This is a genomic window from Candidatus Pelagibacter communis (genome assembly GCF_001179965.1).
Taxonomy (GTDB): Bacteria; Pseudomonadota; Alphaproteobacteria; order Pelagibacterales; family Pelagibacteraceae; genus Pelagibacter.
This window is the reverse complement of record NZ_CVSH01000049.1, coordinates 1-43,911: the sequence shown is the minus strand read 5'-3', so window position 1 is coordinate 43,911 and position 43,911 is coordinate 1. Positions and strand designations below refer to the sequence as shown.

At 28.5% G+C, this 43,911-nt stretch carries 49 protein-coding genes and 1 tRNA gene; 14 read left to right on the top strand and 36 right to left on the bottom strand.

The window, feature by feature from the left end; translation table 11 throughout:
* The 14 genes from AMN73_RS02300 to AMN73_RS02235 form a co-directional block, all read right to left on the bottom strand.
* A partial coding sequence (locus AMN73_RS02300; protein ID WP_075534667.1) for a homoserine kinase occupies window positions 1–929 on the bottom strand: 929 nt, incomplete at its 3' end.
* Window positions 929–1,873, bottom strand: a complete 945-nt coding sequence (gene ispH / locus AMN73_RS02295; protein WP_075534666.1) for a 4-hydroxy-3-methylbut-2-enyl diphosphate reductase — start codon at window positions 1,871–1,873, stop codon at window positions 929–931. The genes AMN73_RS02300 and ispH, both read right to left, overlap by 1 nt.
* The gene (locus tag AMN73_RS02290) at window positions 1,863–2,777 is read right to left on the bottom strand and encodes a Brp/Blh family beta-carotene 15,15'-dioxygenase (RefSeq protein ID WP_075534665.1); all 915 of its coding nucleotides are present in this window, start codon (window positions 2,775–2,777) and stop codon (window positions 1,863–1,865) included. The genes ispH and AMN73_RS02290 overlap by 11 nt, the downstream gene beginning before the upstream one ends.
* Entirely contained in the window at window positions 2,778–3,845 is a 1,068-nt protein-coding gene (locus tag AMN73_RS02285; protein WP_075534664.1) for a lycopene cyclase family protein, read from the bottom strand. It abuts the gene before it with no gap.
* Entirely contained in the window at window positions 3,832–4,680 is an 849-nt protein-coding gene (locus AMN73_RS02280; protein WP_075534663.1) for a phytoene/squalene synthase family protein, read from the bottom strand. Before AMN73_RS02280 ends, AMN73_RS02285 begins: the two co-directional genes overlap by 14 nt.
* Window positions 4,680–6,140, bottom strand: coding sequence for a phytoene desaturase family protein (gene crtI / locus AMN73_RS02275; RefSeq protein ID WP_075534662.1), 1,461 nt, complete (start codon window positions 6,138–6,140; stop codon window positions 4,680–4,682). Before crtI ends, AMN73_RS02280 begins: the two co-directional genes overlap by 1 nt.
* A 44-nt stretch (window positions 6,141–6,184) precedes the next feature.
* On the bottom strand, window positions 6,185–6,682 hold the full coding sequence (locus AMN73_RS02270) for a F0F1 ATP synthase subunit B family protein (protein WP_075534672.1): 498 nt from the start codon (window positions 6,680–6,682) through the stop codon (window positions 6,185–6,187).
* Window positions 6,672–7,262, bottom strand: coding sequence for a F0F1 ATP synthase subunit B family protein (locus AMN73_RS02265; RefSeq protein ID WP_075534661.1), 591 nt, complete (start codon window positions 7,260–7,262; stop codon window positions 6,672–6,674). Before AMN73_RS02265 ends, AMN73_RS02270 begins: the two co-directional genes overlap by 11 nt.
* Window positions 7,263–7,265: 3 nt before the next feature.
* Window positions 7,266–7,493: a F0F1 ATP synthase subunit C gene (locus AMN73_RS02260; RefSeq protein WP_006997791.1), complete on the bottom strand. Its 228-nt coding sequence runs from the start codon at window positions 7,491–7,493 to the stop codon at window positions 7,266–7,268.
* Between the two features lie 14 nt (window positions 7,494–7,507).
* Window positions 7,508–8,242 carry a F0F1 ATP synthase subunit A gene (locus AMN73_RS02255; RefSeq protein ID WP_075534660.1) on the bottom strand — a complete coding sequence of 245 codons (735 nt, stop codon included), beginning with the start codon at window positions 8,240–8,242 and terminating at the stop codon, window positions 7,508–7,510.
* Between the two features lie 4 nt (window positions 8,243–8,246).
* Window positions 8,247–8,525, bottom strand: coding sequence for an AtpZ/AtpI family protein (locus tag AMN73_RS02250; RefSeq protein WP_075534659.1), 279 nt, complete (start codon window positions 8,523–8,525; stop codon window positions 8,247–8,249).
* Between the two features lie 9 nt (window positions 8,526–8,534).
* Window positions 8,535–11,108 carry a chromosome segregation SMC family protein gene (locus tag AMN73_RS02245; protein ID WP_075534658.1) on the bottom strand — a complete coding sequence of 858 codons (2,574 nt, stop codon included), beginning with the start codon at window positions 11,106–11,108 and terminating at the stop codon, window positions 8,535–8,537.
* Between the two features lie 7 nt (window positions 11,109–11,115).
* Window positions 11,116–11,694, bottom strand: a complete 579-nt coding sequence (locus tag AMN73_RS02240; protein WP_075534657.1) for a thioredoxin domain-containing protein — start codon at window positions 11,692–11,694, stop codon at window positions 11,116–11,118.
* On the bottom strand, window positions 11,691–12,173 hold the full coding sequence (locus AMN73_RS02235; RefSeq protein ID WP_075534656.1) for a DciA family protein: 483 nt from the start codon (window positions 12,171–12,173) through the stop codon (window positions 11,691–11,693). The genes AMN73_RS02240 and AMN73_RS02235 overlap by 4 nt, the downstream gene beginning before the upstream one ends.
* On the opposite strand from AMN73_RS02235, the gene AMN73_RS02230 reads away from it, so the two are divergent.
* Window positions 12,174–13,154, top strand: a complete 981-nt coding sequence (locus AMN73_RS02230) for an A/G-specific adenine glycosylase (RefSeq protein WP_075534655.1) — start codon at window positions 12,174–12,176, stop codon at window positions 13,152–13,154.
* A complete protein-coding gene (locus AMN73_RS02225) occupies window positions 13,154–14,296 on the top strand; it encodes an FAD-dependent monooxygenase (RefSeq protein ID WP_075534654.1) in 1,143 nt (380 codons plus the stop codon). Before AMN73_RS02230 ends, AMN73_RS02225 begins: the two co-directional genes overlap by 1 nt.
* A 9-nt stretch (window positions 14,297–14,305) precedes the next feature.
* On the opposite strand, the gene AMN73_RS02220 is transcribed toward AMN73_RS02225, so the two are convergent.
* Genes AMN73_RS02220 through AMN73_RS02210 form a run of 3 tightly spaced genes read right to left on the bottom strand, consistent with a single transcriptional unit; the run spans window position 14,306 to window position 16,723 of the window.
* On the bottom strand, window positions 14,306–15,436 hold the full coding sequence (locus AMN73_RS02220) for a site-specific DNA-methyltransferase (RefSeq protein ID WP_256997833.1): 1,131 nt from the start codon (window positions 15,434–15,436) through the stop codon (window positions 14,306–14,308).
* A gap of 23 nt (window positions 15,437–15,459) precedes the next feature.
* Window positions 15,460–16,035: a ribonuclease HII gene (locus AMN73_RS02215; RefSeq protein ID WP_075534652.1), complete on the bottom strand. Its 576-nt coding sequence runs from the start codon at window positions 16,033–16,035 to the stop codon at window positions 15,460–15,462.
* Between the two features lies 1 nt (window position 16,036).
* Complete coding sequence (locus AMN73_RS02210; RefSeq protein WP_075534651.1) at window positions 16,037–16,723, bottom strand: uracil-DNA glycosylase; 687 nt, start codon at window positions 16,721–16,723, stop codon at window positions 16,037–16,039.
* Window positions 16,724–16,767: 44 nt separating this feature from the next.
* Between AMN73_RS02210 and AMN73_RS02205 the strand changes: the two genes are divergently transcribed.
* The 4 genes from AMN73_RS02205 to AMN73_RS02190 all read left to right on the top strand — a co-directional run bounded on the left by AMN73_RS02205 (window position 16,768) and on the right by AMN73_RS02190 (window position 20,628).
* Window positions 16,768–18,435 carry a tetratricopeptide repeat protein gene (locus AMN73_RS02205; protein WP_179850074.1) on the top strand — a complete coding sequence of 556 codons (1,668 nt, stop codon included), beginning with the start codon at window positions 16,768–16,770 and terminating at the stop codon, window positions 18,433–18,435.
* Window positions 18,410–19,252 (top strand): 4-(cytidine 5'-diphospho)-2-C-methyl-D-erythritol kinase, encoded by an 843-nt coding sequence (locus tag AMN73_RS02200; RefSeq protein WP_082254573.1) that lies wholly within the window; start codon window positions 18,410–18,412, stop codon window positions 19,250–19,252. Before AMN73_RS02205 ends, AMN73_RS02200 begins: the two co-directional genes overlap by 26 nt.
* A 32-nt stretch (window positions 19,253–19,284) precedes the next feature.
* Window positions 19,285–19,359, top strand: a tRNA-Gln gene (locus AMN73_RS02195).
* Window positions 19,360–19,362: 3 nt separating this feature from the next.
* A complete protein-coding gene (locus AMN73_RS02190) occupies window positions 19,363–20,628 on the top strand; it encodes a CCA tRNA nucleotidyltransferase (RefSeq protein ID WP_075534649.1) in 1,266 nt (421 codons plus the stop codon).
* Here the strand turns inward: AMN73_RS02190 and greA are convergent.
* Genes greA through AMN73_RS02175 form a run of 3 tightly spaced genes read right to left on the bottom strand, consistent with a single transcriptional unit; the run spans window position 20,625 to window position 22,397 of the window.
* On the bottom strand, window positions 20,625–21,101 hold the full coding sequence (greA, locus tag AMN73_RS02185; RefSeq protein WP_075534670.1) for a transcription elongation factor GreA: 477 nt from the start codon (window positions 21,099–21,101) through the stop codon (window positions 20,625–20,627). The two genes, AMN73_RS02190 and greA, sit on opposite strands and share 4 nt — an antisense overlap.
* A 2-nt stretch (window positions 21,102–21,103) precedes the next feature.
* Window positions 21,104–21,931, bottom strand: coding sequence for an oxygen-dependent coproporphyrinogen oxidase (gene hemF, locus AMN73_RS02180; protein ID WP_075534648.1), 828 nt, complete (start codon window positions 21,929–21,931; stop codon window positions 21,104–21,106).
* Between the two features lies 1 nt (window position 21,932).
* Entirely contained in the window at window positions 21,933–22,397 is a 465-nt protein-coding gene (locus tag AMN73_RS02175) for a tRNA (cytidine(34)-2'-O)-methyltransferase (protein WP_075534647.1), read from the bottom strand.
* A gap of 72 nt (window positions 22,398–22,469) precedes the next feature.
* On the opposite strand from AMN73_RS02175, the gene petA reads away from it, so the two are divergent.
* From petA to AMN73_RS02160, 3 genes are read left to right on the top strand one after another with little or no spacing between them, the layout of a single operon-like run.
* Window positions 22,470–22,979 carry a ubiquinol-cytochrome c reductase iron-sulfur subunit gene (gene petA, locus AMN73_RS02170; protein WP_075534646.1) on the top strand — a complete coding sequence of 170 codons (510 nt, stop codon included), beginning with the start codon at window positions 22,470–22,472 and terminating at the stop codon, window positions 22,977–22,979.
* A gap of 5 nt (window positions 22,980–22,984) precedes the next feature.
* Complete coding sequence (locus tag AMN73_RS02165) at window positions 22,985–24,244, top strand: cytochrome b (protein WP_075534645.1); 1,260 nt, start codon at window positions 22,985–22,987, stop codon at window positions 24,242–24,244.
* 3 nt (window positions 24,245–24,247) lie between these two features.
* Window positions 24,248–25,024, top strand: coding sequence for a cytochrome c1 (locus AMN73_RS02160; RefSeq protein ID WP_256997832.1), 777 nt, complete (start codon window positions 24,248–24,250; stop codon window positions 25,022–25,024).
* Here the strand turns inward: AMN73_RS02160 and ychF are convergent.
* The 7 genes from ychF to lgt are packed head-to-tail and all read right to left on the bottom strand — an operon-like array spanning window position 25,001 to window position 30,970.
* Window positions 25,001–26,074: a redox-regulated ATPase YchF gene (gene ychF / locus AMN73_RS02155; protein WP_075534644.1), complete on the bottom strand. Its 1,074-nt coding sequence runs from the start codon at window positions 26,072–26,074 to the stop codon at window positions 25,001–25,003. The two genes, AMN73_RS02160 and ychF, sit on opposite strands and share 24 nt — an antisense overlap.
* Window positions 26,074–26,634 (bottom strand): aminoacyl-tRNA hydrolase, encoded by a 561-nt coding sequence (gene pth / locus AMN73_RS02150; RefSeq protein ID WP_075534643.1) that lies wholly within the window; start codon window positions 26,632–26,634, stop codon window positions 26,074–26,076. Before pth ends, ychF begins: the two co-directional genes overlap by 1 nt.
* Before the next feature lie 30 nt (window positions 26,635–26,664).
* A complete protein-coding gene (locus tag AMN73_RS02145; RefSeq protein ID WP_075534642.1) occupies window positions 26,665–27,420 on the bottom strand; it encodes a 50S ribosomal protein L25/general stress protein Ctc in 756 nt (251 codons plus the stop codon).
* A 46-nt stretch (window positions 27,421–27,466) separates the two neighbouring features.
* The gene (locus AMN73_RS02140) at window positions 27,467–28,399 is read right to left on the bottom strand and encodes a ribose-phosphate pyrophosphokinase (protein ID WP_075534641.1); all 933 of its coding nucleotides are present in this window, start codon (window positions 28,397–28,399) and stop codon (window positions 27,467–27,469) included.
* Between the two features lie 9 nt (window positions 28,400–28,408).
* Window positions 28,409–29,170 (bottom strand): peptidoglycan editing factor PgeF, encoded by a 762-nt coding sequence (gene pgeF / locus AMN73_RS02135; RefSeq protein ID WP_256997831.1) that lies wholly within the window; start codon window positions 29,168–29,170, stop codon window positions 28,409–28,411.
* The gene (locus AMN73_RS02130) at window positions 29,167–30,213 is read right to left on the bottom strand and encodes an SAM-dependent methyltransferase (RefSeq protein WP_075534640.1); all 1,047 of its coding nucleotides are present in this window, start codon (window positions 30,211–30,213) and stop codon (window positions 29,167–29,169) included. Before AMN73_RS02130 ends, pgeF begins: the two co-directional genes overlap by 4 nt.
* On the bottom strand, window positions 30,200–30,970 hold the full coding sequence (gene lgt / locus AMN73_RS02125; protein WP_075534639.1) for a prolipoprotein diacylglyceryl transferase: 771 nt from the start codon (window positions 30,968–30,970) through the stop codon (window positions 30,200–30,202). The genes AMN73_RS02130 and lgt overlap by 14 nt, the downstream gene beginning before the upstream one ends.
* A 47-nt stretch (window positions 30,971–31,017) precedes the next feature.
* On the opposite strand from lgt, the gene AMN73_RS02120 reads away from it, so the two are divergent.
* Entirely contained in the window at window positions 31,018–31,263 is a 246-nt protein-coding gene (locus tag AMN73_RS02120) for a hypothetical protein (protein WP_075534638.1), read from the top strand.
* On the opposite strand, the gene AMN73_RS02115 is transcribed toward AMN73_RS02120, so the two are convergent.
* From AMN73_RS02115 to AMN73_RS02105, 3 genes are read right to left on the bottom strand one after another with little or no spacing between them, the layout of a single operon-like run.
* Window positions 31,241–32,542, bottom strand: a complete 1,302-nt coding sequence (locus AMN73_RS02115) for an ATP-binding protein (RefSeq protein WP_256997830.1) — start codon at window positions 32,540–32,542, stop codon at window positions 31,241–31,243. The two genes, AMN73_RS02120 and AMN73_RS02115, sit on opposite strands and share 23 nt — an antisense overlap.
* On the bottom strand, window positions 32,535–33,212 hold the full coding sequence (locus tag AMN73_RS02110) for a response regulator (protein WP_075534636.1): 678 nt from the start codon (window positions 33,210–33,212) through the stop codon (window positions 32,535–32,537). The genes AMN73_RS02115 and AMN73_RS02110 overlap by 8 nt, the downstream gene beginning before the upstream one ends.
* Complete coding sequence (locus tag AMN73_RS02105) at window positions 33,199–33,642, bottom strand: MarR family winged helix-turn-helix transcriptional regulator (protein ID WP_075534635.1); 444 nt, start codon at window positions 33,640–33,642, stop codon at window positions 33,199–33,201. Before AMN73_RS02105 ends, AMN73_RS02110 begins: the two co-directional genes overlap by 14 nt.
* A gap of 65 nt (window positions 33,643–33,707) precedes the next feature.
* Between AMN73_RS02105 and AMN73_RS02100 the strand changes: the two genes are divergently transcribed.
* Window positions 33,708–34,589 (top strand): branched-chain amino acid aminotransferase, encoded by an 882-nt coding sequence (locus AMN73_RS02100; protein WP_075534634.1) that lies wholly within the window; start codon window positions 33,708–33,710, stop codon window positions 34,587–34,589.
* On the opposite strand, the gene pgsA is transcribed toward AMN73_RS02100, so the two are convergent.
* The 5 genes from pgsA to uvrB are packed head-to-tail and all read right to left on the bottom strand — an operon-like array spanning window position 34,586 to window position 40,322.
* The gene (gene pgsA / locus AMN73_RS02095; RefSeq protein WP_075534633.1) at window positions 34,586–35,170 is read right to left on the bottom strand and encodes a CDP-diacylglycerol--glycerol-3-phosphate 3-phosphatidyltransferase; all 585 of its coding nucleotides are present in this window, start codon (window positions 35,168–35,170) and stop codon (window positions 34,586–34,588) included. The two genes, AMN73_RS02100 and pgsA, sit on opposite strands and share 4 nt — an antisense overlap.
* Window positions 35,167–37,002, bottom strand: coding sequence for an excinuclease ABC subunit UvrC (gene uvrC / locus AMN73_RS02090; RefSeq protein WP_075534632.1), 1,836 nt, complete (start codon window positions 37,000–37,002; stop codon window positions 35,167–35,169). The genes pgsA and uvrC overlap by 4 nt, the downstream gene beginning before the upstream one ends.
* Window positions 36,989–37,414 (bottom strand): dihydroneopterin aldolase, encoded by a 426-nt coding sequence (locus AMN73_RS02085; RefSeq protein ID WP_075534631.1) that lies wholly within the window; start codon window positions 37,412–37,414, stop codon window positions 36,989–36,991. Before AMN73_RS02085 ends, uvrC begins: the two co-directional genes overlap by 14 nt.
* Window positions 37,411–38,166 (bottom strand): SDR family NAD(P)-dependent oxidoreductase, encoded by a 756-nt coding sequence (locus AMN73_RS02080; protein ID WP_075534630.1) that lies wholly within the window; start codon window positions 38,164–38,166, stop codon window positions 37,411–37,413. The genes AMN73_RS02085 and AMN73_RS02080 overlap by 4 nt, the downstream gene beginning before the upstream one ends.
* A complete protein-coding gene (uvrB, locus tag AMN73_RS02075; protein WP_075534629.1) occupies window positions 38,148–40,322 on the bottom strand; it encodes an excinuclease ABC subunit UvrB in 2,175 nt (724 codons plus the stop codon). Before uvrB ends, AMN73_RS02080 begins: the two co-directional genes overlap by 19 nt.
* Window positions 40,323–40,358: 36 nt before the next feature.
* Between uvrB and AMN73_RS02070 the strand changes: the two genes are divergently transcribed.
* On the top strand, window positions 40,359–41,558 hold the full coding sequence (locus AMN73_RS02070) for a pyridoxal phosphate-dependent aminotransferase (protein WP_075534628.1): 1,200 nt from the start codon (window positions 40,359–40,361) through the stop codon (window positions 41,556–41,558).
* 7 nt (window positions 41,559–41,565) lie between these two features.
* Here AMN73_RS02070 and trxB read toward each other — a convergent pair whose 3' ends face one another.
* Entirely contained in the window at window positions 41,566–42,510 is a 945-nt protein-coding gene (gene trxB, locus AMN73_RS02065; RefSeq protein ID WP_075534627.1) for a thioredoxin-disulfide reductase, read from the bottom strand.
* A gap of 21 nt (window positions 42,511–42,531) precedes the next feature.
* Between trxB and AMN73_RS02060 the strand changes: the two genes are divergently transcribed.
* On the top strand, window positions 42,532–43,467 hold the full coding sequence (locus AMN73_RS02060) for a mitochondrial fission ELM1 family protein (RefSeq protein ID WP_075534626.1): 936 nt from the start codon (window positions 42,532–42,534) through the stop codon (window positions 43,465–43,467).
* The coding region (locus AMN73_RS02055; RefSeq protein ID WP_075534625.1) for a hypothetical protein at window positions 43,467–43,911 on the top strand (445 nt) is incomplete at its 3' end. The genes AMN73_RS02060 and AMN73_RS02055, both read left to right, overlap by 1 nt.

Below are 43,911 nucleotides of genomic sequence, written 5' to 3'. Positions count from 1 at the left end.
AAATTTAATTTTTGAATATATTCTTTTGGGTCTTTAATTTTTATAATAGCATTTCTTGGTGTATTTAAATAATCATAAGCTCTAGTTAAAAGATATCTTAAAGCTGATCCTTTACACATTGTATTGAAATTTTTTTTTTCAATATCTTTTAATTTTCTAATACTTTCATAACCTTTAAGAAGATTTGAGGACTTTCTTTTATTTAGAACATATTTACTATTTTTTTTTTCAAAACATAGAGCATTAACACATGTAGCAAGCTCATATGATAAATAGTCGTTGCATGAAAAATAAAAATCAATAAAACCATGAAATTTTTTTTTATGAAAAATAATATTATCTACAAATAAATCTGAATGTATAATTCCTTTTGGTAAGTTTCTAGGCCAATTTTTTTTAATCTGAATTAATTCATTTTTCATAAGACTTTTTAAGTTCTTTGATATTTTATTTATTTTAATATTTATTTTTGATAGCAAATTTGGCCAAGATGAAATAGATAAAGAATTTCTTCGATAAAGATTTATTTTTTTTGATGCTAAATGAAGTTTGGCTACATTTTTGCCAACTATAAAACAATCGTTATAATTTAATTCCTTTTTGTCTTTACCTTCAAGGAAAGAAACAATACATGCATTCTTTTTTTTTATTTTAAAAATAAATTTTCCATTTTTACTTTTGACTGGATTTGGACATTTCACTTTCAATTTTGACAATCTCGACATTAAATTCATAAAATATGGAAGATCACGAGAATTTACTCTTTTCTCAAAGATTGTAAGTATATATTTTTTATTTTTTATAGTTATAAGATAGTTTGTGTTTTCAATACCTTTTTTAATCCCTTTAAATTTTTTAATTTTTCCAAGATTAAATTGGTTTTCAATATTTAATATATCTAGTTTCGTAACTTTAGTGAAAACCGCCATTAGTTTAATCTTCCGGGAATTTTAAAAGTTATATCTTCTTTTATAATCTCTACTTCTTCGATATTGACACTAAATTGTTCTTTTAATTTTTTAATAAAATTTTCAACTAAAATTTCAGGGGCAGATGCACCCGATGAAATTCCTATTGTTTTGCATTTTGTTATTTTTTCTAAGGGTATGCTACTTTCAGAGTGAATTAAAACTGCCTCAGAACACCCAGAATTATTTGCAACCTCAACTAATCTTAATGAATTAGACGAGTTTCTACTACCAATTACAAAAAACATATCACAGAGTTTTGCAATTTTTTTTACTGCAGCTTGTCTATTAGTTGTTGCGTAACAAATATCCTCTTTTTTTGGTTCTTTAATATTTGAAAATTTTTCTTTAAGAGCATTAATTATATCTTTTGTGTCATCTACTGACAAAGTAGTTTGTGTAACATAAGCTAACTTTCCATTTCTTTTGATTTCAAATTTATTAACATCTTCAATATTTTCTATTAAATCTATTGATCCATTTGGAATTTGACCCATTGTACCAATCACTTCTGGATGATTTTTATGACCAATTAACAAAACATGAAATCCACTTTTATTTAAATTTTCAGCCTCTCTGTGAACCTTAGAAACTAATGGACATGTTGCATCAATATAATCCATTTTTAATTCTTTTGCCTCCGCAGGAACAACTTTTGGAACTCCGTGTGCTGAAAAAATGACTGGTCTCGTTTTATCCTTTATTTCGTTTAATTCCTCTACGAAAACTGCACCAATCTTTTTTAAACTTTCAACGACATGTTTATTATGAACTATTTCATGTCTTACATAAACTGGAGCTCCATATTTTTCTATACTTTTTTTTACTATCTCAATCGCACGATCTACTCCTGCGCAAAAACCTCTTGGAGCGGCTAATAAAATTTTTATTTCTTTATTTTTCATTTTTTTCAATTAAATATTCGAGCAATATATGCGGAAAGGTCAAGGACGCCAAACCAATAAATATTACTTTTAATATTGCTTCGTCTAAAACATAATAATTAGTTAAAAAATAAATAGCGATAATAAATAATATTGCGGTAATAACAGTTAGGGGCACTGCTTTCTTTATAAATTTCACAACTCCATTTTTAAAGTTTTTTTTATCAATTTCATAAATTAATGAAAAAGAGTGCCTTACTGAGTGCAAGAAACAGAAGTATAAAGTAAAAGCAACTAGTGGAGATAAAAATATATTAAGTAATAAAATAGTTAACCAATCTGCTAATAAAAAAACATTATAGTTTAATTGACTCATTAAAATTATATTTGCAGAGAAACTAATTATAAGAAAAAAAATTATTAAATTTTCATTAGTAGTTATAATATCCACATCAAGAGATTGAAAAATCTTTAGGGTCTCTTCTTGGTGAAAAAATAAAGGAGCAACTACTATTAAAGATCCTTTAAACAAATATAAAATATTCTTAAATCCTCTGTTATTAATAAGTCCGACTGAACTATCTTCTTTACCAAAATGGTATGATGCAACTAATAAAAATATAATTAAAGTGAATAAAGGTAGTATTGTCCAACAAAGAATAACTAACAGAGAAAGAAAAATATATACTAAATAAAAATAAAAATTATTTTTTACTTTATAAATTTTCATTAGCTGAGAGCCTTTGACATGGTCTAGGGCGCCATGAGAAACTCCAATAATAGATATTAAAAAAAAACAAATAACAGTTTGATAAGGTATTGTAATATTTTTTATTTCTAAAAACTTTGAAACTGAGAATATGACTAATATGTTGAAGAAAAAAATAATGATAGAATATTGTCTGTTAAGTTTTAATAAATTCATTTAGTAGAATAACGCTTTTATAAAAGTTGATTTTGGCATTTTTAAAATAATTGATATGTCCTCAATAAAATTACTTTTATTGGATAAAAATTTTATCACAGTATTAGCTTTAACTTTAAACATATCACAAAATATCCTTGGCATTATTTTGGGATTTCTCTCTAAAACTTTTAAAAAAACCTGATCTAAAAATTTGTATTTACTTTGAATTTTAAAACTTTTAAGTTTTTTTAAATTATCAAAGTTTTCTCTTATATACTTACTATGCTCTTGTATATTAAGGAATGTATAGCCAGTACTTAATCGTGTCATACCACCGGCAGTACCGATATTAATTTTATTTTTTTCATTTATATTTTTTGGTGTAAATAATGGAATTGCACCTTGTTCTTTAAAAATAATATCATAATTTTTTATTTTTAAATTTTGCTCTATATATTCTTTAATTTGTTCGTCATAATCCATGATTGAGTCGTCAGTCATATTTGATAACCAAGTAGTCTCTATAAGTGCTTTATTTTTTTCAAATGGAAGTGTATAAAAGAAATGTACACTATTTCTTTGATCGCAGTTAAAATCCATCAAATTTATAATCTTATTATCAAAAATATCATTTTTTGTTTGTATCTCTACACCACAAAAATGTTGCCAAAGATTTTCTATATTTTTATTAATTGTTGGAACACTATTAAAAATAAAAGAGTTGTTTATATTTATTTCCTTAATATCTTTAAAAAAACTTATATTTTTATTTTTTTTTAATTCATTAATGATTTTAGAGTAAAATAAACCACTATCTATACTTTGATACGGAAAATCATTACATTGCAAATGTTGTGTTTCGTATTTGGAATTTATGGTAAAATTGTCCCAACTCTTTTTAACACAATCGTCAAAATTATGATCTATAACTTTCCAAAATGACCAAGTTTTATCTCTCTTATATTCCTCTCTTGGTTCAATAATTGCCAATGTCCTATTTTCAAATTTTTTATATAAATTGAGTTCATGAGCTAACGATAAACCGGCACAACCTCCACCAATTATTATGTAATCAAAATCTTTCATCTAAATTTATTTTATCATTAATTATATTATGTTCATTTTTTCGTAAATGCTCGTCTGATTTAATAAATAGTAGTCTAATAAAGTCTAAAATACTCAAAATAGTTTGATTTAATTTACCTAAATTAGATACATAAATTTTTCCTGAATTTTTATAATTTTCTATATTTTTCCTTTTAAGAATTTCATTTCCTATCTGCCTATATACTCTTCTTGCAACAATAATTGCAAATCTACAATTCAATGGAATTTTATTTATAGATTTAAATGAACTTTCATAAAAAATATCAGCGAGTTTTAATGTTTCCCTTATAGTATCAAAATCGAGGTTTATATACTTTCTGTTTCGATTGCTATCTTCAATTACATCTCGTGCAATATTTGTTAGCTGCATCGCAATACCTAGATCTATTGCTGACCTAAGTGAATCCTTTGATTTAACGTTTAGTATTTTAGCCATCATCAGACCTACAGTGCCCGCAACTTGATATGAATATATAATTAATTCATTATTTGTTTTTAATTTTACACTATCTTTTAAATCTGACTCAACTCCATCAAATAAATCTAATATTATTTTACTGGAAATATTAAAATTATTACTCAGTTCATAAATTTTATTAATATTTTTGTTGTTTAAATTTTTATTAATAAAATCTTGTTTTAAATCATTGAATAATTTTCTTTTTATTTGTAAATCTTGGTTTTTGTCAGCTATATCGTCTAAGGTTCTACAAAAATCATATAAATCAGAGCATTGTCGATAAGTTTTTTTAGGTAAAAAAAAACCAGCCCAATTAAACGATTTTGCATAAATTGATAATAGATTTTGGGACATCAGAGAATTTTGTCTAAAACTTTAGCCGAAGATAGAACTCCTGGCACACCAGCTCCTGGATGAGTTCCCGCTCCAACAAAATAAAGTCCATCATATATCTCAGATTTATTATGAAATCTAAAATAAGCTGATTGCGAAAATTTTGGCTGAATTGAAAAACCTGAGCCATATTTAGTATTAAGGTCATTCTCAAAGTAATCAGGTGTCAAATAAAAATCTTCAACAATGTTCTCCTTTAAGTTTGGCATTAAATCTTTTTCCATTTTATTAATTACTAAATTTTTCATTTTCTCACCCTCTTTAGACCAATTAATTTTTGACTGGTTATTAGGCACGGGGACTAAGACGTAAAAACAATCTTTTCCATTAGGGGCCATAGATTTATCAGTCGCAGACGGTCTATGAAGATAATAACTAATATCATCATTCAATTTTTTATTTTCAAATATATCATCAAGATGCTCTTTATATTTATTACCGAATTTTATTGTATGATGTTCTATGTTTTCATATTTTATTTTTGTTCCAAAATAGTAAACAAAGAGACCCATTGAATATTCCATTCTTCTTTTTTTCCATTGAAATAAAATAGACTTATTGGCATTTCCATTTAACATTTTTTCATAAACTGCTGGCGGGTCAGCATTGCATATAACATTATCTGCTTTGATATTAGTTTTATCATCTAACTCTATACTGGTTATTTTATTACCGGTTGAGATAATTTTTTTAACTTCGTGACCTTTAATTATTTGGATACCTACCTCAGTCATTAACTTTTCCAAACCCCTTATGATATTTCCGGTGCCACCCATAGAGTAATGTATTCCCCATTTTTTTTCTAAATATAAAATTAATCCATAAATAGATGTTGTCGTGAAAGGATTTCCTCCAACTAAAAGAGGATGCATACTTAGCATTCTCCTCAATTTTTCATTTTTAATATACGAGCAGACTAGAGAATAAACTGATTTATAACTTTTAAGTTTTAGTAGAGCAGGTAGTTGCTTCATCATAACAAAAGGTTTATCAAAAGGTACATCAGCAAGTTCTGTAAATCCTTTATCAAAAATCTTTTTTGTAAAACTAACCAAGTTTTCGTATCCCTTAACATCCTCTTTACTAATTTTCTCAATTTGGCTCTTCATTTCAGTTTCATTACCAGAGTAATTAAACTTTGAATTGTCTTCAAAAACAAATTGATACCAAGTATTGAGAGGAGATAATTCAATATAATTTTTTGGGTCTTTTTTGAATAATTCAAATAATTCATTTATTAAATATGGAGCAGTAATTACAGTAGGGCCGCCATCGTAAGTAAATCCATTTCTTTTGAAAACCCTTGCTCTTCCTCCAAGATCTTGGTGTTTTTCAACTAAAGTTACTTTATGGCCTTTAGCTTTAAGGCGGAGAGCAGCAGCTAAACCACCAAAACCAGAACCAATTACAATTGAATTCATTATTGTAATTTATATTATTTTTTAAAAAAGTAACGAAATTATCTTTAAGAATTAATTTTTTTTAGAAGTTCCTTGCTTTCCTCTAAATTTTTATCAAATAAATTGTCTAACTTGGACTGGTCAACAGAAGTTGAAAGAATCTTTTTTACTGAGTCTACGGCTATTTTTACTGATGTATTTTTAATTTCTTTTAAAGCTTGATTTTTCATTTGTGAGATCTTTGTTTGCGCTAAATTTTTTTTGATTTCAGCTGATTTATGAAATTTATCATTCATTTCTAAAATTAAATTTTCACTATCCTTTTTAGCTTGTTCTCGAATTTTTTTAGTTTCTATTTTTGCTTTCTCAAGTTTACTCTGAGCATTATTTAATAATACCTTTGATTCATTACGAAGTTTTTCACTCTCATCGATTTCATTCTTAATATCCAAAATCATTTTGCTTAAAGTTTCATTTATTTTATTGGGAACCTTTAAATAAACTAAAGCTAGAATGAAAATTATAAACGATACTGCTACCCAAAATGTTGCATCAATTGCCATAATACTTACCTTTATTTTTCTTATATAGATCATCGACAATGGCGGATATGCTACTATTGTTCACCTCTTCACCAATTAATTGGCGTATGAGATCAGAAGATGTTTCGATTGCAATTTTTTGAATTTTTTCTGGAGCTTTATTTACTAATTCGGCAACTTCAGCCTCAGCTTTGCTAATCTCGATATTTATTTCCTTATCTAATGCCTGCTTTTTTTTTTCTATATCTTCAATTATTTTTTTTCTTGCATCATTAAAATAATTTTTGGCTTCATTTTTACTTTTTCTTATAAGCTCATCATAGTTTTTTAATGTATTTTCAGCCTCAGTTTTCTGTTTTTCAGCAGTCTCAATATTATCAAGTATCTCAGACTTTCTAAACTCAATATTGTTTCTTATTTTTGGAAGAATAAATTTTGATAGTACTATAAACAAAATTCCAAACGAAATGATCAACCAAAAAATTTGAGAAATCCAAAATTCAGGATTTAGCTGAGGCATACCTCCACTCTCAGCACTTATAGAAATTTGAGTAATAAAAGTGCTAAATATTAAGTTAAAAAAAATAATTTTTTTTAACATTAATTAAAATGCAAATAAAATTATCAACGCAACTACTAATCCAAACAATCCTGTAGCTTCAGCTAACGCAAATCCTAAAAGTAAGTTAGGAAATTGCTTTTGAGCTGCGGATGGATTTCTCATAGCGCCTGATAGGTAATTACCAAAAATAATTCCTATACCTACTCCTGCACCTGCAAGAGCAATGGCTGCCAATCCTGCGCCAATCATTTTTGCTGCTTCTAGTTCCATTATTCCTCCTATTGTTAATGGTGTAAATTTAATGCATCATTTAAATATATGCATGTTAAAATTGCAAAAACATAAGCCTGAAGAAAAGCAACTAATATCTCCAAACCTGTTAAGGCAACCGAAAAACTTAGTGGAAGCCAACCACCAACTATTCCAAGGCTTATTACGAAACTTCCAAAAACCTTCATCATTGTATGACCAGCCATCATATTTGCAAATAAACGAACCGATAAGCTTATAGGCCTGCTAAGATATGATATAATTTCAATAACTACTATTAATGGCAAAAGAACTAAAGGTACTCCACTCGGCACAAACAGTTTTAAATATCCAAAGCCATGTTTTATAAACCCAATAACAGTGACCCCAATAAAAATTAATGCTGCAAGAAAAAAAGTTACGATTATATGGCTCGTTACAGTAAAAGAGTAGGGTAACATACCAAACATATTACAAAAAAGAACAAACATGAATAAAGAGAATATTAGGTTAAAATATGGTTTTCCTTTATTACCAGCAGTATCACTTATCATTTTTGATATAAAACTATAACTAAGCTCTGCAAGAAGTTGAATTTTGGTTGGAATAATATTTTTTTTTGAGGAGCCTAAATTAAAAATTAATAATATGCTCAAAGCACTTATAATCATGAACAAGCTAGCGTTAGTAAAAGATATATCGATTTGATTGATTTTTATTTCAGGTCCAATTCGATAAACCTCGAATTGTGTCATTGGATTTGCTGCCATAAGTTTACTTTATTTGCATGTTTTTTGCAGATTTTATCACGTTCATAATTCCCGCCACAACACCAACAAAAAAAAATATTAAAATTAACCATGGTTTAGTACCAAACCAATTGTCAAAAATAAACCCAATAATAGTCCCTACTGCTACTGCGGCCACAAATTCGGTGCTCATTTTAAAAGCCATCCCTAAAACTGAGGATTTATTTCCAGCATTTTCGTTACTTTTTCTTGATATTTTATTTTTTGCAATTTCAAGGCGAGTTTTAAATTTTTTATCAGACATTTTTCTTGATCAAGCAACCATGCTCTCTGCTTTTTGAAGATCAACAGCAACTAACTGACTTATTCCTTTTTCAGGCATAGTAACTCCATATAACTTATTCATCTTTGACATTGTTAATGCATGGTGTGTTACTATTATAAACCGTGTCTGAGTTATTTTTGTTAATTCATCTAATAAATTGCAGAATCTTGTTACATTGGCATCATCTAGTGGAGCATCAACCTCGTCCAAGACACATATAGGGGAAGGGTTAGATAAAAAAACTGCGAATATCAGAGATAGTGCAGTCAATGCTTGCTCACCTCCTGATAAAAGTGTTATCGATTGAAGCCTTTTCCCAGGAGGACTAACTAGCATTTCCAAACCTGCATCTAACGGATCATCAGAGTCTACAAGCTCAAGCTTCGCATTACCTCCGTTAAAAAGTTTTGTGTAAACTTCATTAAATTTTCTATTCACTCTCTCAAATGCCTCAAGAAGTCGTTCTCGACCTTTTTGATTAAGTTCATTTATGCTTTCTTTCAGCTTTGTAATTGCTTGAACAAGGTCTTGTCTATCTGTTTCCATTTTTTTAATTTCAGTTTCATATTTTGTTGTTTCCTCATCTGCTCTTAAATTTACTGATCCAAGTTTTTCCCTTTCCCGTTTTTTTTCATCGAGCATTTCTTCCTGAGAAACGGCATCAGGAAATTCTTCCTCTTTATCTAAATTAGAATATTCAAGAATATTATTTTCGTTTAAGTTCAGCTCAGTATCTATTCTTTCTAATAAATCATTTCTTCTTTTATTTAGTCCTTCAATTGTTGCACCAGAACTTGCCTTTCTTTCTCTTATTTCAATTGAGCTTTCTTTAATTTTATCCAATTCCTCCCTGAGATCATTTATTTTTTTATCAATTTCCTCAATTAAAGTTTCATTCTCATTTTTTTCATTTTCGGATAATCTTAGGTTTTCAGAAATTTGTCCCTTTTTTTCTGCTTGTGATTGGGGTTGTTTTTCTAGTTCGGTAAATTTAAAATTTAATTTATTTTTTCTCTCCCTTAATTCTTGAACCATTTTTTCTGAATTTTTTAAAAGATTTCTCCAGCTATCAATTTCTTTATCAATAGTTTTAACTCTTTCACTTCTCTTGATGGATTCTTTTTTAAGATTTTGATTTTTACTATAAATATCTGCGTAAACTTCTTGAAGTTTTTTTATTGTTTCGTTTTTTGAGCTTATATCTGATATTTTTTTATTGTCGTCATTTTCATTAATAGTTTGTACTAGAAAATTTAAAGTTGTTTTGCATGTTTCAAGCACAACTAATGCTTCAGAACTATTGTTAGAGTTTAGTAATTGAATAATTTTATCGATATTAGATTTCACCTCATTTATCGTATGAAGATTTTTTTTTAAGCTTTCAGAGCTAAAATTTTTTAAAAGATTATCAACTTTTTCTTGTTCATTCTTTAGATCATTTTTGGCAACTTCTAGGTCAGCATTAGATTGTTTTTCAGTATCATAATATTTTGAGTCAATTTCTATTAATTCTTGCTTTTCCTCTTTTAGTCTTTTCTCGTTTGAATTGGCATCAATAATTATACTTTTTTCTCTATCTGTATCTTCCTCAATAGTTTTTAGAGAACTTTTTATATTTTCAATTTCTTTTTCAATTCTATCATTCTCATCATCCAAGCTTTTAAGCTCCAAGTTAAGTCTTTGAACTTTTGATAAAATCTCATAATTTTTATCTCTTACTGGATTAACTCTATTGGTTTCTTCCTGGATTTTATTTTCTAATTCGTTTATTTTATCATTAAACTTTTGTACTTCACTGTCTGCTTCTTCATTGATTTCATTTTCTAGTTTTATTTCATGATCAATATCCCTAAGTCTTAAATAATATAGTCCGGCTTCAATCTTTTTAATTTCTTCAGATATAGTTTTATATTTTGTGGCCTCCTCAGCTTGCTTTTTAAGATTAAGTAATTGTCTTTCTTGCTGCCTTCTTAGCTCATCTGCACGTTTTAAATTATTTTCTGCTGCACCAAGTCTTAATTCTGCTTCATGTCTTCTTACATGCAGACCCGCAATACCTGCTGCCTCCTCTAAAACCGCTCGTCTATCAGTTGGCTTTGCAGTTACTAAAGCCCCAATTCTGCCTTGGCTAATAATTGAAGGAGAATGCGCACCTGTGGACAGATCTGCAAAAAACATTTGGGCATCTTTTGCTCTTACCTCCTTACCATTAATGTAAAACTTTGATCCCTTATCTTTCTCTATTTTTCTTCTAATTTCTATATTTTCTAAATTTTTATATTGTATTGGACCATCTTTATTTTCGTTTGAAATATTAATTGTAACTTCTGCAATATTCTTTGATGGTTTATTTGATGTTCCAGAAAAAATTACGTCTTCCATTCCTGATCCCCTCATACTTTTTGCTGAGGTTTCACCCATGCACCATCTTAATGACTCAACGATATTAGATTTTCCACATCCGTTTGGTCCCACAATTCCAGTTAAACCATCTTCAATAATAAAGGTTGTTTTTTCGGCAAACGATTTAAAACCATTTAATTGAATTTTTTTAAACTCCATTAAATGCTTATATCATTTTTTGTAAGTATTTTTTTAAATTTTTAAATGTAAGGCTTTTTTCAAATTTTTTATTATTAATAATAATAGTAGGAGTTGAATTTATTTGAAATTCCTTAACTCCCTCGATTCGATCTGAAAGAATATGATCTTCCATTTCTTTATTATTCAAACATTTATCAATATTAATATTAAAATTTTGATCTTTAACTAAATCACGTAAATTCTGATTAAACTCACTAAGATCTTTACCTTTAACCCATTTACTTTGATTAGCATATAAGAAATGAAGAATTTCTGAATTTCCATCATTCTTACAGTGTGCAATCTTTGCTGCATTGAAAGCAGCCATATCAAGTGGAAAATTTCTAAATTCTATTGATGCTAACCCAGTATCAATAAATTCATTTTTTAATTCAGGGTAGACATCTTTGTGAAAGTTTGCGCAATGACTACAAGTTAGAGATTCGTAAACAATTATTTTTATTTTAGCATTTAAATCACCTTCAACTATTTTTTTTATTTCAGACGAATTAGCAATAGGTGATAAAAATAATATTATAAAAAGTTTAAAAATAAATTTTTTCATATTTTTTTAAAATATTTACTCATCTCTAATAAAGAATTTTTAATCTTATCATTTTTAATATTTGATATTTTTTTTGTATACTCACTTTTTGTCACATTGTCGTTATGTTTTATTTTAAATTTATCATTCACACCCTCAAATGTAATGAGCTTTATATTTTTAAGAATATTTTGTTCAAAATATTTATTTACCTTTTCGATTATTATTTTTTTGGAATATTCCAAATCTACCTCATGTCCTCTTTTAACCATTATTTCTAAAAGACTTCCTCTGAATTTATTTTCACTTTTAAATGATTTTGGATAACAAATTTTAAATAAGTCGTTTCCTACAATATGCCTCCAGTTATCTAACAACTCAGAGTATATGCGTCCTTTTTTTTTTAAAATTCCTCTAACTTTTAGTGGCAATGTATCCTTGAAAGATCTTAATCCTTGAACGGACCTCGTTCGTTGCTTACTATAAGATTTTAATTTCATATGAAGAAAGATAGCTTATCAAAAAAAATTCTCTATTGGTACGATAATAATAAGAGAAAGTTACCATGGAGAAGCCATCTTTCAAAAAAACAAAAACAATATTTTATAATTGTTAGTGAGTTTATGTTGCAACAAACACAGGTTAAGACTGTGATTCCTTACTTTAATAATTTTGTAAGATTAATTCCTAATTTAGAAAAACTAGCAAAAGTAAATAACAAAAGGTTAATGAAATGTTGGCAAGGCCTAGGTTACTATTCAAGAGCCAGAAATCTTAAAAAAACTGCACAAATTATACTTAAGAAGCATAAAGGAGAGATACCTAATAATTTTGAAGATTTAAAAGCATTGCCAGGTATTGGTAATTACACTGCTAGCGCAATACTTGCCATTGCTTTTAATGAACCGTACATACCACTAGATGGAAATATAGAAAGAGTTTTGAAAAGATATCTATATTTAAAAAAAGAAAGTGAAATTAAGAAAGAAAATCTCGCGCAAAAAAAATCTATTTTTGGCAAGTCCAATAGATCTAGTGATTATGCACAGGCTCTTATGGAAATAGGTGCACTTATTTGTAAACCAAGTAATCCTTTATGTAATCAATGCCCTATCCAAAAAAAATGTAAATCTTTTAAAAAACAGGATTTTGGATTAACAAAGAAAAATAAAAAAAATGTAAACAAATATTTTATTTTAAAAGTTTACAAGAGGGATAAAAAATATCTTCTTATAAAGAATACAAAATTTAATTTTTTAAAGAATCTTAATATATTTCCTATGGAGGAGGTTGCTAAACCAAAAAATTTTAATGAAAATCTAAATTTTAAAATTTCGAATATGAACATGAATATTAAAATTCAATATAAAAAAAATCATGAGGACTTTCCATCTTCTAATTGGATAGATCAAAAAAAACTTGATAATTATCTGCTGCCAACCTTTACAAAAAAAATAGTTCAATATTTAGAGAGCAACTAATGAAAAAAGTTGCAATTATTGGAGCAGGAATTTCAGGATTATTTATTGCAAATCTTTTTAAAAATAATTCAAATTATGAAATTAAAATTTTTGAAAAAGACAAATTAATTAATTTAGATGAGGGGTATGGAATTCAATTATCAGTCAATAGTGTTAGACTTTTAAATAAAATCGAATTTCATAAATTTCAAAATGATAAAAAGTTTAATCCTGATAAAATAATTTTTTATTCAAATAAAAGCCAGGATAGGTTTTGTGATCTATATATTTCTGATTTCAATTCACATGATTGTAAATATACAACACTTAAACGATCAGATTTAGTAAATTTCCTAAAAGATAAAATTCAGGATTTAATAAAAACTAACCACAGTATTTCAAAGATAGACCAACAAAATGAAAAAATTCATTTAACTTTTGAAAATAATGAAACTTTTGAGTGCGATTATTTGATAATTTCAGACGGAGTTTTTTCAAAGAGTAAAAATCTTATTTCAAATAATAATACTAAACCAAGATATAATAATACTTTAGCTATAAGAGGGATGATCCCTAATTCCTCAAATATTATTGATAAAAAAAATATTTCCTTATTCTTCGGTTCTGATTTTCACCACGTTATTTATCCACTAAATCCAGATGGTGATTTAAATTTTATAGCTATTATGAAATACAAGCTTTCAGACGAAGAGCTTAAGAATTATTCATTATTTAATGATAACGCTTTTATAAAAAAAGTTTTAAAAAATATACCTCAAGAAAGTAAGAAATTTTTTGATGAAATTAAACAACTAAAAATATTTCCAGTATTCGTAACCGATCATTTTTTTGAAATTAAGAAAAATAACATTTACCCAATTGGAGATGCTTTTTTTGCTTTCCCCCCATCATTTGCACAAGGTGCTTCTCAATCGATAGAGGGAGCTTATGAATTATTTAAAAAAATAGATAGCAATACAGAAAATAGTTTTTTTGAGGAGAGAGTAAAAAAAATAAAAATGGTGAATAAAAGATCAAAAATCAACCAATTTATATTTCATTTATCTAACCCTTTAACAATTTTTTTAAGAAATATTTTTTTAAAAAAATTAGTTAAAAATAAAAAGTTTTTAGAAAACTATCTTGGTAAAATTTACAGATAAATTTTGAAATTAAATTTTGTTTTTTAAAAATCGATCTCTTAAATTATCAATAGGAAAAATGGATCCGTTTCTATTGTAGTGCCAAAATGTCCAACCATTACAACTTTCAGCACCTAAAATTGTTGCTGCTACTTTATGGATTGATCCCTCAGTTTGAGCATGTTTTATACTACCATCGACCATGATTTTTGCGCTAATTTTCTTTTTATTATCAAAAATAGTAGTTCCCGGTTTAATTATTCCCAATTCAACTAACGAGCCAAAAGGTATTCTCGGTTTAGATCTATTATTTTGGAGTGTATCTAAATAATCATCTTCAATAGGTTTTGTTTCACTTAATCTTTGTTCTGCAGCCTTGCAGTAATTTTTATCTTTTTCTATGCCAAAATAATTCCTTCCTAATTTTTTTGAAACTGCAGCTGTTGTTCCAGATCCTAAAAAAGGATCTAAGATATAATCGCTTTTATTTGAGGTTGCTAATAAAATTCTATGTAATAAAGCTTCAGGTTTTTGTGTTGAGTGTATTTTCTTTCCATTTTTTTTTAGTCTTTCAGTACCACTACAAATGGGTAAATCCCAATTAGATCTCATTTGAATATCATCGTTTAAGCATTTTAAAGACTGATAATTAAAAGTATATTTTGATTTTTCAGATTTTGAAGCCCAAATCAAAGTTTCATGCGCATTGGTAAAACGTGTGCCTCTAAAGTTTGGCATTGGATTTTTTTTATTCCATATAACATCATTTAAAATCCAAAAACCTAGGTTTTGAATTGCTGTACCAACTCTGAATATATTATGGTAACTTCCAATCACCCAAATTGCTCCATTTTTTTTTAAAACTCTTTTACACTCACTAAGCCAAGTATAAGTAAAATCATCGTATGTTTTGAAACTTTCAAATTGATCCCATTTATCGTTTACAGCATTTACTTTTGATCTATCTGGTCTAATTAAATTATTTCGTAATTGTAAATTGTAAGGTGGATCCGCAAAAATTAAATCAAAACTTTCGCTTGGAATTTTTTTTAGTTCTTTAATACTGTTTCCATTAACAATTTTATTTTTTAATTTATTATCGATCATTTTTAAAAACTTATTAGACTCTAGGCTAGAGTCCTCGTCAACTTGTGATTGAATTATTTTGAGTCTTTTTGTGGTGGTTATTTCTCGAGACTCAATATGTTGTGTATAGGTTTAAATTTTTTTCTATGGTATTTGGTAACTCCAAATTTTTTAAGAGCCCTAAGATGGTCTTTTGTTCCGTAGCCAGCGTTTTTGTGCCAGAAATACCTATGATGTATCTTTGCTAATTTTTTGATTAATCTATCTCGTGATACTTTTGCAATTATAGATGCAGCAGATATTTCAGGTATCTTTTGGTCACCCTTAATTACGTACTTTAAATTATAACTCCTCATATCAGGAATTTTGTTACCATCAACTAATATAATTTTTGGTTTTATTTTTAACTTTTTTATAGCTCTTTTCATTGCAAGCAGACTTGCATTTAAAATATTATATTTTTCTATTTCCTTTACGGACGCTGAACCAACTGACCATTTTGAATTTTTCTTTATATATTTTTCTAAATTTTCACGCTTATTTTTTGATAAACTTTTTGAATCTTTAAGTATTTTCTTATTGATGTCATTATTAAGAATTACAGCAGCAGCAAAGACTGGACCAATTAAACTTCCTCTTCCAACTTCATCCACACCAGCTAAAGTTTTTTTCATTTTACAAAATGATATTCAATTCATTAATTTTTTTTCTTATTTCTTTTAAATCTATCCATGAATATTTTTTTTGATCTGGTTGCCTTAAAAGATATGCAGGATGAAATGTTACAATGGATAAGTAAGTTTTGCCCTTTATAATAACATCTTTCCATATTCCTCTCTCTTTAGAAATTTTAAAATTATTACCAATCAATGCTTCCATTGCTGTACCACCCATAATTATTAGTATTTTAGGATTAATTATAGAAATATGTTCATATAGAAATTTTGAATATTTATTTATCTCAGCAGTTGTTGGCTTTCTATTATTTGGTGGCCTGTAATTGACAACATTTGTGATGTAGATACTTTCTCTTTTAATATCTATGGCTGCTAACATTTTATTTAATAATTTTCCTGCATCGCCCATAAAAGGTTTTCCTATTTCATCCTCTTTTTGACCCGGGCCTTCACCTACAAGCATTATTTTACTTCTAAAATTTCCATCACTAAAAACTAACTGGTTAGCATGATTTTTAAGATCACAAGCGTCAATTTCAGCAATTTGTTTTTTAAGATTTTCTAGTTGTAATTTAATTTCACCTGGTTGTTGTGACTTTTTCAGGCGTCTTATTGGTTTATTACTAAATTCGTAATTTGAGTCTATTGATTTTAGAAACTCATCATTTAAAACTTCATTATTCATAAAAACAAATGATATCAAAATTTATTAAATTTTTCTTTATTCTAATGATCTTTTTTTTCGCCAAACAGGCGAATTCCAAAGTAACAAATAATGATTTAAATGAGAATGAACTAACCAATTATCTCTCAGCTATAATTTCTTATAATAACCAACAAAACCAAGATTCGTTAAGTTATTTTAATTCGTCAAAAGCATTAGTAAAAAAACGTGATAATTACTTAAGAAAATATATCTTCTCACTAGCTATAAATCAGAAAGTAAAAAAAGCAATTCAAGAAATAAAAATTTTAGAAAATAAAAAAGATTTTGATTTTTTTGAGTCCCAGGTGCTTTTGACATTGGACTCAATTTTAAAAGAGAAATATGAAGAGAGCGAAAATTATCTTGAATATTTAAATGAACTAAAAAGTTCAAGCGTTTATGAAAATGCAATCTATGATACATTAACGTTATACTTATCGACTTTTAAAAACAAAAAACTGATTTTTCAAAAATCGAATTTTGATAATTTAGATCTTCTGAATATTACATTTTTAAAATGTTATTTAGAAGATGATACCACGTCTAAGTCATTCTATACTTTGGTTAATTCTTCAAATGTAGATTATTCAAGATACTTATTCTTTTATTCTAATTATTTGATCAATCAAAATAAATTCGAAGAGGCAAAAAAACTTTTTTTGAAACAAGATAAACTCACAAGTGGGCTGCTTATTCTTCAAACAAATGACTGGTTAAAAAATAATCAAACAAAAAAAATTACCGATATATTTTCATGCAAGTCCGAAACTGATCTTTTAGCCGAATTTTTTTTCTTAATTTCAAATTTGTATTCATCTGATGAAGATTTTGAAAGATCTAACTTTTACTTAAGTGTTTCTAATTTTTTAAATGAAAAATTTAAAGCAAATAAGCTATTAACAGTTGAAAACTATTTTAATTCTAAAAAGTACAAAGAAGCTGAAAAAATATTAAAAAATTTTAGTAAGCAGGATAAGCTATTTTATTGGTTCAAAGTGAAAATTAAAACTAAAATAATTGCAGAGAAACATGATGATCAACAAGCGTTGAATTATATTAAAACGAAGTTTAATAAAATAGAAAACAAAACAGATAAGATTATCTTTGATATGGCAAATATTTATAAAAATTATAAAAAATATAAAGAAGCAATAGAACTTTATTCTAAGTTAATGAAAAATTATGACACTAACTCAGATACCTATGCTGATTTATTATTTAGAAGAGGTGGTAGTTATGAAAGATTATCAAATTTTGAAAGGAGCGATAAAGATTTATTAACGGCATTAAAAATTGTTCCAGATAATTCTTATACTTTAAATTATTTAGCCTATTCTTGGCTTGAGAGAAAAATTAATATTTCGAAAGCTGTAAAAATGTTGGAGATTGCATATAAGAATAATGAGGATGATCCATATATCACTGACTCAGTTGGTTGGGGTTATTATTTAACAGGAAGATATACAGAAGCAGAAAAATTCATGAGAAAAGCGATAACGCTAATGCCCAATGATCCAATCGTAAATGACCATTATGGTGATATTTTATGGAGTCTTAATAAAAAAATACAAGCAAAGTATTATTGGAATAGCGTTATAGGATTTAAAGATACAGAAAAAGATATGTTAGAAAAAGTAAAAAAAAAATTATTAGTGGGCCCAAATATTGATAACAATAACTCATACAATTAAGTCATACGCTAAGATCAATTTAAATTTAAATATTGTCAGCAAAAGAAAGATAAATAATTTACATCAAATTGAAAGTTTAGTTGCTTTAATTGATTTGGCTGATGAGATTAAAATTAGTGAAATTAGAAGTAAAAAACATAAGGTAATTTTTAGAGGAAAATATTCTAAAGGTATACCAAAATTTAATACAATCACCCACTTATTGGCATTATTAGAAAAAGAAAAAATTATAAAAAAAAAATATCGAATATTAGTAAAAAAAAATATTCCTCAAAAATCAGGCATGGGCGGTGGATCTATGAATGCAGCTTCAATTTTGAGTTTTTTTTTAAAAAAAAAAATATTAACAAAAAAACTAAGTGAAAAATTTGCTAAAAAAATTGGATCAGATGTAATTTTGGGGCTTAATAAATTTCCAAAAGTTTACCTACCTAGTGGAAAAATACGTGTACTCAAAACTAGAATTAAATACTATCTATTATTAGTAAAACCCAATTTTGGCTGCTCAACAAGAAAAGTTTTTTCTGCAAATAAAGTATTTTCTAAAAGTAAATTAGGCAAATTAAAAAATGTTAGTAAAACTATGATAATAAATAGTGAAAATGATCTTGAAAATAGTGCTTTCCGACTTTATCCAAACCTTTTTAAATTAAAAAATAAGCTATTAAGTTGGAAAAAAGCTGAATTTGTAAGAATGACAGGATCTGGTTCAACTTTAGTGATGTATTTTACTAAAGAAGTATCTGCAAAAAATGCGTTGAAAATGTCCAAAAGGAAATTAAATAATTGTTGGTGCATTTTATCAAAAGTTATATAAAAATTTATTTTTGATAGAAAATAAATAAACTTTGGGGCGTAGCCAAGTGGTAAGGCAGCGGTTTTTGGTACCGCCATTCCTAGGTTCGAATCCTAGCGCCCCAGCCAAATATGTTAAACTTTTTAAATAAAATTTTAAGTAATTCAAATAAAATTGAGTCCAAATTTATTGATCTACAAAATAATTCAAATGTAAAAAAAATATTTAATTCAATTCAAGATTTTTCAGCAGACTCCGAAGTTAGATATGTTGGTGGTTGTGTTAGAAAAATTCTCATGAATGAAAAAGTTGATGATATTGATCTTGCAACCAACCTTAAACCAGATGACATTCAAAAAGCACTAAATGAGAGTAATATCAAGTTTTATGAAACAGGTATCCAACATGGAACAATTACTGCACAAATTGATAATGAAAAATTTGAAATTACATCCTTAAGAAGCGATGTACTGCCTGATGGAAGACATTCAAAAGTTGAATTTACCAAAGATTGGAAAAAAGATGCTGAAAGAAGAGACTTTACAATAAACGCTATTTATTCAGACATAAATGGAAACCTGTTTGATCCCTTTGATGGAAAAAGAGACCTTGAGGCCGGTAAAGTTATTTTTATTGGTAAAGCAGACCAAAGAATTCAAGAGGATTATTTAAGAATTCTTAGGTATTTAAGATTTTTTTCCATGTATAGCAAAACAGACCACGATTTAAATACTTTAAAAAGTATTAAAAAAAATTTAAGTGGTATTTCTAAAATATCATCCGAACGACTATTAGATGAATTTAAAAAAATTACTATTTCAGGTTCATTAGAAAAACTATGTTTAAATAATTATTCTTTAGAGATACTGAAATTTATATTTCCACAATTTAAAAAACTAGAAATTATAAAAAATTTAAATCCTAAGGCTAAAGAAAAGTTAAAAAATATTGATTTTCCTGTTTTGTTAGCCGTGATAAGCATAGATGAAACAGATAATTTAGAATATTTCCTATTTAAATTTAATATTTCCAAAAAGGATCAAAAACGAATTAAAAATATTAAAGATTTTTTTTATAATGTTAAAACTACAGTCAAAATAGACTCCAAATCACTTTGGAAATATTACTATTTGCATGGTAAAGAAAGTTTATTAGATATTTTAAATTATAAAGTATTAACCTCAAAAAAAGCTGAAAAAAAATTTTTAGAGTTTATTGAGTACTTTAAAAATCAAGAGTTACCAGTCTTTCCTATTAAAGCAGAAGATTTAATGAAAAAATTTAATTTAACTGAGGGAAAAAAAGTTGGTGAATACTTAAAACTTTTAGAGGATTTTTGGATTAAAAATAATTTTTCTATTACAGAAAAAGACTTAGAAAGAATTGTTAAAAATTAAATATATTTTACATCTTTTATTTCAAAATTTTTATCTCCTGCAGGAGTTTTAATTTCAACTAGGTCGCCTTTATTTTTGCCAATCAATCCTTTACCTATTGGAGATTTAAAATAAATTAATTTATTTTTTATATCAGCCTCATCTTTACCAACTATTTTATAATTTACTTTTTCATCATTATCTAAGTTTACTAAAAAAACAGTTGATCCAAATATAACCTTGCCTTCATTTGCAAGTTTAGTCACATCAATTACATTTGCTCTTGCAATTAAATCATTAATTTCCTCAATTCTTCCTTCATTATGGGATTGTTGCTCTTTGGCTGCGTGGTACTCCGCATTTTCTTTAAGGTCGCCATGAGATCTTGCCTCAGATATAGCCGAAACTATTTCCGGACGTTTTTTTTCTTTTCTAAAAACTAGTTCTTCTTTTAGTTTCTCTAAACCTATAATTGTTATTGGCTCTTTATCCATTCTTATTTCCATTTAGCAATAGGCGGTAACGACATTAAAATTCCCTCTACGTTTCCACCTGTTTGTAGTCCGAATTTAGTTCCTCTATCATATATTAAATTAAATTCTACATATCTTCCACGTTTCAAAAATTGTTTTTCCTTATCTTTTTTTGTCCATTTTTTATTTTTATACTTAAAAATAATTTCATTATAAATCATTTGAAAAGTTAAACCAACATCCCTTACAAATTCAAAATCTTTTTCCCAATTTTTTTTTTTATAATCGAAAAAAATACCACCTATTCCCCTGGGTTCATTTCTATGTTTCAAAAAAAAATATTCATCACACCATTTTTTATATTTTTTGTAATAATTTTTATTATGTTGATCACAAGATTTCTTAAGTGTTTGATGAAATTTTTTCTTTAAATTATTATTTTTAATACACGGTGTTATATCCATCCCTCCACCAAACCATCCAGATGATGTGTGAATATATCTCGTATTGAAATGCATTGCTGGAACATGCGGATTTCTCATGTGCATCACAACCGAGATGCCTGAGGCCCAAAATTTTGCACTCTTGTTAGTTCCAGGAATCTTGTTCTTAAATTGTTTTGATAATTTTCCATAGACTTCAGAAAAATTAACTCCAACTTTGTCAAAAACTTTTCCATTTTCAAATATTCTAAATTCACCACCACCTTCATCTCTATTTTTATTTCTTTTCCAGCTATTTGAATTAAATATATTTTTTTTTCCCTCAATTTTTTCAATGTCATCACAAATAGAATCTTGTAAAATTTTAAACCAATTAGACGTAAGTTTTTTTTTGAGTTTTTCGTTCATTTTAATTAAGTTGTCTTAAACATTCTGCCACAACAATAGAAACTGATGTTGATAAATTTAAAGATCTTTTTTTGTCTACCATTGGGATTTTTAACCTATGATTTACTAATTTATGTATTTTTTCAGGCACTCCTGCACTTTCTTTACCAAATAAAATAGTATCATTTTTTTTAAATTTAAAGTCTGTATAATTTTCTTTTCCTTTTGTAGTCATTAAAATAACTCTTTGCTTACTTTTTGCTTGAAGAAAATCTTCTGCACTCTCATAAAATTTTATTTTATCTAAATTCATATAATCTAATACAACTCTTTTAAATCTTTTATCGCTTAATAAGAAACCACAAGGCTCAATAATTTCAAGACTCGCCCCCAGACAAGAGCAAGTTCTGATGATAGACGCAGTATTTTGAGGAATATCAGGCTCATATAGTGCTATTTTGAACGCTGAAATGGCTTTATGTGTCATTGTTTCAGTAGAAATTATTCATTTTTATATTATATGAAATCATATATTAGGTACCTTAAACTATATTTAAAAATGTCCGAGAAAAAAGTTAAAAGAAGAGATTTTATATTCACAGCAACTTATGCTGTTGGTGCGGTGGGTGTTGCAGCTACAGTATGGCCCTTAGTAGATCAAATGAACCCTGATGCATCTGTAAAAGCTTTAGCTAGCACAGAAGTAGACGTGAGTTCAGTTGAACCTGGTAAAACCATAACTGTTTTGTGGAGAGGCAAACCAGTATTTATTAAAAGAAGAACTCAAAATGAAATTGATGAAGCAAGGTCTGTAAGGATGGAAGATTTACCAGATCCAGAAAAAGATGAGGATAGAGCGAAAAATCCAGAGTGGCTTGTGATGTTAGGAGTTTGTACTCATCTTGGCTGCGTACCTTTAAATGATAAAGGAGACTACAATGGTTGGTTTTGTCCATGTCACGGATCACATTACGATACATCTGGAAGAATTAGAAAAGGACCTGCACCAACAAATATGTCAATCCCGAACTATGAATTTTTAGAAAATAACATAATTAAAATTGGATAAAACTAATGAGTGATCATAATTACACACCAAAATCTAAATTCGGAAAGTGGTTTAACGATAGATTACCTCTATTGTCATTAGCAAACCATCTTACTGATTACCCAACACCAAAAAACCTAAATTATTGGTGGACATTTGGAGGCATTTTAACTTTTTGTTTAATTACACAGATTGTTACAGGCTTAACATTAGCCATGCATTATATTGCTCATGCTGATATGGCCTTTGATAGTGTTGAGCATATCATGAGAGATGTAAATTACGGTTGGTTAATTAGATACATTCATTCCAATGGAGCCTCTATGTTTTTTTTAGCCGTTTACATTCATATATTTAGATCTCTATTTTATGGATCTTATAAAGCTCCAAGAGAGATAATCTGGATATTAGGAATTATAATTTATTTACTGATGATGGCGGCTGCATTTATGGGATATGTTCTTCCATGGGGACAAATGAGTTTTTGGGGAGCAACAGTTATAACAAATCTTTTTAGTGCTATTCCACTAGTTGGAGAAGGTATAGTCACATGGTTATGGGGCGGCTATTCTGTTGATAATCCTACGCTTACAAGATTTTTTACATTACATTATTTAATTCCATTTTTAATATTAGGTTTAGTTGTATTACATATTTGGGCATTACACGTTCCTGGAAATAATAACCCAGTTGGTATTGATATAAAGAAACCATCTAAAGATACGGTTCCGTTTCATCCGTATATTGTAATCAAGGATACATTCGCATTATTAATGTTTATGATAATTTTTGCTTTTTTTGTTTTTTATTCTCCAAACGTTTTAGGGCACGCAGATAATTATATTGAGGCAAATCCAATGGTAACACCAGCGCATATTGTACCGGAGTGGTACTTATTACCTTTTTATGCAATTTTAAGATCTGTACCAGATAAGCTCTTAGGGGTGATTGCGATGTTATCTGCAATTTTAATACTCGCTGCCTTGCCGTGGTTAGACACATCTAAAATAAGATCTGCTGTATTTAGACCTTTGTATAGACAATTTTATTGGATTTTAGTTTTAGACGTACTAGTTTTAGGATACGTGGGAGCAATGCCAGCTGAGGGATTATATTTACTAATCGCAAGAGTTGCTACCGCTTATTATTTTGCGCACTTCTTAATAATTCTTCCATTACTTGGATTTAAAGAGAAAACTCTGCCTTTACCATTTAGTATATCAGATCCAGTTTTAGGAGGATCAGCCAATTTATCTATGGCAAAAAGTGATAAAAAAGAGGGTTGAGGAGTGAGAGCTTTTAAAATTCTATTAATCACTTTTTTATTTTTTACCGTACCTCTTCAAATAAATAGCGCTGAAAAAGTTGAATTATTAAAGACAGATTGGTCTTTTAAAGGACCTCTAGGCAAGTTTGATAGATCATCATTACAAAGAGGATATCAAGTGTACACCGAGGTGTGTGCAGCCTGCCATTCAATGAAATATTTAAGTTATAGAAATTTAATGGAAAAGGGTGGACCTGAGTTTTCAGAGGCTCAAGCAAAATCTATAGCAGCAAGTTTTGAGGTCACTGATGGTCCAAATGCTGATGGAGAAATGTTTTCAAGACCCGCAAGATTATCTGATAAATTTCCAATGCCATATCCAAATGAGAAGGCAGCCCAAGCAGCTAATGGAGGCGCTTACCCACCAGACATGTCTGTTTTGGCTAAAGCTAGAAAAGGAGGCGTAGATTATCTTTATTCAGTCTTATTAGGTTATACAGAGCCTCCAGCTGGAGTTACTTTGGATGAAGGCGTTTATTACAATAAGTTTATGTATGGAAACAAAATTAAAATGCCAAAAGTTCTTGAGGATGACTTAATAGAGTATGGAGATGGTACTTTAGCTACAGAAGAGCAAATGGCGAAGGATGTTGTTACGTTTTTGATGTGGTCAGCAGAGCCACATTTAGAGGCAAGACATAAAATGGGTTTTAGAGCAATTATATATTTGACTATTTTGACTATACTAGTTTATTTCAGTATGAAAAAAATTTGGTCACGTGTTGAATCTGAAGTTTAATACATCGCCATCTTTTACGATATAGTCTTTACCCTCTAACCTCATTTTTCCGCTACTCCTAGATTGTGTCCAACCTTGATTGTTTATGAAATCTACATAAGAAACAGTCTCTGCTTTAATAAATCCTTTCTCAAAATCTGAGTGTATTTTGCCAGCAGCATTAGGTGCAGTACTATTCTTTTTAATGGTCCATGCTCTTGTTTCTTCAGGACCAGATGTAAAAAATGTGTCTAATTCTAATATATCATAACCTTTTTTGATCATTAATTTTAGGCCTGTTTCATCCGAACCAATCATTTTCATGTAGTTTACTTTTTCCTCGTTGCTTAATTGATTAATTTGATTTTCAATATCTGCTGAAATTATTAATGTATTTTTTTTACCAAATTTTTCAGTGAATAAATTGGTATATTTATTTCCATTTTTAATACTTTTCTCGTCTACATTACATACGTATATTTTAGGTTTAAGCGATAGAAGACCAGATTTATTTATGGTAGCAAGATCAAATTTTTCATTTATTTTGATAAGGTCTTTATTATTATTTAAACAGTCGGCGGTAGTCTCTAAAATATCTTGCTGTTCTTTATCTAAGCTTTTTTTATTTTTTTTATCTAATCTTTTTTGTATTGATTCAAGATCAGCCAGCATCATTTCTGTCTCAATTATTTCTAAATCTCTAACCGGATCAACTGTTTGATTGACATTTTGAATATTTGAGGAGTCAAAACATCTGATCATGTGCAATATTGCATCCACCTCTCGTATATGAGATAAAAATTTATTCCCTAGGCCTTCACCTTTAGATGCACCTTTTACTAAGCCGGCTATATCAACGAAAGAAATTGTAGTATTAATTTTTTTTTTTGATGATGATATTTCCGCTAACTTATCAAGTCTCTCGTCTGGTACTGGAACTATTCCTATATTTGGATCAATTGTACAAAACGGGAAATTCTCCGCTTGAGCTTTATTAGAATTAGTCAAAGCATTAAATAAAGTAGACTTACCAACATTTGGTAACCCAACTATACCACACTTAAATCCCATTATTTATTATTAACAGTGCTTGAAAATAGATCCAACTTTTTATCTAACAAAATTGGAAGTGATTCTGTTATATTTTTTGTTATTGTTCCAATTTCCTCTTTTTCTTCATCATTAAAATCTTGAAGAACGTGTTCTGCAACTTGAATGTTATTTTTTGGCTGACCAATACCAATTCTTACTCTAGAATATTCTTTTCCGATAAATTTATCTATTGATTCAATACCATTATGCCCTGCACTGGATCCTCCAAATTTTGTTTTTATCTTTCCAAAGTCTATATCTAGGTCATCATGAAAAACGATTACATCCTCAGCATCAATTTTAAAATATTCAATTAATTCTCTGATGCAAACACCTGAGTTATTCATAAATGTAAGGGGTTTTATAGCATAAACCTTTTTACCACTTATAGTACCTGTCGTTAATAAACCCTTAAATTTTGGTTTTTGTTTTGATAATCCAAACTTTTGATTTATTGCATCAATAATTTTAAAACCAATGTTATGTCTATTATTCTCAGAATTTGGCGTGGGGTTACCTAAGCCTACAAATAAAAGCATATTATGAGTTATTTAGAGTTTCCAATTAAGTTATTTCTTGCCTGCAGCTTTTTTATCAGCAGGAGCTTTTTTATCATCACCTTTTTTTGTATCGTCTTTTTTCTCGCCCTTATCTGAGTCTGGTGATGCTGTCTTAGCTTCTCCTTCGGCGCCCTCTGCTGCTGCAGCTTCTCCTTCAGCACCCTCAGCTCCTTCCGCAGCCTCTGCAGGCTTTTCAGGTTCTTTAATTACAGTTGGTGCAGCAAGTGTTGCTACTACAAAGTCTCTTCCTCTAATTGTCGGTTCAACATTTTCTGGAAGTTTAATTGAAGAAATCTTGAAACTTTGACCAATATCCACACCATCTAGATCGACAATTAACTCTGATGGAATATTTTCTGTGGGGCAATTTAATTCTACTTTTCTTCTTACTATGTTAAGAACACCACCTCTTTTTAAACCAGGCGAATTTTCCGAATTAATAAATTTAACTGGAATTTCAAGTTTAACTTTCCCCCCTTTTACAATTCTCAAAAAATCAACATGTATTGGTTCATCAGTAACCGTATCAAAAACTACTTCTCTTGGTAAAACATTTAAATCTTTTCCCTCAATCTTAATATTAATTATATTTGATAAGAAATTCTCTTTATCTATAAATGTTTTAAGAATTTTTTTTGAAAAAGATATATTTTGATTTTTCTCTTTACCGCCATAAATAACAGCAGGAATTTCACCCTTAGCCCTTAATGAATTAAGGTCACCTTTTGTTTTTGTTAATCTTAAGTTTGCTTCAATTGAATTCATAAAAATAAACGCGTTTTAACCCAACTCATTTAATAACTCAAGTAAATTATTTGAATAAATCCGAAACCGATGTGGAATTTGAAATTCTTTTTAAAGCCTCTCCAAGTAAATTAGATATACTCAATACCTCAATGTTTTTTGCATTTTTTAATTTTTTAGAATTATCAATTGTATCTGTTATTACTAAATTTTTTATTGGAGAATTTCTAATTTTTTTGACCGCATCTCCACTAAGTACTCCATGGGTAATGTAAACATGAATTTCTTTGGCACCCTTACTTTTTAACATTTTTGCAGCGTTTACAATTGTTCCTCCAGAGTCAATTATGTCATCAACCATGATACATATTTTATTTTTCACATCTCCAATGATATTCATAACCTCTGATTTTCCAGGAGCAGGTCTTCTCTTATCCACAATAGCTAAATTAACATTTAAAAGTTTACTCAATCCTCTTGTTCTTGCTACCCCTCCAACATCAGGTGAAACACAAACAATATTATTTAATTTTAATTTCTTTTTAATGTGTCTAAAAAATATTGGCGTAGCATATAAGTTGTCTACTGGAATATCAAAAAATCCTTGAATTTGTCCTGCATGTAAATCAACAGTCACAACTCTATCTGCACCAGCCTTGGTTATAAGGTTCGATATAAGCTTTGCGGATATAGAAGTTCTTGGAACTACTTTTCGATCTTGTCTTGCATAACCAAAATAGGGAATTACCGCAGTAATATTTTTTGCTGATGATCTTTTCAATGCATCTATACATAATAGCATTTCAAGCAGATTATCGTTAGCAGGTGATGATATAGATTGAACCAAAAAAATATTATTACCTCTAATATTTTCATTAATCTCTACATATATTTCACCATCAGAAAATTTTCTTATATTTGAATTAACAAGTTTTGTTTTAAGATATTTTGATAACTTAACGCTTAAATGTTTATTACTATTTCCGGTTAATAATTTCATTGAGATAACCTAATTAATCATAATTAATGAGAGATTTCTACCATAATCATTTTCTTTTTTTTTTAGTGATCTTCTTGCACTAAAATAAGTATTTACCCCTGAAAAGGTGTCTTTATTAATAAGTTTAATTTTTTTAATCCCAAGCTTTTTCATCTCTAATATAATGTACTGTTTGAGATTAAAAAAATATTTTTTATTTTTAGATTTAAAAAAAATTTTATTTTTTTTATCTTTTTTAAGAAATTTTTTTAAAAAATCACCTTTTACTTCATAACTATTTTGCGATATACAGGGTCCAATTATAATTTCAAGACTTTCAACTTTTGATCCTTCTTTAATAAAAAAATTGGTCACATTCCTAACTATTCCACTAAGCGCTCCCCTCCAGCCTGCATGTATTACTGAAATTATCTCTTTATTTGGATCAAATAAAACTATTGGCGCACAATCGGCTGTTAACACTCCTATAGGGGTATTAATTTGTTTGGTTATTAATGCATCACACTTAAATCTATTTTTGATTGATTTATTTTTAATAAAATAAAATTTATTGCTATGAATTTGTTTTGGTAAATGAATTTTTTTTGTATTTGATTTTAGTTTTTTTAATACGATACTTAAATTTTTTTTTATATTGTTTTTTTTATCGTTTGATCCGACTCCACAATTTAAACTTTTATAAATTCCTTTTGAGACACCTCCTTTCGATCCAAAAAACCCATATGTAACACTCCTTTGGGGCGATAATTTTTTTGTCTTAATCAATTTCAAAAACCAATTTTAAATTTAGTTTTGTTATTTGTTAGAAGCATCACTTTAAAAACATCACCCATAAATTGTTTTCCAATCAATTTTTCTAACCTATAATAAATGTTCGCCTTATCTGAAAAATTCATTTTTTTTGATACCATTTCTGCTCTTTCAACAATACCTAACTTTTTCAAAAAACTGCCCTGTGTTGTAATTCCAGAAATATTAAATCCAACTTTCTTTGCAATTTTTTTTAAAAAATCAAAGGATAAACTATGTGTAATATCACATTTTTTATAATGCTCTAAAATATTGACAATTTTATGATTTGAAAAACCTCGTAATGTATTTTTCATCTTTTTGTCGAAATAACCATAATCAATAATCAGAAGACCACCATTTTTTTTTGCAATTATTTTATAAATAGACTTCAAATATTTGATCATATTTTCAGAAATTTCTATAAAAGTTTGATTGTTACTTAACTTAACTCCTATTTTTTTATCTAAAGAATTTATATTAGTTTTTTGGTCAACATAAACTAAACTTTTGTTTCTAGAAAATTTTACTTTTCTCTCAAACCATGCTTTATCTTTCTTTAAAAATTGCTTAATAGGAAATGAGTCAAAAAATTCGTTGGCTAAAAATAAACATGGACCGTCTTTAATTTTTTCCAAATTATTAATCCAAATTATACTACTATTTTTAATTTTAAATTTCTGTTTTCTTTTGAGATATGGACTTTTTTCATGAATATAAAAACAATAATTTTTTTTAAATTGTGAAAACTTATTTAAAGTATTTAAGATATTAAAAGACATTTCTCCATTACCTCCACCCATATCAATAATATTAATTTTTTTTGGTTTATTTAACTTTTCCCAAAAACTTAAAATCCATATCGCTAGCATCTCTGAAAAGAAAATTGATATATTTGAGGATGTTATAAAATCACCTTTCTTACCAAAAGGGTCTTTTGACATATAATACCCATCTCTTTTATCATATAATGAATTTTTGATAAATTTATCTAGACCGATTATCTTATTTTTATAATCTTTCATTTTTCTTTAATAAAAAAAAACCAATTGAAAAAAAAATTAGACATAAAATTTGCCCCAGCGTTAGATTAAATAATAAATATCCAATTTGTAGATCTGGTTCTCTAAAAAATTCAATAAAAAATCTAAAAGTTGAGTAAAACACTAAAAATAACGCAGATATAAAACCTTTTCTCTCTAAAAAATTATTTTTTACTAAAATAGTTAAAATTAAAAAAAGTATAATACCCTCAAAACCAGCTTCATAAAGTTGCGAAGGATGACGAGACACGTTATCAACCTTTGCAAAAGTTACACCCCATGAAACAGTTGTCTCTTTTCCATACAATTCAGAGTTTAAAAAATTGGCAACTCTTCCAAAGAAAATACCAATAGGCGCAACTAAAGAAATCAAGTCTAAAAATATGTAAGGATTGAAATTATTTTTTTTTGAAAATATATAGGTTCCTATAATAACTCCAATTAGTCCCCCATGAAAAGACATACCACCTTCCCATATCATAAAAACTTCTGAAAAATTACTTAGATAGTATTGTGGGTTATAGAAAATTACATAACCCAATCGTCCCCCAAGAATTATACCTAAAATTATATAGGTCAAAAGGTCATCTAAATTTTTGAAATATTTTTGATCTTTATCTAAAAATTTTTTAATTATCAGCCATCCAAATAAAATCCCAAAAATATATGCTAACGAATACCATCTTATTTCTATTGAAAATACGGTAAATGCAACTGGGTCAAAATTATTTATAAACATTATTTAAAATTATATTATAAGGATATATTAATTTTTTTAAGCATAATATGACAAAATCAAAATTCGTAATTGATAAAATTGCTAAATTATTAGAGCAAGGTTTGATATCATACAAAGATCTTAGTAACGAAATACTCAATATTATAAAGTCAAAAAAAGATGAGATTATTTTTAAATTAGATTTATCCACCAAAGAGGAATTAGAAATAGTAAAAAAAAGACTAGAAATACTTGAAAAGAAATTAAATAAAAAAAACAAATCGACTAAAATTAAAAAGGTAAAAAAATCTTAACTCTTAACCCACCCAAACTTGAGTTTTCCAACTTAATACTACCGCCATGTGATTGTATCATGTCTGATGCTATTGACATCCCAAGACCAACACTTGATTTAGAATCTCCTCTGCTTTTATCTATTTTGTAAAATGGTTTGAAAACATTTTCTCGTTCTTTTTCAGGTATACCTATGCCATTATCATCTATATTAATTACAATATTGTTTGCACTTTTTTTAATATCAATTACTACTTTATCACTATATTTTAGTGCATTATCGATAAAATTACTCAATGATCTTTTTATAAGATTTTTTCTACCTATAAAAAGAATTTCAGATTTTTTTTCAAAGAAAATTTTTTTTGTTTCATACTTACTTACGGTTTTTGATACTAGATCAGAAATATCAAAATTCTCACTTTTCTCGTTCGACCTATTGCTAGAGAATTGAAGATATTCATTAAGCATTTTTTCCATTTCAATGACATCATCAGACAGTTTTTTTTCTATTTCTTTATCTTTAATAAACGCAAGCTGGAGTTTAATTCTCGTTAAAGGTGTTCGTAAATCATGGCTTATTCCTGATAACATTTCTGATCTTTGATTTAAGTGTCTAATTATACGTTTTCTCATTTTATCAAATTCATATCCAGCTTGTCTTATCTCTAATGCGCCCGAGGGTCTATATTCTCCAATATCTTCACCTCGACCAAACTTTTCAGATGCCTTTGCTAAATTTATAATAGGCCTAGTTTGATTTTTTAAAAAAATTAGTGCCACAATAATTAATAAAAATGCTGGCAAGGTAATCCATAAAGCAAAAATTCTTGCAGAAGAATTAGCCACTCTGTCTTTTGGAATAACAAACTGAAAATATCCATTTAGATATTTAATTTTTAAATCAATAAAATCCTTTAAAGAAGTTGTATCAAACCAATAATTTGAAAATTCTGACTTAAGTTCTCTTCTTAATGTTCTGTCCATAGGGCTAAACCACCTCTCCAAATCCTCTTTTGGTAAAACCGAATGGGGCAGATAATCTACTTTTACATTATGTGACTCAAAAAAAAGTTTTGTAAGAGAGTCCTTATTGTATTGTTCATTATCATAAGCATCTATAAAAAATTTAATTTCTCCAATCAAAGCCCTAGTCATTCCTTTATTAGTTTTTATCCAAAGACTATCAAAAAAAACAATTGATATTGTTATTTGTAGAATAATTATTGGTGCGGCAACAATTAATAATGCTCTATAAAATAATTGTTTAGGTAATAATTTTTTTATAAAACTATTCAATCCATAAAACATAACCAGAACCTCGTATTGTTTGTAGATATTTTGGTTTTTTTGAGTCTATTTCTATTTTTTTTCTTAATCTTGTAATTATTACATCAACAGATCTCTCTTTATCTATATCTATCAAGTTGCCAATATAGTCTCTTGAAAAAATTTCTCCTGGCGAGTTTATCATTTTTTCTAAAATAATTTTTTCAGTATTATTAATTTTAAATTGTTCTGATTTTTTTTGAATTATAAGTTTATTTAAATCAATTGTAATATTATCAAATTCTATAAGTCTTTTTGTGCTTCTAATTTTTGTTTTCACTAATATATTTTTAATTCTCAGAACAAGCTCTCTAGGTTCAAAGGGTTTTGGTAGATAATCGTCAGCTCCTATCTCTAGACCCTCAATACGCTCATCAGGTTGACCTTTTGCAGTTAAAAGAATTACTGGAGTATTAATTTTACCTCTATTTTGTGAGATAAAATCTAAGCCACTTTGACCTGGCATCATTATGTCTAGGACAATTAAATCAAATTTAATTGCAAGTATTTTTTCTTGAGCATCCTCTGCGCTACTAGCTGTGGTGATTAAAAAATTTTTCTCAGAAAGATATTTTTTTAATAAATTTCTTATTCCATCATCATCATCTACAACTAATATATGTGCTTCAAATTTTTTCATTAATTATTTTTTTTATAACATTATTAAAATTATTTACCTCATTCGAAGTAGAATTTAAAAGAGCATTGTAAATTCTTTTTTTTTGGGCTGAGAAAATTTCTTCAAAAATTTTCATACCTTTTTTTGTCAGGTAAACATGTTTTAATCTTGTGTCTTTTTCCCCTTTTTTAAATAGTATGATATCTAATTTAACAAGCTCTTTAATAACTCGATTAAGACTTTGTTTTGTTATTTTGAGCTTTTTTAAAAGATTAGAAATTGTTATCCCTTCATTGATGGAAATGATATGTATTACCTTGTGATGAGCTATTCCCAATGAATGTTTATCGAGTGTTTTTTTTGCATCATTAAATGACTCCCTGTAGCTTACAAAAAGCTTCTCAATAAACTCTTTTAAATGATCATCTTTTAAATATAAAAGATCTTTCATATTGGTAAGTTATATTGACATATTATATTTAGAAAGATATTTTTTTAATAAAATATATTTTTCTTATGATACCTTACGATAAAAGATCTGGCAAAATTTGGTATAATGACAATCTAGTAGATTGGGGCGATGTTAAATTGCATGTTCTTAGCCACGGCTTACATTATGCTAGCTGTGTATTTGAAGGTGAAAGGGTTTACGATGGAGCTATTTTTAAACTTGAAGAGCATACAGAGAGATTTTTTTATTCAGCAAAAAGAATGGGTTTCACTATACCGTTCTCACAAGATCAAATCAATGAAGCGAGTAAAAAAATAATATCTATACAAAAAGTAAATAATGGTTATGTAAGACCAGTCGCTTGGCGTGGAAGTGAGATGATGGCAATATCCGCTCAACAAACAAAAATTCATGTTGCTATTGCAACATGGGAGTGGGGCTCATACTTTGACCCAAAATTAAAAACAGAAGGCATTAAATTAAACATTTCAAAATGGAAAAGGCCATCACCAGAGTCAATTCCCTGGGATACAAAAGCTGCTGGTTTATATATGATATGTACTTTATCTAAACATGATGCAGAAAGTCAAGGTTACACAGATTCTTTAATGCTCGATCATGAAGGAAAAGTTGCAGAAGCAACTGGTGCAAATATTTTTTTTAAGGATAAAGATGGTAATTTACATACCCCAACCCCAGATTCATTTTTAGATGGAATAACAAGACGTACGATTATTGAAATAGCAAAAACAAAAAATATTAAAGTATTTGAAAGAAAGATAGAGGTATCAGAATTATCAAATTTTGTTGGGTGTTTTTTGACAGGTACCGCTGCAGAGGTAACTCCAGTTTCATCCATTGATAGATTTAATTTTAAAGTATGCAATACTATTATGGAACTTTCTAAAAGCTATCAAGATATTGTAAGAAAGAAAATCGCTGCTTAATTTTTATTATCTTCAGAAATTGCATGGTCGATACCTTTTCTCAAATAATCATAACCTGTATAAAGTGTCAGAAAAGCTGACAGCCAAAGTAAAAGCATCCCGATTGTTTGAGCATTATAGTCTTGAAAATTAATTAATTTATTCCCAGTTTCACCAGTAAGTAAAAGTGCAATAGAAAACATTTGAAGAAAAGTTTTTAATTTTGCTAAATTAGAGACAGGAAGTTTAATTTGTCCTTTAGCTAAAAATTCTCTTAAACCTGATATCAAAATTTCTCTGGTTAAAATAATTATTGCAGCGATAACTTCATAATTTCTAATTGTTCCATCCATCACTAATAAAATAAGTGCTGTAGCTACAATAATTTTGTCTGCAATTGGGTCTAATAGCTCTCCTAATTTAGACTCTTCTTTGAACATTCTAGCTAATAGTCCATCAAGAAAATCAGTAAAAGAAGCCACTAAAAATAAAACAAATGGTATTAAATCTCCATAAAAGCCAGGAAGATAAAATGCGAATACAAAAATTGGTACTATAATAATTCTTCCTATAGTCAAGTAATTTGGAATTTTTATTTTCATTCGTGAAAAAAATTATAAATTTTTTTTGCAACCTTTTCTTCAACTCCATCAACTGACTGAATCTCATCTAAACTTGCTGACTCAACAGCTCGAGCTGATCCAAAATGATTTAATAATGCTCTCTTTCTAATCGATCCAATTCCCTCGATTTGATCAAGCAAAGAACTTGTCATACCTTTCTTTCTTTTAGCTCTATGTGCACTCACCGCAAATCTATGCGCTTCGTCCCTAATTCTTTGCAAGAAAAATAGAGTTGGATCATTTTTTTCAAATTTAAGCTCTTTTCCGTTATGAAAGAAAACCTCATTACCACTGTTTCTCATTTTGCCTTTTGCTATAGCTATTACGGGGATATCATGAAGTCCTAGTTCATTAAGACTTGATCTTGCACTTGAATATTGACCTTTACCACCATCTATTAAAACAAGATCAGGAAAAGTCAGATAGTTATCTTTTTCTTGAAGTGCTCTTTTAAATCTTCTTTCTAAAACTTCTTTTATCATGCCATAATCATCTTGACTGTTTTCTCTAATTTTAATGTTAAATTTTCTGTATCTTTTTTTAATAAATCCTTCTTCTCCATATGTTATTAAAGCACCAACACTATTTGTGCCTTGAATATGGCTATTATCATAAACTTCAATTAAATTAATGTTTGTTTCTAAATTAAATTTTTTAGCTACTGACTCAAATAATTCTTTATTATTTTGGCTTTCGTAAAGTTTTCTACTTAAACTATCCTTTGCATTTTTAATTGCTTGATTGATTACTTTTAATTTTGATCCTTTTTTTGCAACAGAAATATTAATTTGTTTATCCTCTTTTTTTGATAGAGTTTTTTCAATTAAGTCTTTTTCTCTTATATTTTCAGAAAGAATTATTGATGCGGGGACACTTTTATTTTCATAAAATTGAGATACGAATGAATTTAATATTTCACTAAGATTTTCCTCAGCATCGTGTTTGGGATAAAAAGCTTGGTTTCCCCAATTTTGTTTTGATCTATAAAAAAAAACTTGAATACAAGTTTTTCCAGATTCTTTATAACCAGCAATTACATCTGCCTCTACCAGATTTGCTTCATTTACTCTTTGAGAAGACTGAATAATATTTAGTGATTTAATTCTATCTCTTAAAATTGTCGCCTTTTCAAAATCAAGTTCTTCACTAGCTTTTTCCATTTGCTGAGAAAGATTTTTTTGTATCTTTCTTGATTTCCCTGACACAAATTCTATTGCATCGTCAACTGATTGTTTATATTCCTTTTCTTCAATAAACCCTACGCATGGAGCTGAACATCTTTTTATTTGATATAAGATACAAGGTCTTTCTCTATTTTTAAATACTGTATCATCGCATACTCTAAGATGAAAAATTTTTTGAATCATCTTAATTGTCCAATTTGCAGATCCAGCTGATGCAAATGGACCAAAGAAAAATCCTTTTTTTTCTTTTTTACCTCTATGCCTTTTAATTTGAGGCCATTTATCTTCTTTACCAATAAAAATAAATGGAAAAGATTTATCATCTCGTAAAAGAATATTAAATTTTGGTTTATGTTTTTTTATTAAATTTGCTTCAAGTAATAAAGCTTCGCTTTCGTTAGAAGTAGTTGTTATTTCAATTTTTTTGGTCTGAGACAACATTCGCTCTGTCCTAATTATGTGATTTTTTTCTGACACGTAGCTTTTTAATCTATTAGGTAAATTCTTAGCTTTTCCGACATATAAAATTTCATTTTTTGAGTTAATCATTTTGTAAACACCCGGGAGCTTAGGTATTAGTGCTAGTTCTTTTTTGATTACTTCTTTTCCTATTTCAGAGCTGATCATGGCTTCTTTTTTTTGATATTTGAATTCCTACAGAGGAACAATCTTTTAGTACCTCTAGTTTTTCAATTTTAAGAGATATTTTACCAATTCGTTTATCTTTAAATAATTCATCAAATACATCCTCAGCTAAAGTTTCAAGAAAATTATAATGTCTATTTTTAACAAGTTTTTTTACTAATCTTACAAGCTTAGCGTAATTTACTATTGATTTTAAATCTTTATCATTTGTTGGTTTTTTATCCTCGTAATTTGCTTCTAAACTAAACTTTACTTTTTGAGGTTTTTCTTTTTCAAAGTCATAATAGCCCAACTTAAGATTTAAAATTAATTCACTTATAATAACTTTTTTTTCGTAATTAAATAGACTTTTACTTTTATCTAATTTTATAATCTTAAAATTATTTTTTTTCATTCTTTTCCCTTCAAAATATCTGGTGTTTGCCAATTAAGGCTTTGACCACTATCCAAAGCTACAACCTGTCCAGTAATAGAGCTGTTTTTAATAAAGAAGTCAACAGCATTACAAATTTCATCTACATTAACTTGTTTTTTTAGTGGTGTCGCCAGGTATTGATTTTTAAAATGTTTCATTGATTGTCTTTTATTTTTAATTGTAGGTCCAGGAGCTATACCGTTAACCCTAATTTGAGGGGCTAAACTCATTGCACTTGTTTTGGTCAAGGTATATAAACCGGTTTTACTCAAAGTATAAGAGAAAAAAAATGGCGTTAGTTTAAAAACCCTTTGGTCAAGAATATTAATAATATTATTGTTTATTCCTTTTATATTTTTTGAAAATTCTTTTGAGAGGTAGGCAGGGGCCTTTAAGTTAGTCGTTATGTGTTTTTCCCAACTTTGAGATGTAAAATTGTCCAATTTATCGTTTTCAAATAAAGAGGCATTATTTATCAAACAATCGAAATATTTTAATTTTGACTTTGCAAATTTGATAATTTTTTTTAAATCACTATCTTTATTAAGATCAGCTTTTATTAAATATATTTTTGATCCCTTTAAAAATAATTTTTTTTTTAAATCCTCGGCTTTAGACTTTGATTTGTTGAAGTGAATAACTATTTCTTTATTTGGGCCAGATAACTTATTGGCAATTGCAGCACCAATTCTTGTGGCTCCACCAGTAATAATTATCTTTTTTGCTTCCATTTTTTATCCTTTTTTTTAGTCACTCTTGTACCAGGCATTCCTAAAGTTGATCTTCCTTTTGGGTATATTTTATTTTTAACATCGTACTGTCTAATTTTTGGATTTAAAGTAATTTCAAGTTCTGTGGTTTGTAATTTTCTAATTTCGTCTCTTATCTTTGCTGCTTCCTCAAATTCTAAGTTGGATGCAGCTTCTTTCATTTTTTTATCAAGCCCTTTAAGGTGTTTTTTTAGGTTTCCACCAATATTCGACCCCTCGCTTATTTTGACATAATCCTTTTCGTAAACGCTTTCTAATATGTCGCTAATCTCTTTTTTTACAGTTTTAGCATCAATGTTATGTTTTTTATTATAAGCTAATTGTATTTTTCTTCGTCTTTCTGTTTCTTGAATTGCTTTTTTTATACTTTTAGTCTCTTTATCAGCATATAAAATTACTTTTCCCTCTATGTTTCTAGCAGCTCTTCCGATAGTTTGAATTAAAGAAGTTTCAGATCTTAAAAAACCTTCTTTATCTGCATCAAGAATTCCAACCATAGCGCACTCTGGAATATCTAAACCCTCTCTTAAAAGATTTATTCCAACAAGAACATCAAATACTCCCATTCTAAGATCTCTCATGATTTCTATTCTTTCCAAAGTATCGATATCGGAATGAAGGTATCTTACTTTGATACCATTCTCATGAAGATACTCTGTGAGATCCTCAGCCATTTTTTTTGTTAAAGTAGTTACTAAAACTCTATGATTGTTTTCAATTACTTTTTTACACTCATGCATTAAATCATCAACTTGATTTTTTGCTGGTCTTATTTCCACTGGAGGATCTATTAAACCAGTTGGTCTAATAACTTGGTCAATATATTTTCCTTTAGTTTGCTCTAGTTCCCATGGTCCAGGAGTTGCAGAAACAAAAACCGTTTGTGTTCTCATTAAATCCCATTCTTCAAATTTTAAAGGTCTATTATCCATACAAGATGGAAGTCTAAAACCATATTCTGCTAAAGTACTTTTTCTTGATCTATCCCCTTTATACATACCATTTAATTGCGGTACAGTTACATGAGACTCGTCAACAAAGATTAGAGTATTGTCAGGAAAGTATTCAAATAGTGTTGGCGGTGGCTCACCAGGCTTTCTGCCGGATAAAAATCTTGAGTAATTTTCTATACCTGCACAAGATCCAGTTGCTTCAATCATTTCTAAATCAAATCTTGTTCTTTCCTCTAATCTTTGTGCTTCAAGTAATTTATTTTCTGATTTATGTTTTTTTAAAGTAACTTCTAATTCTTTTCTTATATTAATAATTGCTTGTTCCACTGTTGGTTTTGGAGTTATGTAATGACTGTTTGCATAGACCTTTATTAAATTAAGTTCTCTAACCTGATCTCCTGTTAAAGGATCAAACTCCTCGATTTTTTCTAACTTGTCTCCAAATAGACTTAATCTCCAAGCTCTATCTTCAAGATGTGAAGGAAATATTTCAAGATATTCCCCACGAGCTCTAAATGTTCCTCTATAAAAATTTTGATCATTTCTTTTATATTGTAGAGCAACTAAGGATTTTATTATTTGTTCTCTATTATAGTCGTAATTTTTTTGAAGAGTTAAAGTCATTTTGCTGTATGCTTCAACAGAGCCCAATCCATAAATACATGAAACGCTTGCTACTATTAAAACATCATCTCTTTCCAAAAGAGATCGCGTAGCAGAGTGCCTCATTCTGTCAATCTGTTCATTTATCGATGCCTCTTTCTCTATGTAAGTATCTGATCTTGGAACGTATGCCTCTGGCGTATAATAATCGTAATAAGAAACAAAATATTCTACTGCGTTGTTTGGAAAAAAGCTTTTCATTTCCCCATAAAGCTGTGCTGCCAAAGTTTTATTTGGCGCTAAAATTAAAGCTGGTCTATTGGTAGTCTCTATGATTTTGGCCATGGTAAAAGTTTTTCCAGATCCAGTGACTCCCAACAAAACTTGGTTAAATTGTTGTTTATTTGCACCATCAACTAATTTTTTAATTGCAGCTGGCTGATCACCAGCAGGTTTAAAATCGGATACTATTTTGAATTTTTTGCCACCTTCAAGTTTTCCACTTATTTCTGGCTTTTTTCCCTCTAAATCAGTAATTAAATCTTGATATGTATTTTGCATATAATAAACAAAGTATTAAAATAAAATATTATTTCAATGAGCATTATATCTGACAGCTTAAAAAGAATAAAACCTTCCCCAACTATAGCAGTATCTCAAAAAGCCAAAGAATTGAAAGCTGCCGGGAAGGATGTGATTGGACTGGGTGCTGGAGAACCAGATTTTGATACACCCGAAAATATTAAAAATGCAGCAATAAAAGCAATTAAAGGTGGTGATACCAAGTATACAACTGTAGACGGTACAAATGCTCTTAAGGAGGCGATTGTCAAAAAATTTAAAAGGGAAAATAATATAAATTATACAGTTGATCAAATTACAGTTGGGGCAGGAGGAAAACACGTAATATATAATTTAATGATGGCAACTTTAAATAAAGGTGATGAAGTTATTATTCCAGCTCCTTATTGGGTTTCATATCCAGATATAGTTTTATTAGCTGGAGCTAATCCAGTGGTAATAGAATGTTCCGAGGAACAAGGTTTCAAATTAAGTGCAAAAGATTTAGAGTCGAAAATTAATAATAATACTAAATGGGTTATATTGAATTCTCCGTCAAACCCAACTGGAGCATGTTATTCAGAGCAAGAAATAAAAAATTTATCTCAAGTTTTAAAAAGAAATCCTCATGTGAATATACTAAGTGATGATATATATGAACATATTACTTATGATGGATTTAAATTTTTTACTATAGCTCAAATACCAGAAATAAAAAATAAAGTGGTTACTATGAATGGTGTAAGCAAATCTTATGCAATGACAGGTTGGAGAATAGGGTATGCTGCAGGTGATAAAGAGATCATAAAAGCTATTGCTAAAATTCAATCTCAGTCTACAACCAATCCATCATCTATCAGTCAAGCAGCTGCAGTTGAGGCATTAAATGGAAAACAAGATTTTATTTCAGTAAGAGCTAAAGCTTTTCAAGAAAGAAGAGATTTCGTTGTGAATTCTCTCAATGCTATTGAAGGAATAAATTGTATTAAACCTAATGGAGCGTTTTATGTATTTCCAAGCTGCAAAGGTCTAATTGGTAAAAAAGATAAAAATGGAAAAAAAATCACAAGTGATACAGATTTTGTAGAATCTTTACTAGAAAACAACGAGGTTGCTGTTGTCCAAGGGTCTGCTTTTGGTTTAGAAGGTTTTTTTAGGATTTCATATGCAACTTCTATGGATAAATTACAAGAAGCCATGAAAAGAATAAAACTATTTTGTGAAAGTTTAAATTAATTTAAAATTAGTGAGATAAGTACTTTTCAGCCTCTAGTGCAGCCATACAACCCATTCCCGCAGCAGTTACTGCCTGTCTAAATATCTTATCTTTAACATCCCCAGCTGCAAAAACACCAGGTATATTTGTTTCTGTAGAGTCAGGTTTTGTAATTAAATATCCTTCTTTATCCATATTGACCTGATCTTTAAATAAATTAGTTGCTGGATCATGGCCAATTGCAATAAATAAACCATCAACTTTTAATTCATCAATTTTATTTGATTTTACATTCTTAATTTTTATCCCAGTAACATTCTTAGGGTCTTTATCGCCGATTACATCTTCAATAACTGTATCCCAAATAATTTCAATTTTCTTATTTTCCATAAGTTTTTTTTGAAGCATTTTTTCAGCTCTCAGTTCATTCCTTCTATGGATAAGTTTAACTTTTGATGCAAACTTTGTTAAAAACATAGCTTCTTCAACAGCTGCGTTTCCACCACCTACAACAGCAACAGTTTTTTCTTTAAAAAAAAATCCATCACATGTTGCACATGCCGATACACCAAAACCTCTATACTCTTGTTCAGATTTTAAATTTAGCCACCTTGCTTGGGCACCAGTCGATATTATTATTGAGTCAGCTGTATATTTTTGACCACTTTCTCCTGTGGCTTCAAAGGGTTTTGACTTAAGATTAACCGAGGAGATATGATCTTCTATCATTTCTGTACCAACCGCTTTAGCTTGTTCTTTCATCTGATCCATAAGCCAAGGACCTTGTATTACTTCCGCAAATCCGGGATAATTCTCAACATCAGTAGTAGTAGTCAATTGGCCTCCAGGCTCCATACCATGAACTAAAACTGGATTAAGCATTGCTCGAGCCGCATAAACTGCTGCAGTGTATCCGGCTGGACCGGATCCAATTATTAACACTTTTGTGTGTTTAGTTGGATTTTGATTCATATCACAGCTATATAGTAATTTATGTACAAATTAAAAGGGTTATTGTTAACAGAAGGTATGCATGGCATGATTAGCCAGGTCGAAGGTTTAGCAAAAGCATTAGACATTGATTACATACACCAAAAAGTTGAACTTAATTTATTTGCAAAGTTAATCACGCCTAAAATAACACCAGTTTCAAATTTATTTTTCAAAAAATTTATTGTGCCCGAGATAGATCTAATTATATCTTGTGGTAGAAAAAGTGTAATACCATCTTTATATTTGAAAAAAAATTCAAAAAAAAAATTAATTAATATACATATTCAGGACCCGAAAGTTTCTTTAAAAAACTTTGATTATATAATTGCACCAGAGCACGACGGCTTAAGTGGTGAGAATGTAATTAATTCAAAAGGTGCATTACATTATCTCTCATTAAAAGAAATTAAAGATAATCATGGCTATTTATTAAATAATATTAATAGAGATAAAAAACAGCTACTTTTAGTTTTAGGTGGACCCAATAAGTACTATAGCTATGATAGAAATAATTTAGAAAAAATTTTTGAAAATCTAAAAAATTTAGCAAAAAAATATGATCTTCAAATTATTATAATACCATCCATGAGAACCCCAATTAACACAATAGAACATGCAAGCAGTTTTTTTGATAAAGAAACCATAATCGTTAAAAATGTAGATAAAAAAGCTTACTTATCTGCTCTATCTATTTCTGAATTTTTAGTGATTACATGCGACTCAACATCGATGATTTCCGAAGCTGCTTTGACGGGTAAACCAATATATGTAGCTCAAATTCAATCAAAAAAAGATGACTATAGGTTTAGACAATTTAGGAAATTATTTACTAAATTAAATATTATTAGAAATTTGGAAGATAAATTAGAAGTATGGAACTATGAAAAACTTGATGAAACTAATAGGGTAGCTAATATAATTAAAAAAAAAATATAATGTCATTTTTAAAATCTATTGAAAATAATTCAAAAAAATTTGAGGATCCATTTTTACATTGGGAATTAGATAAACCTCTCACTGATGGACAAATAAATGAAATAGTTAATGCCGATATAGCAAATCCAATTGACCACGATCTAAATTATGATGGTACAAGAGCTATTGATGGAGGTGCTCCAGAATTTAGAAAAGGACTTTCTCATGGAGGGAAAGCACTTAAGTTTAGATGTTTTATAACCAAAGAAAATTCCATAGAATTTCCACATTTAATGAAGCTAATTAAAGAATTGCAAAATAAAAATACGTATGAAAAAGTTTCAAAACTCGTGGGGAAAGACCTATCTAATTCATACATAAGGGTAGAAGTTATATGTGATAGAAAAGGTTTTTGGCTGAAACCACATTGCGATATTGAAGAAAAATTAATGTCCTGTTTATTAT

Coding starts and splice junctions, on each gene's coding strand:
- ispH (WP_075534666.1), bottom strand. CDS start 1,873: ATGAAAAATAAAGAAATAAAAATTTTATTAGCCGCTCCAAGAGGTTTT.
- AMN73_RS02205 (WP_179850074.1), top strand. CDS start 16,768: ATGATCTTTTTTTTCGCCAAACAGGCGAATTCCAAAGTAACAAATAAT.
- AMN73_RS02215 (WP_075534652.1), bottom strand. CDS start 16,035: ATGAAAAAAACTTTAGCTGGTGTGGATGAAGTTGGAAGAGGAAGTTTA.
- trxB (WP_075534627.1), bottom strand. CDS start 42,510: ATGAATCAAAATCCAACTAAACACACAAAAGTGTTAATAATTGGATCC.
- AMN73_RS02100 (WP_075534634.1), top strand. CDS start 33,708: ATGATACCTTACGATAAAAGATCTGGCAAAATTTGGTATAATGACAAT.
- ychF (WP_075534644.1), bottom strand. CDS start 26,074: ATGGGATTTAAGTGTGGTATAGTTGGGTTACCAAATGTTGGTAAGTCT.
- pgsA (WP_075534633.1), bottom strand. CDS start 35,170: ATGAAAATAAAAATTCCAAATTACTTGACTATAGGAAGAATTATTATA.
- petA (WP_075534646.1), top strand. CDS start 22,470: ATGTCCGAGAAAAAAGTTAAAAGAAGAGATTTTATATTCACAGCAACT.
- AMN73_RS02270 (WP_075534672.1), bottom strand. CDS start 6,682: ATGGCAATTGATGCAACATTTTGGGTAGCAGTATCGTTTATAATTTTC.
- pth (WP_075534643.1), bottom strand. CDS start 26,634: ATGCTTTTATTTGTAGGCTTAGGTAACCCCACGCCAAATTCTGAGAAT.
- AMN73_RS02235 (WP_075534656.1), bottom strand. CDS start 12,173: ATGAAATTAAAATCTTATAGTAAGCAACGAACGAGGTCCGTTCAAGGA.
- AMN73_RS02250 (WP_075534659.1), bottom strand. CDS start 8,525: ATGTCTGATAAAAAATTTAAAACTCGCCTTGAAATTGCAAAAAATAAA.
- AMN73_RS02240 (WP_075534657.1), bottom strand. CDS start 11,694: ATGAAAAAATTTATTTTTAAACTTTTTATAATATTATTTTTATCACCT.
- AMN73_RS02080 (WP_075534630.1), bottom strand. CDS start 38,166: ATGGAAGCAAAAAAGATAATTATTACTGGTGGAGCCACAAGAATTGGT.
- greA (WP_075534670.1), bottom strand. CDS start 21,101: ATGGATAAAGAGCCAATAACAATTATAGGTTTAGAGAAACTAAAAGAA.
- AMN73_RS02145 (WP_075534642.1), bottom strand. CDS start 27,420: ATGAATTCAATTGAAGCAAACTTAAGATTAACAAAAACAAAAGGTGAC.
- AMN73_RS02280 (WP_075534663.1), bottom strand. CDS start 4,680: ATGTCCCAAAATCTATTATCAATTTATGCAAAATCGTTTAATTGGGCT.
- AMN73_RS02060 (WP_075534626.1), top strand. CDS start 42,532: ATGTACAAATTAAAAGGGTTATTGTTAACAGAAGGTATGCATGGCATG.
- AMN73_RS02290 (WP_075534665.1), bottom strand. CDS start 2,777: ATGAATTTATTAAAACTTAACAGACAATATTCTATCATTATTTTTTTC.
- AMN73_RS02210 (WP_075534651.1), bottom strand. CDS start 16,723: ATGAATAATGAAGTTTTAAATGATGAGTTTCTAAAATCAATAGACTCA.
- AMN73_RS02255 (WP_075534660.1), bottom strand. CDS start 8,242: ATGGCAGCAAATCCAATGACACAATTCGAGGTTTATCGAATTGGACCT.
- crtI (WP_075534662.1), bottom strand. CDS start 6,140: ATGAATTCAATTGTAATTGGTTCTGGTTTTGGTGGTTTAGCTGCTGCT.
- AMN73_RS02070 (WP_075534628.1), top strand. CDS start 40,359: ATGAGCATTATATCTGACAGCTTAAAAAGAATAAAACCTTCCCCAACT.
- AMN73_RS02265 (WP_075534661.1), bottom strand. CDS start 7,262: ATGTTAAAAAAAATTATTTTTTTTAACTTAATATTTAGCACTTTTATT.
- uvrB (WP_075534629.1), bottom strand. CDS start 40,322: ATGCAAAATACATATCAAGATTTAATTACTGATTTAGAGGGAAAAAAG.
- hemF (WP_075534648.1), bottom strand. CDS start 21,931: ATGAACGAAAAACTCAAAAAAAAACTTACGTCTAATTGGTTTAAAATT.
- AMN73_RS02230 (WP_075534655.1), top strand. CDS start 12,174: ATGAAGAAAGATAGCTTATCAAAAAAAATTCTCTATTGGTACGATAAT.
- AMN73_RS02225 (WP_075534654.1), top strand. CDS start 13,154: ATGAAAAAAGTTGCAATTATTGGAGCAGGAATTTCAGGATTATTTATT.
- AMN73_RS02140 (WP_075534641.1), bottom strand. CDS start 28,399: ATGAAATTATTAACCGGAAATAGTAATAAACATTTAAGCGTTAAGTTA.
- AMN73_RS02285 (WP_075534664.1), bottom strand. CDS start 3,845: ATGAAAGATTTTGATTACATAATAATTGGTGGAGGTTGTGCCGGTTTA.
- AMN73_RS02175 (WP_075534647.1), bottom strand. CDS start 22,397: ATGACACATAAAGCCATTTCAGCGTTCAAAATAGCACTATATGAGCCT.
- AMN73_RS02260 (WP_006997791.1), bottom strand. CDS start 7,493: ATGGAACTAGAAGCAGCAAAAATGATTGGCGCAGGATTGGCAGCCATT.
- AMN73_RS02130 (WP_075534640.1), bottom strand. CDS start 30,213: ATGAAAGATTATAAAAATAAGATAATCGGTCTAGATAAATTTATCAAA.
- uvrC (WP_075534632.1), bottom strand. CDS start 37,002: ATGATCAGCTCTGAAATAGGAAAAGAAGTAATCAAAAAAGAACTAGCA.
- AMN73_RS02245 (WP_075534658.1), bottom strand. CDS start 11,108: ATGGAGTTTAAAAAAATTCAATTAAATGGTTTTAAATCGTTTGCCGAA.
- AMN73_RS02190 (WP_075534649.1), top strand. CDS start 19,363: ATGTTAAACTTTTTAAATAAAATTTTAAGTAATTCAAATAAAATTGAG.
- AMN73_RS02110 (WP_075534636.1), bottom strand. CDS start 33,212: ATGAAAAAATTTGAAGCACATATATTAGTTGTAGATGATGATGATGGA.
- AMN73_RS02085 (WP_075534631.1), bottom strand. CDS start 37,414: ATGAAAAAAAATAATTTTAAGATTATAAAATTAGATAAAAGTAAAAGT.
- lgt (WP_075534639.1), bottom strand. CDS start 30,970: ATGTTTATAAATAATTTTGACCCAGTTGCATTTACCGTATTTTCAATA.
- AMN73_RS02165 (WP_075534645.1), top strand. CDS start 22,985: ATGAGTGATCATAATTACACACCAAAATCTAAATTCGGAAAGTGGTTT.
- AMN73_RS02105 (WP_075534635.1), bottom strand. CDS start 33,642: ATGAAAGATCTTTTATATTTAAAAGATGATCATTTAAAAGAGTTTATT.
- AMN73_RS02120 (WP_075534638.1), top strand. CDS start 31,018: ATGACAAAATCAAAATTCGTAATTGATAAAATTGCTAAATTATTAGAG.